We start from the raw sequence: 57671 nt of genomic DNA on the forward strand, positions 1-57671 counted from the left end.
AGGTCGTCGGCCTCGAGGCACGCGGCTTCATCCTGGCCGCCCCGGTCGCGGTGCGCGCAGGTCTCGGGTTCGTACCCGTCCGCAAGGCGGGGAAGCTGCCCGGAGCCACGCTCAGCCAGGCATACGAGCTGGAGTACGGCACGGCCGAGATCGAGATCCACGCGGAGGATCTGTCCGTCGGCGACAGGATCATGGTCATCGACGACATCCTCGCCACCGGTGGCACCGCCGAGGCGTCGCTGGAGCTGATCCGGCGGGCCGGCGCCGAGGTCGCAGGCGTCGCGGTCCTCATGGAGCTCGGCTTCCTGGAGGGGCGTGCCCGCATGGAGCAGGCCCTGGCGGGTGCTCCGCTGGAGGCTCTCATCCACGTGTGAGCAAGGCGTACATGAATCGGGTGTCCAGGGTTCTTCTGGACACCCGATTCGCATGTGCGTATCAGAACCAGCGAGAAGGCAGCTAAGCGATGGCTCAAATTCGCTTTCGCACAGCATGGTTACCTGATTGGATCTTCCTGATGTCACCGACCAGACATCTCAACGGAGGAATCACATGAGGATTTCGCGCAAGATCGCCACGGGGGCGGTTTCTCTTCTTTCGTTTGCCGCAATAGCTGTGGGGGTTGCTCCTGCGAATGCGAGCCCGGTAGCTGTGCCCGCCCCGACCACCCCGGGTGCGAAGGGCGTCTGCTCGGGCTGGAAGAACGCCGGGTCGATCCCGGGGAAGTGGAGCACGCTCAACGACGGCTGCGCCCACTTCGGTTTCAAGGGCATGAAGATGGTCTACGGCTGGAAGGTCTTCAAGGGCGGCAGCATATGTGTGCAGGCCAAGGGCTTCAATGCCAAGGGCAAGAAGACCTGGTACAAGGCCGGCTGCGGAAAGAGCGGCCAGATCACGGTGCCGTGGGGCAACGTCGCCGCCAACAAGGAGATGAAGGTCAAGGGGGCAGCGCTGCTGCGCTGGAACTGAGGTTTCATCCGACCTCGGTCGGGCCTGCGCGCAGCGGCCTACGGCCCTGAGGGAGAAGAGCAGAAGGCGGTGCGCCTCGCCGCCCGTACGGTCCGGACGGCGCCTGTGGCCGTATGGCGGGGGGGTCCGCGGTTCCTCCTCGGGCCGGGCCGACGCTCGGGCCACCGGTCCATGACGGGCTCGCCGCACTCGCAGGCACCAAGGACGGGCACCCGGGAACAACCGGGTGCCCGTCCCGCGTTCTCAGGGGTCCCACGGTCCCCGGGGGAGGTCCGGCCACAGGATCGATACGATGGCCTTTCCGGGTATCCGGATCCGCATGAGGAGCGCTCTTGCCAGACGAGGCCCAGCCAGTCGCCGCCCCGCAGCCCGACAAGCCCGCGGCGGCCCCAGCCACGCCTGGGAAGAAGCAGCCCGCGCAGAAGCCGAAGCCTCCGGCCCCCGAGCCCGGCACGGGCCCGGAGCGGGCCGGTGCCGCGACGCTGCGCCCGGCGCCCGCTGCCCCCGCCCAGCCGGTCGTCCCCGCCTCCTCGGCCGCGTCCGCCCCGAAGCCCCCGGCGAAGCCGGTGACCCCGGCCGCTCCCGCGACCCGCTCGGGCGGATCCTCCAACCGGGTCAGGGCCAGGCTCGCCCGCCTGGGCGTGCAGCGCTCCAGCCCGTACAACCCGGTCCTGGAGCCGTTGCTGCGCATCGTCCGCAGCAACGACACCAAGATCGAGACGGCCACGCTGCGCCAGATCGAGCGCGCCTACCAGGTCGCCGAGCGCTGGCACCGCGGCCAGAAGCGCAAGAGCGGCGACCCGTACATCACGCACCCGCTCGCCGTCACCACGATCCTCGCCGAGCTCGGCATGGACCCTGCGACGCTCATGGCCGGGCTGCTGCACGACACCGTCGAGGACACCGAGTACGGCCTGGACACCCTGCGCCGCGACTTCGGCGACCAGGTCGCCCTGCTCGTCGACGGCGTCACCAAGCTGGACAAGGTCAAGTTCGGCGAGGCCGCGCAGGCCGAGACCGTGCGCAAGATGGTCGTCGCCATGGCCAAGGACCCCAGGGTCCTCGTCATCAAGCTCGCCGACCGGCTGCACAACATGCGCACCATGCGCTACCTCAAGCGGGAGAAGCAGGAGAAGAAGGCCCGCGAGACGCTTGAGATCTATGCCCCGCTGGCACACCGCCTGGGCATGAACACCATCAAGTGGGAGCTGGAGGACCTCGCCTTCGCGATCCTCTACCCCAAGATGTACGACGAGATCGTCCGCCTGGTCGCCGAGCGGGCCCCCAAGCGCGACGAGTACCTCGCCATAGTGACCGACGAGGTCCAGGCCGACCTGCGCGCCGCCCGGATCAAGGCCACCGTCACCGGCCGCCCGAAGCACTACTACAGCGTCTATCAGAAGATGATCGTGCGGGGCCGGGACTTCGCCGAGATCTACGACCTGGTGGGCATCCGGGTCCTCGTCGACACCGTCCGCGACTGCTACGCGGCGCTCGGCACCGTCCACGCGCGATGGAATCCGGTCCCCGGCCGGTTCAAGGACTACATCGCGATGCCCAAGTTCAACATGTACCAGTCGCTGCACACCACGGTGATCGGTCCCAGCGGCAAGCCCGTCGAGCTGCAGATCCGTACGTTCGACATGCACCGCCGCGCCGAGTACGGCATCGCCGCGCACTGGAAGTACAAGCAGGAGGCCGTCGCGGGCGCCTCCAAGGTGCGCACCGACGTTCCCAAGAACACCGGACGGGGCCAGGACACCGTCAACGACATGGCGTGGCTGCGCCAGCTCCTGGACTGGCAGAAGGAGACCGAGGACCCCAGCGAGTTCCTGGAGTCCCTGCGTTTCGACCTCTCCCGCAACGAGGTCTTCGTCTTCACGCCCAAGGGCGACGTCATAGCGCTCCCCGCGGGTGCGACACCGGTCGACTTCGCGTACGCCGTGCACACGGAGGTCGGCCACCGGACCATCGGCGCGCGGGTCAACGGGCGGCTCGTACCGCTCGAATCGACCCTCGACAACGGCGACCTGGTGGAGGTCTTCACCTCCAAGGCGGCCGGCGCCGGGCCTTCCCGCGACTGGCTGGGCTTCGTCAAGTCGCCCCGCGCCCGCAACAAGATCCGCGCCTGGTTCTCCAAGGAGCGCCGTGACGAGGCGATCGAGCAGGGCAAGGACGCCATCGCGCGTGCCATGCGAAAGCAGAACCTGCCGATCCAGCGCATCCTGACCGGCGACTCCCTGGTCACCCTCGCCCATGAGATGCGCTACCCCGACATCTCCTCCCTGTATGCGGCGATCGGCGAGGGCCATGTGGCCGCCGCCGGTGTCGTGCAGAAGCTGGTGCAGGCGCTCGGTGGCGAGGACGCCGCCAACGAGGACATCGCGGAGAGCTCACCGCCCTCGCGCAGCCGCGGCAAGCGCCGCTCCAACGCCGATCCGGGTGTGGTCGTCAAGGGCGTCGAGGACGTCTGGGTCAAGCTCGCCCGCTGCTGCACGCCCGTACCCGGCGACCCGATCATCGGCTTCGTCACCCGCGGCAGCGGCGTCTCCGTGCACCGTGCCGACTGCGTCAACGTCGACTCCCTGTCGCAGCAGCCGGAGCGGATCCTCGACGTCGAGTGGGCGCCGACCCAGTCCTCGGTCTTCCTGGTCGCCATCCAGGTCGAGGCCCTCGACCGGTCGCGGCTGCTCTCCGATGTCACCCGCGTCCTGTCCGACCAGCACGTCAACATTCTGTCGGCGGCCGTGCAGACCTCCCGGGACCGCGTCGCCACCTCGCGCTTCACCTTCGAGATGGGGGACCCGAAACACCTCGGGCACGTCCTGAAGGCGGTACGGGGCGTGGAGGGCGTCTACGACGTCTACCGGGTGACCTCGGCGCGCAGGCCGTAGAGGGCGCTTCACGCGAAAGGGCCCCTTGTACACGTCCTGGGACATGTACAAGGGGCCCTGCCGTACACCGGTCAACGGACGAGGCCGGTCGGCGGCGGGTACCGCCTGCTCAGCCGCCGAACTCCTCCAGGCCCTTGAGCGCCTGGTCCAGCAGTGCCTGCCGGCCTTCGAGCTCCTTGGCCAGCTTGTCGGCACGGGCGTTGTTGCCCGAGGCGCGGGCTGTGTCGATCTGCGTACGCAGCTTGTCCACGGCCGCCTGCAGCTGACCGGTCAGACCGGCGGCACGCGCACGCGCCTCCGGGTTCGTCCGGCGCCACTCCGACTCCTCGGCCTCCTGGAGCGCCCGCTCCACCGCGTGCATCCGCCCCTCGACCTTCGGGCGGGCGTCACGCGGCACATGGCCGATGGCCTCCCAGCGCTCGTTGATGGCCCGGAACGCGGCCCTGGCCGCCTTCAGGTCCTTCACCGGCACCAGCTTCTCGGCCTCGACCGCGAGCTCCTCCTTGAGCTTGAGGTTCTCGCCCTGCTCCGCGTCCCGCTCGGCGAAGACCTCGCTGCGGGCGGCGAAGAAGACGTCCTGAGCACCGCGGAAACGGTTCCACAGATCGTCCTCGGCCTCGCGCTGGGCGCGGCCTGCCGCCTTCCACTCCGTCATCAGGTCGCGATAGCGGGCGGCCGTCGCTCCCCAGTCCGTGGAGCCGGAGAGCGATTCGGCCTCGGCGACCAGCTTCTCCTTGGCCTTACGGGCCTCCTCGCGCTGGGCGTCCAGCGAGGCGAAGTGGGCCTTGCGGCGCTTGGAGAAAGCCGAGCGGGCGTGCGAGAAGCGGTGCCACAGCTCGTCGTCGGACTTGCGGTCGAGCCGCGGCAGACCCTTCCACGTGTCGACGAGCGCACGGAGCCGCTCACCGGCGGAGCGCCACTGCTCGCTCTGCGCCAGCTCCTCGGCCTCGGCGACCAGCGCCTCCTTGGCGTGCTTCGCCTCGTCGGTCTGCTTCGCCTTCTGGGCCTTGCGCTCCTCGCGCCGCGAGTCGACCGTCGCGACCAGCGCGTCGAGTCGCTTGCGCAGCGCGTCGAGGTCTCCGACGGCGTGATGCTCGTCCACCTGGAGCCGCAGATGCTCGATGGCGGTCGTGGCGTCCTTCGCCGACAGATCGGTGGTCTTCACCCGCCGTTCGAGGAGGCCGATCTCGACCACAATGCCCTCGTACTTGCGCTCGAAGTAGGCCAGAGCCTCCTCGGGGGAACCCGCCTGCCACGATCCGACGACCTGTTCGCCATCGGCTGTACGCACGTACACGGTGCCCGTCTCATCGACGCGGCCCCACGGGTCGCTGCTCACAGCGCCTCCTCCACCTGATGCCCGCGAGAGGGTTCGCCCCCCTGGCATCGTCCACAGTTTCCTGGGGCGGGCAGCGCCCGCCCTGCACAACGCCAATCTAGGCGACCGGCCGCCCGGCTGTCCGCACTCAGCGCGGCCGAAAATAATCCGGCCCGCCTCGCCGTCACCGGCCGGCCCGGTCCCGTCACGACTTGTCGACAGCGACCTTCGAGATGTCCACGGCCTTCTTCGGCGCACCGTCGGCCGCTCCGCCGGCCACCCCCGCCGCACCGATGTCCTTGACGGCCTTCAGGGAGGCGTCGTCCATCGTGCCGAACGGCGTGTAGGTGGGCGGCAGTTTGCTGTCCTTGTACACGAGGAAGAACTGGCTGCCGCCGGTGTGCGCCTGGCCGGTGTTGGCCATCGCCACCGTACCCGCCGGATATGTGACCGTGCCGTCCTTGCCCGCCTTGCCCAGCGCCGTCAGATTCTCGTCGGGAATCGTGTAACCGGGGCCGCCGGTGCCGTCGCCCTTGGGGTCACCGCACTGCAGGACGAAAATGCCCTGCGTGGTCAGCCGGTGGCACTTCGTACCGTCGAAGAAGCCCTTGTCGGCCAGCGACTTGAAGGAGTTCGTGGTGTGCGGGGTCTTCGCCCCGTCCATCGTGAACGCGATGTCGCCCTGGCTCGTCTTGAGCGCCATCGTGTACTTCGCTTTTTTGTCGATCTTCATCGCGGGCTCGGGCGCGCTGCTCTCGCTCGCCGACGGGGAACCCGAGGGGCTTGCGGCCGCGTCGCTCTTGTCCTTCTTGCCGTCGCCGTCGATGGCGAGGTACGCACCGACCCCGACGACCGCCACCACGGCCACCGCGGAAGCGATGACGACGGTCAGCCGCCGCGTCCTGCGGCGGGCCTCCTCCCGGCGCTGCTGCTGCCGCTCGAACTTCTCCCTGGCGAGCTGCCGCCGCCGCTGATCGCTGCTGACCACCGGGTGATCTCCTTGTGGGTCGTGTGATTGGGGCCTGGGCTGCCCGTACCGTATATGGGTTAGCTGTGGAATGAGGAGCGCCGGTAGGCTCTGAAGTGCTGCGACCTCCTCAGTCGCGATTCGCCGTCGGACGACCATTAAGGACGATCGTGCTCATTGCCGGGTTCCCCGCCGGGGCCTGGGGGACCAACTGTTACCTGGTCGCCCCGGCCGCAGGCGAGGAGTGCGTGATCATCGACCCCGGCCATCAGGCCGCGCCAGGAGTCGAGGAAGCGCTGAAGAAGCATCGGCTGAAGCCCGTCGCCGTCGTACTGACCCACGGCCACATCGACCACGTCGCCTCGGTCGTCCCGGTGTGCGGCGCGCACGACGTCCCCGCCTGGATCCATCCGGAGGACCGGTTCATGATGAGCGACCCGGAGAAGGCCCTCGGCCGCTCCATCGGGATGCCGCTCATGGGTGAGCTGACGGTGGGGGAGCCGGACGATGTCCGGGAACTGAGCGACGGGGCCCTGCTGAAGCTGGCCGGTCTGGAGTTCGGTGTCGCGCACGCGCCCGGCCATACCAAGGGGTCGGTGACGTTCAGGATGCCCGAGGCCGCGGATGTTCCGCAGATCCTCTTCTCGGGCGACCTGCTCTTCGCCGGCTCCGTCGGACGCACCGACCTGCCCGGCGGCGACCACGCCGAGCTGCTCGAGTCGCTGGCCCGTGTGTGCCTGCCGCTCGACGACTCGACCGTGGTGCTGTCCGGCCACGGCCCCCAGACGACCATCGGCCGCGAGCGCGCCTCGAATCCGTATCTGCACGGTATGGACGCGCCCCGACGAGGAATGTGACGAGAGAAAAACCCGTGAGCACCTTCAAGGCCCCCAAGGGCACGTACGACCTGACCCCGCCCGATTCCGCGAAGTACCTCGCGGTGCGCGAGGCGATCGCCGCACCCCTGAAGAACTCCGGCTACGGCTACATCGAGACTCCCGGGTTCGAGGACGTCGCCCTCTTCTCGCGCGGTGTCGGCGAGTCCACCGACATCGTGACCAAGGAGATGTACACCCTCACCACCAAGGGCGGCTCCCAGCTGGCGCTGCGCCCCGAGGGCACCGCGTCCGTGCTGCGCGCGGCTCTGGAGGCCAACCTCCACAAGCTCGGCAACCTGCCCGTGAAGCTCTGGTACTCCGGCTCGTACTACCGCTACGAGCGCCCGCAGAAGGGCCGCTACCGGCACTTCTCGCAGGTCGGTGCCGAGGCGATCGGCGCAGAGGACCCGGTGCTGGACGCCGAGCTGATCATCCTGGCCGACCAGGCCTACCGCACGCTGGGCCTGCGGAACTTCCGTATCCTGCTCAACTCGCTGGGCGACAAGGAGTGCCGCCCCGTCTACCGGGACGCGCTCCAGGGCTTCCTTCGCGAGCTCGACCTGGACGAGGAGACGCGTCGCCGCATCGAGATCAACCCGCTCCGGGTCCTCGACGACAAGCGGCCCGAGGTGCAGAAGCAGCTGGTCGGCGCCCCGGTGCTGCGCGACTACCTGTGCGACGCCTGCAAGGCGTACCACGAGGAGGTGCGTGACCTGCTCTCCGCGGCCGGTGTGGTGTACGAGGACGACGAGAAGCTCGTCCGCGGTCTCGACTACTACACCCGCACCACCTTCGAGTTCGTCCACGACGGGCTCGGCTCGCAGTCCGCGGTGGGCGGCGGCGGACGCTACGACGGCCTGTCCGAGATGATCGGCGGCCCGGCGCTCCCGTCGGTCGGCTGGGCGCTCGGCGTGGACCGTACGGTGCTCGCGCTGGAGGCGGAGGGCATCGAGCTCGCACTGCCCGCGACCACCAGCGTCTTCGCCGTGCCACTGGGCGAGGAGGCCCGGCGGGTGCTGTTCGGGATCGTCACGCAACTGCGCCGTGAGGGCGTGGCAGCGGACTTCGCGTACGGAAACCGGGGCCTCAAGGGTGCGATGAAGAGCGCGAACCGGTCCGGAGCGCGGCTGACGATCGTGGCGGGCGAGCGGGACCTGGCCGAGGGACTCGTCCAGCTCAAGGACATGGAGTCCGGCGAGCAGACGGCGGTGCCGCTGGCGGACGTGACCGGGGCGATCCGCGAGCGACTGGCCTAGGACGTCTCGTTCGGATCGGACCGGGCCCACCCGGTGGCGCGGGCTCGCCGCACGGGCCGGAACAGCGGCTGGTCCGGCGAGCCCCGCCCAGGGCCGGCCGGTGTCGCCCCGTCGGGTGGCCGCCGCGCCGGTCCCTCCGGCGGACCGGGAGCGGGCACGGCGCGGGGCCGCACGTCCGAGCACCGGACGCCCGTCGCCGACGTGCCGACGCCCTCGTGGCCGCGCGGCCCGGGAAGACGGCGGGTGATGCGCGTCGTCGCCTCGCACGGCGTCAACCCGGAGGCGGTGGAATCACCCTGCCGGACGGTTCCTGCCCGGTCTCCCGGCGGCGTTCAGCAGATGCCGGGCCCCCGCCGGGCATCCGGCCCCTCTCCACACCGGGACACGACGATCCCGCGGCGCTTCTCCCGGCCCTGCCCGGTCCGAGCGCCCCTGCCCCTCGCCTCGGCGGATCCCCAGGTCCGAGCCGCCGGCCACGGCCGGTTCGCCGCAGCTCCCGCGCGGGACGCCCCCGCCACCCCGGGCGAGGTCCGGGCCCGGGGCCATGAGCGGACCGAGCGTTCCGGTCCGGTCGCACATCGGGCTTCACGTACACCTTTATGTCCATCGAACAGAAGCCCAGCGGCGCTGTGCGGCACAATGACCGTGCCCAGCAGGCCACTCACTGATGGAACGGCGATATGACGACTGCAGCGGTTGACCATCCCTCCTCCGACCAGGACGAGGACGGCGTGAAGAGGACCATCGGCGGCAGTCGGGCGTTCGCACTGCTGCTGGTGATCACGGGCGCCGCCGGACTCCTCGCCGCCTGGGTCATCACGATCGACAAGTTCAAGTTGCTGGAGGACCCCAGTTTCACGCCGGGCTGCAGTCTCAACCCGGTCGTGGCCTGCGGCAACATCATGAAGAGCGAGCAGGCCGCCGCCTTCGGTTTCCCGAACCCGATGCTCGGTCTGGTCACCTACTCCGTGATCATCGGCATCGGCCTTGCGCTGCTCGCGGGTGCCCGCTTCCGCAGCTGGTACTGGCTCGGGATGAACGCCGGCACGCTGTTCGGCGTCGGCTTCTGCACCTGGCTCCAGTACCAGTCGCTCTACAACATCAACTCGCTCTGCCTGTGGTGCTGCCTGGCCTGGGTCGCCACGATCTTCATGTTCTGCTACGTCACCACGCACAACATCAAGCACCGGATCCTCCCGGCGCCGAACTGGCTGCGCAACGGACTGGCGGAGTTCCACTGGGTGCCGCCGGTCCTGTGGATCGGCATCATCGGCATGCTGATCCTGACCCGCTGGTGGGACTTCTGGACCAGCTGACCGGCCCCGCCGCCCGGCTCCTGCCGGGCGGCCGGCCCGGCAGGGATGTCAGTGCCGTGACATAGGGTTCAAAACGTGGAGCCCGACCTCTTTACCGCAGCCGCCGAAGACCGCCAGGACAAGGACCCGTCCAGCAGCCCCCTGGCTGTCCGGATGCGCCCGCGCACCCTCGACGAGGTCGTCGGTCAGCAGCACCTGCTCAAGCCGGGCTCGCCGCTGCGCCGTCTCGTCGGCGAGGGGAACGGCGGGCCGGCGGGCCCGTCGTCCGTGATCCTCTGGGGCCCGCCCGGCATCGGGAAGACGACTCTCGCGTACGTGGTCAGCAAGGCCACCAACAAGCGCTTCGTCGAGCTCTCCGCGATCACCGCCGGCGTCAAGGAGGTGCGGGCCGTCATCGACGGTGCCCGCCGTGCCACCGGGGGCTACGGCAAGGAGACGGTTCTCTTTCTCGACGAGATCCACCGCTTCTCCAAGGCACAGCAGGACTCCCTGCTCCCGGCCGTGGAGAACCGCTGGGTGACGCTGATCGCCGCGACCACCGAGAATCCGTACTTCTCGATCATCTCGCCGCTGCTGTCGCGTTCACTGCTGCTCACCCTGGAATCCCTCACCGACGACGATCTGCGCGGCCTGCTGCGGCGCGCCCTGGCCGACGAACGCGGACTCGGCGGCACGGTGGCGCTGCCGAAGGACGCCGAGTCGCATCTGCTGCGCATCGCGGGGGGCGACGCCCGCCGGGCGCTCACGGCGCTGGAGGCCGCGGCCGGTGCGGCGCTGTCCAAGCAGGAGAAGGAGATCACCCTCCTGACCCTGGAGGAGACCGTCGACCGCGCCGCCGTCACGTACGACCGGGACGGCGACCAGCACTACGACGTGGCGAGTGCGCTCATCAAATCGATCCGCGGCTCCGACGTGGATGCCGCGCTGCATTACCTGGCCCGGATGATCGAGGCGGGGGAGGACCCCAGGTTCATCGCCCGGCGGCTGATGATCTCGGCGAGCGAGGACATCGGTCTCGCCGACCCCACGGCGCTGCCCACCGCCGTCGCGGCCGCCCAGGCGGTTGCCATGATCGGATTCCCGGAGGCGGCACTCGTCCTGAGCCACGCGACGATCGCCCTGGCGCTCGCCCCCAAGTCCAACGCGGCGACACTGGCGATCTTCGCCGCCCAGGAGGATGTACGGAAGGGACTCGCGGGTCCCGTACCGGCGCATCTGCGCGACGGCCACTACAAGGGCGCCGCCAAGCTGGGCCATGCCGTGGGTTACGTGTATCCGCACGATGTCCCCGGAGGTATCGCCGCCCAGCAGTACGCCCCGGACGCAGTCAGTGACCAGCGGTACTACCGGCCCACGCGCTACGGCGCGGAGGCGCGCTACGCGGATGTGGTGGAGCGGGTCCGCGAGCGGCTCGGCCGCACGGGCTCCGGCGGCGGGGCGAGCCCGTCCGCCGACTGAGCACGGCGGAGAAGGACGCGCGGGGCCGCTGAGGACGCGCGGAGCCTTGAGTGCGCAAAGAACGCGGGCGGGGCCCGTCGGCTCAGCTCGCCGCGCCCTCGAAGAGCGTGTGCATGGCGTGGCGCAGCTCGCCGACGTCGCGCACCGGCCCGGGGAATTCGAAGCGCGCGTCGAAGCAGCGGTCGCGGTCCTCGCAGAGGCGTACCCGCAGCCCGTACCGGTCCAGCGCGAGTGGCACGACGGCGGGTCGGCGGGACGGGGCCGGACGCTCGCCGAGCAGCCCGTACAGTGCGTCCAGCTGCTCGCCGTGTGCCGCGTGCAGATGCTGGAGCAGTTCCGCCTCGTGTCCGACGAGCGGGTCGGGGGCCGCGTCCCGGAACGCGTCGGGTTCGACGTCCTCGGCACCCCACAGATCGTCGATGTACGCCTCGCCCGTCTCCAGCCGCAGCGTCGTCCGGCCCGGCCCGGACATGCCCGGGACGGCGGTGAGCCACCCGGACACCCACGCGCGACCGCGGATGCGATGGGGCACGGAGACCGGGGCGACGTCCGTGATCTCCAGCACAGCCGTCAGCTCGTCGTCCTCGGCGTGCGTCGCCGCCCGTACGACCGGGGAATCCGTGGGCAGTTCGAGGAACAGATCCCCGCCGGGGCCCACGCCCCTGGTCAGCGGCATCAGCTGATCCGGGCCCGCGGCGTCCAGCCCGGGGACGAGCAGTACCGCCGAACAGGTACTCTGTACGAGAGTTCGTGTGCGCTCGGCTGCTGACGGCATCCGAGTGTTTTCAAGCCCGCCGGGACGCGGCTGACCACGATCTGATCGGTCCTCCGTCGTATCGACGCCCTGAGGGGTGTCGACGCTGTCAGTGCTGTCCGTGACGTGTGTGGTGTTCCCCGGGCGAGACATGCGATCTCCTCAAGTAAGGTGAGCCTAACCTAACCTACAACGGAGGTCTGGAGAACGTGCCTAACCAGTCGCGTCCCAAGGTCAAGAAGAGCCGCGCGCTCGGCATCGCGCTGACGCCGAAGGCCGTCAAGTACTTCGAGGCCCGCCCCTACCCGCCGGGCGAGCACGGCCGTGGTCGCAAGCAGAACTCGGACTACAAGGTCCGTCTGCTGGAGAAGCAGCGCCTGCGTGCCCAGTACGACATCAGCGAGCGTCAGATGGCGCGTGCCTACGACCGCGCCAAGAAGGCCGAGGGCAAGACGGGCGAGGCGCTCGTCGTCGAGCTGGAGCGTCGTCTCGACGCCCTGGTGCTGCGTTCGGGCATCGCCAGGACCATCTACCAGGCCCGCCAGATGGTCGTCCACGGTCACATCGAGGTCGACGGCCGCAAGGTCGACAAGCCGTCCTTCCGCGTCCGTCCCGACAACATCGTGATGGTCCGCGAGCGCAGCCGCGACAAGCACCCCTTCCAGGTTGCCCGCGCCGGTGGCTACGCCCCCGACGGCGAGACCCCGCGCTACCTGCAGGTGAACCTGCAGGCCCTGGCCTTCCGCCTCGACCGGGACCCGAACCGCAAGGAAATCCCCGTGATCTGCGACGAGCAGCTCGTCGTCGAGTACTACGCCCGCTGATCCAGGCAAAGCCGCAGTCAGCAGCGCTTTGGCCCGCCCCTCCCCGATGTTCGGGAGGCGGCGGGCCTCCGCGTTTTTCCGGGGCCGGGCAGGGGGCCGGGCAACCGGCCCGGCGCCTGCGCCCGGTTCGCGGGCCCGCTCCCGAGCGCCCTGGCCACCGCCGCGTCCAGATCCAGCTGCCCGCCCGCGCGCAGCCCCGACTCGTAGGGGCCGTCGCCCAGCTCCCGGCGGGCCAGCTCCTCGCACCGGACCCGGGGCTGCCCGTAGTAGGCCGAACCGAACAGCGGCAGCCCCACCGACGGCCAGATCCGGTCGGCGGCGCCCTGCAGCACCGCTGCCTCCGCCGCGTCCCCCTCGACCACCGTGACCAGTGCCAGCAGCTCCAGCGCAAGTACCGAGCCCAGCAGATCGTGGAAGGCGTGACCGATCGACAGACACTCGCCGAGCAGCTCCCGGGCCCGGCCCGGCCCGCCCCGTTGCAGCGCGGCGAAGGCCAGCACGTACAGCGCGTACGAGAGGGCCCACCGCTCCCCGTGGTCCTCGCAGATCTCCCTGACCTCCTCGCAGATCGCGGCCGCCGCGTCCAGGTCCCCGTGGAATCCGACCGCCATCGCCAGTTCGATCTGGGCCATCAGTACATTGCTGTTCAGCTCACCGAGTTCCCGGTAGCGGCCGAGCGCGTCGCCCAGCAGCTCCTGTGCCCTGACCATGTCGTCCGTGAGGAGCGCCAGGCACCCCATCCGGTGCACCGCGTACGCGAGCGCCGTGGAGTCGCCCGCCCGGTCCGCCTCGTCCCGGCACTCCTGCAGCGCGGAGACCGCACCGACCGGGTCGCCCTGCAGCACGGCGACATGCCCGAGCACCCACAACGCCTTGAGCCGTGCGGAGTCGTACGGCGACTCCTCCTCCAGCACATGGTTCAGCCAGTGCCGGCCCTCCGAGAGGCGTCCGCACCCCACCCAGAGGAACCAGAGGGTGCCCGCCAGATACTGCGCGAGATGCGCCTCGCCCGCGTTGTCCAGCGAATACTCCATCGCCCGTCGCAGATTCGGCAGCTCGCTCGCCACCCGGGCGGCCACCTCGTCCTGCCGCGGGCTGAACCAGTCGAGCTCGCACATGGTCGCCAGCCCCAGGAACCAGTCCCGGTGGCGGCGTCTCAACCGGTCCGTCCCACCCGCGGCCGCCAGCCACTCGGCGCCGTACTCGCGCACCGTGTCCAGCATCCGGTAGCGGGTGCCGGCCGCCGAGTCCTCACGCAGGACGACGGACTGCGTGAGCAGCCCGGAGAGCACGTCGAGCACCGATTCGGCCGGCAGATCGGCTCCGCTGCAGACGTACTCGACGGCCTCCAGATCGAACTGCCCGGCGAACACCGAGAGCCTCGCCCACAGCAGCCGCTGCTCCGGAGCGCAGAGTTCATGACTCCAGCCGATGGCCGTGCGGAGTGTCTGGTGGCGCGCCAGCGCGCTGCGGCTGGAGCCGGTCAGCAGCCGGAAGCGGTCGTCCAGGCGCTGCAGCACCTGTTCGGTGGAGAGCGCGCGCAGCCGTCCGGCGGCCAGTTCCAGCGCGAGCGGGATTCCGTCCAGCCGGTGGCACAGCTCGCGCGCGGTCGCTCGGTTGTGGTCGGTCAGCCGGAACTCCGGCCGTACCGCGGCGGCCCGCTCCTCGAAGAGGAGCATCGCGTCCTCGTCGGACATCGGCGCGAGCGGGAAGGTGACCTCGCCGTCCAGCTCCAGAGGCAGCCGTCCGGCGGCCATCACCCGCAGTCCCGGGGCCCGGCGCAGCAGTTCACGCACCAGCTCGGCGCAGGCGTCGACGAAGTGCTCGAAGCCGTCGATCACCAAGAGCAGTTGGCGACCGGCGAGATGTTCGAGCAGCGTCGTGCGCGGTGGTCTGCCGGTGTGATCGGTGAGCCCGAGGGCGTCGACCAGTGCGTGGTCCAGCAGCTCCGGATCGTGGAGGGCGGACAGTTCCGCCATCCAGACCCCGTCGCAGTACCGTTTCTCCAGAAGTTTGGCGATCTTGGCGGCGCAGCGGGTCTTGCCCACTCCGCCGACGCCGACCACGGTGACGAGCCTCGACTCGTTCAGCAGCCGACCGAGGGCGGCCAATTCGTCCTTCCGCCCCACGAATCTGTTCAGTTCCGCCGGGAGATTGCCGAGGGCGCCGACGGGGGCGCTCGGATCGTGGGGGGACGGGCGGGAGCGCTGGGGGCGTCGCATGAAACACGCAGAGTACTGGTTCGGAAGCTCTCCGTACAATCTCCTTATGGCAACTCGGTCCCTCCCGCCGGTAATGCGGTACGGGGCGCGACCACCGGCGCGATAGGCTCGGGAGGCGACGACTGGCTGTTGTGACAGCGGTCGCCGGACCGAGCAGAGACAGACAGTACAGAGACAGCGACAAGCTAGAGAGCGGTGCACTGTGTCCGGTGGAGAGGTGGCCGGGATCCTGGTGGCCGTCTTCTGGGCGATCCTGGTTTCGTTCCTCGCCGTCGTACTGGTGAGGCTGGCCCAGACGCTCAGGGCGACCACCAAGCTCGTGGCGGACGTGACCGAGCAGGCGGTCCCGCTGCTTGCCGACGCCTCAGCCACGGTGCGCTCCGCACAGACCCAGCTCGACAAGGTCGACGCGATCGCGACGGACGTCCAGGAAGTCACCTCGAACGCCTCGGCGCTCTCCACCACCGTCGCCTCGACCTTCGGCGGACCGCTCGTCAAAGTCGCCGCGTTCGGTTACGGGGTACGGCAGGCCATCGGCCGCAAGGCCGGTCCGGAACCCGAACCTGCCCGTCGGCCGGCCCGTCGCACGGTGATCGTCGGCCGCACCGTGCCGTCCGCGCGCGGCAGGAAGCGCAGCGGCAGAAACCCCCGCGGATCTAAGGACTGACGCAGCGATGCTCCGCCGTACGTTCTGGTTCACCGCCGGCGCCGCCGCCGGTGTCTGGGCCACGACCAAGGTCAACCGGAAGCTCAGGCAGCTGACCCCGGAGAGTCTCGCGGCGCAGGCCGCGGACAAGGCGATCGAGACCGGCCACAAGCTCAAGGACTTCGCTCTGGACGTCCGCGAGTCGATGGCCCGCCGAGAGGCCGAACTGGGCGAGGCGCTGGGCCTGGAGGCGCCGGTCGACCCGGACCTCCCCGTACGGCGTCATTTCGCCGTCGAGGCGGCCGAACCCGTCGGACCGGACAGGCCCCTCGAAGTCGGCAACCACCGCAAGCTCCCCTACAACTCGTACAACCGGAATGAGGACCACTGATGGAGTCGGCTGAAATTCGTCGCCGCTGGCTGAGCTTCTTCGAGGAGCGCGGTCACACCGTCGTCCCTTCGGCGTCGCTCATCGCGGACGACCCGACTCTGCTGCTGGTCCCCGCGGGCATGGTCCCGTTCAAGCCGTACTTCCTCGGCGAGGTCAAGCCGCCCGCGCCGCGGGTCACCAGCGTGCAGAAGTGTGTCCGTACGCCGGACATCGAGGAGGTCGGCAAGACCACCCGGCACGGCACGTTCTTCCAGATGTGCGGCAACTTCTCCTTCGGGGACTACTTCAAGGAAGGCGCCATCAGCTACGCCTGGGAGGCCCTGACGACCTCCGTGGCGGAGGGCGGCTTCGGTCTCGACCCCGAGAAGCTGTGGATCACGGTCTATCTGGACGACGACGAGGCCGAGCAGATCTGGCGGGACAAGATCGGTGTACCGGCCGAGCGCATCCAGCGCCTGGGCAAGAAGGACAACTTCTGGTCCATGGGTGTCCCCGGTCCCTGCGGCCCCTGCTCCGAGATCAACTACGACCGCGGCCCCGAGTTCGGCGTCGAGGGCGGCCCGGCCGTCAACGACGAGCGGTACGTGGAGATCTGGAACCTGGTCTTCATGCAGTACGAGCGGGGTGCCGGTGACGGCAAGGAGGACTTCCCGATCCTCGGCGACCTGCCGTCGAAGAACATCGACACGGGCCTGGGTCTGGAACGCCTCGCCATGATCCTGCAGGGCGTACAGAACATGTATGAGACCGACACCCTGCGCGTCGTCATGGACAAGGCCACCGAGCTGACCGGTGTGCGGTACGGCGCCGACCACGGTTCGGACGTCTCGCTGCGCGTGGTCGCCGACCACATCCGCACCTCCGTGATGCTCATCGGTGACGGCGTCACTCCCGGCAACGAGGGCCGCGGCTACGTGCTGCGCCGCATCATGCGCCGCGCCATCCGCAACATGCGGCTGCTGGGTGCCACCGGTCCGGTGGTCAAGGACCTGGTCGACGTCGTGATCGACACGATGGGGCAGCAGTACCCGGAGCTGATCACCGACCGCAAGCGCATCGAGACCGTCGCCCTCGCCGAGGAAGCCGCCTTCCTCAAGGCCCTCAAGGGCGGCACCAACATCCTCGACACCGCCGTCACGGAGACCAAGGCCGCCGGTGGCAAGGTCCTCGCCGGCGACAAGGCGTTCCTGCTCCACGACACCTGGGGCTTCCCGATCGACCTCACCCTGGAGATGGCCGCAGAACAGGGCCTCTCGGTGGACGAGGACGGCTTCCGCCGTCTGATGAGGGAGCAGCGGGAGCGGGCCAAGGCCGACGCCAAGGCCAAGAAGACCGGCCATGCCGACCTCTCCGCCTACCGCGAGGTCGCCGACAACTCCGGCATCACCGAGTTCACCGGCTACACCACCACCGAGGGCGAGTCGACGATCGTCGGTCTGCTCGTCGACGGCGTGCCCTCGCCCGCCGCCTCCGAGGGCGACGAGGTCGAAGTCGTCCTGGACCGAACCCCGTTCTACGCCGAGGGCGGTGGCCAGCTCGCCGACCAGGGGCGTATCCGGCTCGACAGCGGCGCCGTCATCCAGGTCCGCGACGTCCAGCAGCCCGTTCCCGGCGTCTCCGTCCACAAGGGTTCGGTGCAGGTCGGCGAGGTGACCGTCGGCGCCAGTGCCTATGCCGCCATCGACAACACCCGCCGCCGCGCCATCGCCCGCGCCCACAGCGCCACGCACCTCACGCACCAGGCGCTGCGCGACGCCCTGGGCCCGACGGCCGCCCAGGCCGGTTCGGAGAACTCGCCGGGCCGCTTCCGCTTCGACTTCGGTTCGCCCGCCGCCGTACCCGGCACGGTGCTCACCGACGTCGAGCAGAAGATCAACGAGGTCCTCGCCCGCGAACTCGACGTCCACGCCGAGGTCATGCCGATCGACGAGGCCAAGAAGCAGGGCGCCATCGCCGAGTTCGGCGAGAAGTACGGCGAGCGGGTCCGGGTCGTCACCATCGGGGACTTCTCCAAGGAGCTCTGCGGCGGCACGCACGTGCACAACACCGCCCAGCTGGGCCTGGTGAAGCTGCTCGGTGAATCGTCCATCGGTTCCGGCGTGCGCCGCATCGAGGCCCTCGTCGGCGTCGACGCGTACAACTTCCTCGCCCGGGAGCACACGGTCGTCGCCCAGCTCCAGGAGCTGGTCAAGGGCCGTCCCGAGGAACTGCCGGAGAAGATCGCCGGAATGCTCGGCAAGCTGAAGGACGCCGAGAAGGAGATCGAGAAGTTCCGAGCGGAGAAGGTCCTCCAGGCCGCCGCCGGACTGGTCGATTCCGCCAAGGACGTACGAGGCGTCGCCCTGGTCACGGGCCAGGTTCCGGACGGCACCTCGGCCGATGACCTGCGCAAGCTCGTCCTGGACGTCCGAGGACGTATCCAGGGCGGCCGCCCGGCCGTCGTGGCCCTGTTCACGACCGCCAACGGCCGTCCCCTGACCGTGATCGCCACCAATGAGGCCGCCCGTGAACGCGGACTCAAGGCCGGTGACCTGGTCCGTACGGCCGCCAAGACCCTCGGCGGCGGTGGCGGCGGCAAGCCGGACGTCGCCCAGGGCGGCGGCCAGGACCCCGAGGCCATCGGCGCGGCCGTGGCCGCGGTCGAACGTCTCGTCACCGAGACGGCGTGACGGCGGGGATGACTCGGATGCGCCGCGGTCGTCGTCTCGCGATCGATGTCGGGGACGCCCGGATCGGGGTCGCCTCGTGCGACCCCGACGGGATCCTCGCCACGCCGGTGGAGACCGTTCCGGGACGCGATGTCCCGGCGGCCCACCGGCGGCTCGGGCAGATCGTCGAGGAGTACGAGCCGATCGAGATCATCATCGGCCTGCCGCGGTCCCTCGGCGGCGGTGAGGGACCCGCCGCAGCCAAGATCCGGGTCTTCGCCCAGGAGGTGGCCCGCTCGGTCGCACCCATTCCGGTGCGGTTGGTGGACGAGAGGATGACCACAGTAACGGCGAGTCAAGGCCTGCGCGCCTCGGGCGTGAAGTCCCGAAAAGGCCGTTCCGTCATCGATCAGGCTGCCGCTGTGGTGATCCTCCAGAACGCTCTGGAGTCCGAACGGGCGTCAGGTAAAGCCCCGGGCGAAGGCGTCGAAACGGTTGGCTGATCGCGATACGGTAACGTTCCGCGCGATGTGGCGGTGTTCGAACACACACCGCACAGCAGAGAGACGGAACGTCGTCTCGCGGCTCTAGGGGATCGATGACTGAGTATGGCCGGGGCCCCGGCTCCGAACCGTGGCATCCCGAGGATCCCCTGTACGGGGACCAGGGATGGGGAGGACAGCAGCCCGCCCACGGCCAGAACCAGTACGGCGGCGGGCAGCAGCCCTACCCTCAGGACCCGTACGCACAGCAGTCGCACCCGCAGCAGCAGGATCCGTACGCACAACAGCAGGATCCGTACGCGCAGCAGTCGCACCCGCAGCAGCAACAGCATTTCCCGGACCCGTACGCCCAGCAGCAGCCTTACCAGCCGCAGCAGCCGGCGTACGGGGACCCGCAGGATCCGTATGCGCAGCAGCAACCCCAGCAACCCCAGCAACCTCAGCAGCCTCAGTACGACAACGGCGGCTGGGACACCGGGCAGCAGTCCGCAGGGATGCCCTACGACCCCCAGATGTCGGCCGACCCCTACGGCGGCAGGCAGGACGGCTACGGCGAGACGCCCGACCACTACGGCACGCCGGAGGCCTATCCGCCGCCGCAGCCCCCGGGCCGCCGGGAGGCCGCTCCCCAGCAGGCCCCCACGCAGAACCCCGACTGGGACCCGGAGAACAAACCGGAGGAGACTCACCCCTTCTTCGCGGGCGACGACGGCGACAAGGACGACGACGCGTACGACGACGACCCGCGTGAGTCACGCCGTGGCAGTCGCGGCGGCAACGAACGCCGGGGCAAGGGCAAGAAGAAGAGCCGCAGCGGCTGCGCGTGCCTGGTCGTCTCACTGGTCCTGGCCGGCGGCCTCGGGGGAGTGGGCTACCTCGGATACACGTACTGGCAGGACAAGTTCGGCCCGGCGCCCGACTACGCCGGGACGGGCACCGGCGAGGTCGAGGTCGAGATCACGAAGGGCGCCCTCGGCTACGACATCGGCAACATCCTGAAGCAGAAGGGTGTCGTCAAGAGCGTCGACGCGTTCGTCGCCGCGCAGAACGAGAACCCCAAGGGCAAGTCCATCCAGGCCGGCGTCTATCTGCTCCACGAGAAGATGTCCGCGGCCGAGGCCTTGAAGCTGATGCTCGACCCGAAGAGCCAGAATCTTCTGGTCATTCCCGAGGGCACACCGAACCGCATCGTCTACGCCTCGATCGACAAGAGGCTGGGAGTCAAGAGCGGGACGACCAGTGGGATCGCCAAGAAACAGTCGGGCAGCCTGGGTCTGCCGGACTGGGCCGACAACCACCCGGACGTTCTCGATCCGCTGGAAGGGTTCCTCTACCCGGCGGCCTACCCGGTCACCAAGGGCATGAAGCCGGAGGCCGTCCTGAAGAAGATGGTCTCCCGTGCCAACGAGGAGTACGACAAGGCCGACCTGGACGGCAACGCCCAGAAGCTGGGTCTCAAGGACCCTTGGCAGTTGATCACCGTCGCCAGCCTCGTCCAGGCCGAGGGAAAGTACAAGCACGATTTCGACAAGGTCTCGCGCGTCGTCTACAACCGGCTCAAGCCCAACAACACCGAGACCAATGGCCTGCTCGACTTCGACTCCACCGTCAATTACGCGAAGAAGCAGAGCACACTCGATATAGGCGCGGTGTCGGACCTACGGGAGTTCAAGCACCCGTACAACACGTATTACATCCACGGTTTGCCGCCGGGCCCGATCAACAACCCCGGTGATGCCGCGCTGCAGTCGGCGATCAAGCCCACCCCCGGCCCTTGGTACTACTTCGTGTCCGTGACCGCGGACAAAACGGTGTTCTCGGTGACCAACGCAGAGCACGAGCGGAATCGCAAGAAATACGAACAGGAGAAGTCGGGCCAGTGAGCACCATCCGACGGGCGGCCGTTCTCGGCTCGCCCATCGCCCACTCGCTCTCCCCGGTCCTGCACCGGGCCGCGTACGCCGAACTCGGCCTCACCCACTGGACGTACGACCGGTTCGAGGTCGACGAGGCGGGCCTGCCCTCCTTCATCGAGGGGCTCGACTCCACCTGGGCGGGGCTCTCGCTGACCATGCCGCTCAAGCGTGCGGTCATCCCGCTGCTGGACTCCATCAGCGGGACGGCGTCGTCGGTGGAGGCGGTCAACACGGTCGTCTTCACGGAGGACGGCCGCCGGATCGGCGACAACACCGACATCCCCGGCATGATCGCCGCGCTGCGCGAACGCGGTGTGGAGAAGACCGACTCCGCCGCTGTCCTCGGCGCCGGAGCGACCGCTTCCTCGGCGCTCGCCGCGCTGGCCGAGATCTGCACGGGACCGGTCAGCGCGTACGTCCGCAGCAAGGAACGGGGCCAGGAGATGCGCGGCTGGGGCGAACGCCTCGGGGTCGACGTCCGGATCTCCGACTGGGCGGAGGCCGGGCAGGCGCTGCACGCCCCGCTGGTCGTCGCCACCACCCCGGCAGGGGCCACTGACGCGCTGATCGACGCCGTACCGGATCGGCCGGGCGTGCTGTTCGACGTGCTGTACGACCCATGGCCGACTCCTTTGGCGGCGGCGTGGTGGAGGCGCCGCGGTGATGTCGTGGGTGGCCTGGATCTGTTGGTGCACCAGGCATTGCTTCAAATCAGCCAATTCACCGGATATTCCGATACTTCGATTGCAACGTTGAGATGCGCCGGCTCAAAAGCGTTGGAAATGGCCCATTCGTCAAAAAATGGGATCAATGACTAAGTTGATTCTCGTAGGGTAATTGCTCCCCGTCTTGGTGGATGTTAAGTTTGGCAACCACGAGATAATGGGAGGGGTCGTGAAGAAGCGGCGTGTAGCAGTCACTTTGGCGTCATGTATTTCGATGCTGGGGTTCGGAATTGTCGCAGCGGAGCCGGCTGCCGCGGCTGCGGCAACGCCTGAGGGTGCATGTGGGGCGGGATACTCCAGGCTTCAGTCGGTTGGTTTGGGGTGGAGCAGTCAGAATCAGGCATTCTCGGCGCGCACCTACCTGCTCTACAGTTCGGCCACGGGAAATAATTGCGTGGTGACGATGCGAAGCCCTGGGTGGTACGGGAACGGTACTGAGCTGATTGAGGCGGGCGTTCAAGTTCAGGGCGGTTCATGGAAAAAGGATCGCGGGAATTATCAGTACTATGCCGGTCCTGTTTATGTTAAAGCAGTAAAAACTTGCGTGAGGTATTCGGGGGGCGCCCAGTACGTCGATAATGGCGTATTCTGGGACAGCTACACCAGTCCTTATGGCTGGTGTGGCTGACTCAACTGGTCAGTTCAGTAGGTGGTGGAAACGCTGTTGCGGTGGGCGCCTGCAGGAATGCTCACCGCAACAGCAACCGTGAACAGAGTCAGCCCAACACATCCCGCGCGTCCGTCTGCTGGACCGGCGGCCGGTTCACGCCCCTGGGCGTGGGAGGATCGAAGGCGGCGGGCCAGGGTCGCGCACCCGGTCGCGCCGTCGCAGTTCCAGGCGCGAGCATGAGGAGCACCGTTGAGCAGGTTGCGCTGGCTGACCGCGGGGGAGTCGCACGGCCCCGCACTCGTGGCGACGCTGGAGGGTCTTCCCGCCGGTGTCCCGATCACCACGGAGATGGTGGCGGACGCACTCGCCCGGCGGCGGCTCGGATACGGCCGCGGTGCGCGGATGAAGTTCGAGAGGGACGAGGTCACCTTCCTCGGCGGGGTGCGCCACGGTCTCACGATGGGCTCCCCGGTCGCCGTGATGGTGGGCAACACCGAGTGGCCCAAGTGGGAACAGGTCATGGCGGCCGACCCGGTCGACCCCGAGGAGCTGGCCGCGCTGGCCCGCAACGCCCCGCTGACCCGTCCGAGGCCCGGTCACGCCGACCTCGCGGGCATGCAGAAGTACGGCTTCGACGAGGCGCGGCCGATCCTGGAGCGCGCCAGCGCCCGTGAGACGGCGGCCCGGGTCGCGCTCGGCGCCGTCGCGCGGTCGTACCTCAAGGAGACCGCGGGCATCGAGATCGTCAGCCATGTCGTCGAGCTGGCCGCGGCCAAGGCGCCGTACGGCGTCCTGCCGACGCCCGCCGACGTCGAGCGGCTCGACGCCGACCCGGTGCGCTGCCTGGACGCCGACGCGAGCAAGGCGATGGTCGCCGAGATCGACCAGGCCCACAAGGACGGCGACACCCTCGGTGGTGTGGTCGAGGTGCTGGCCTACGGGGTACCCGTCGGCCTCGGCTCGCACGTGCACTGGGACCGCCGTCTCGACGCCCGGCTCGCCGCGGCCCTGATGGGCATCCAGGCCATCAAGGGGGTCGAGGTCGGCGACGGCTTCGACCTGGCCCGGATCCCCGGCTCCAAGGCGCACGACGAGATCCTGGTCACCGAGGACGGCATCAAGCGCGCCTCCGGTCGCTCCGGCGGCACGGAGGGCGGTCTGACCACCGGCGAGCTGCTGCGGGTGCGCGCCGCGATGAAGCCCATCGCGACCGTGCCCCGCGCGCTCGCCACCGTCGACGTCGTCACCGGCGAACCCGCCAAGGCTCACCACCAGCGCTCCGATGTCTGCGCCGTGCCGGCTGCGGGCATCGTCGCCGAGGCGATGGTCGCGCTGGTCCTGGCCGACGCCGTCGCCGAGAAGTTCGGCGGGGACAGTGTCCCCGAGACCCGCCGCAATGTGCGGTCGTACCTCGACCACCTCCAGATCCGATGAGCGGCCCCCTGATCGTCCTCGTCGGCCCGATGGGCGTGGGCAAGTCCACCGTCGGTGAACTGCTCGCCGACCGGCTCGGCACCACCTACCGGGACACCGACGCGGACGTCGTCGCCACGGCCGGCAAGCCGATCCCGGAGATCTTCTACGACGAGGGCGAGGAACACTTCCGGGAGCTGGAGCGACAGGCCGTGCACGCCGCCGTCGCCGAGCACACCGGTGTCCTCTCCCTCGGCGGCGGCGCCGTGCTGGACGACACGACCCGAGCCCTGCTCGCCGACCACCCCGTCGTCTATCTCTCGATGGACGTGGAGGAGGCCGTCAAGCGGGTCGGCCTGAACACCGCCCGCCCGCTGCTCGCCGTCAACCCGCGCCGCCAGTGGCGTGAGCTGATGGATGCCCGCCGCCACCTGTACACCGAGGTGGCCCGCGCGACCGTCGCCACCGACGAACGCACCCCCGAAGAGGTCGCCCAGGCGGTCCTCGACGCACTGGAACTGCCGGAACGCACGGACGACCCCGTCACCCCCGGCCGGGAGAACACATGACCGAGCAGGACCCCACCCGTATCCGGATCGCCGGCAGCGCGGGCACCGAGCCGTACGAGGTGCTGATCGGCCGGCAACTGCTGGGCGAGCTGCCTGCGCTCATCGGCGACCGCGCCAAGAGGGTCGCCGTCCTGCACCCCGAGGCGCTTGCCGAGACCGGTGAGGCGGTCCGCCAGGACCTTGCCGCGCAGGGCTACGAGGCCATAGCGATCCAGCTGCCGAACGCTGAGGAGGCCAAGACCGTCGAGGTCGCGGCGTACTGCTGGAAGGCGCTCGGGCAGACCGGCTTCACCCGCACCGACGTCATCGTCGGCGTCGGCGGCGGAGCCACCACCGATGTGGCCGGATTCGTGGCGGCGACCTGGCTGCGCGGGGTGCGCTGGATCGCCGTACCCACCACCGTCCTCGCCATGGTCGACGCGGCGGTCGGCGGGAAGACCGGCATCAACACCGCCGAGGGCAAGAACCTCGTCGGCGCCTTCCACCCGCCCGCCGGGGTCCTCTGCGACCTCGCCGCCCTGGATTCGCTGCCCGTCCACGACTACGTCAGCGGACTGGCCGAGATCATCAAGGCGGGCTTCATCGCCGACCCGGTGATCCTCGACCTCATCGAGGCCGACCCGGAGGGTGCCCGTATCCCCACCGGGCCGCACACCGCCGAGCTGATCGAACGCGCCGTCCGGGTCAAGGCCGAGGTCGTCTCCGGCGACCTCAAGGAATCCGGGCTGCGCGAGATCCTCAACTACGGCCACACCCTGGCCCACGCCATCGAGAAGAACGAGCGCTACAAGTGGCGGCACGGCGCGGCCGTGTCGGTGGGCATGGTCTTCGCCGCCGAGCTGGGCCGGCTGGCCGGACGTCTCGACGACGCCACCGCCGACCGGCACCGCGCGGTCCTGGAGTCCGTCGGACTGCCGCTCACCTACCGCGGCGACCAGTGGCCCAAGCTGCTGGAGAACATGAAGGTCGACAAGAAGTCCCGCGGCGACCTGCTGCGCTTCATCGTCCTCGACGGGCTCGCCAAGCCCACCGTGCTGGAGGGCCCCGACCCGGCCGTGCTGCTCGCCGCCTACGGGGAGGTGTCGGCGTGACCCGTCGGGTTCTCGTCCTCAACGGGCCGAACCTCGGCCGGCTCGGCTCCCGCGAGCCCGATGTGTACGGCGCCACGTCGTACGCCGGACTCGTCGAAACCTGTCAGGCCCTCGGCAAGGAGCTCGGCTTCGATGTCGACGTCCGGGAGACCAACGACGAGGGAGAGCTGATCCGCTGGCTGCACGAGGCAGCGGACGGTTCAGTTCCGGTCGTTCTCAACCCGGGGGCTTTCACCCACTACTCGTACGGAATGCGGGACGCGGCGGCCCAGCGCACCGCCCCGCTGATCGAGGTGCACATCTCGAACCCGTACGCCCGGGAGGAATTCCGCCACAACTCCGTGGTGGCGCCGGTCGCCACGGGGACCGTGGCCGGATTCGGCATCGGTTCCTACCGTCTCGCCCTGCGCGCCCTCGCCGACGAGTTGACCGGCTGACGGACCGGCACACCGGAAGGCCGGACGGCCGACCGGGCACTGTGCGCCGTCCCCGACCGTTGCCTCTGTGGCGGCCGGGGACGGTACGGTTGCCGTTCCACCAGCGCCAGCCCCTGGGGCGTGTTTCGAAAGTCCCGCCTGCCGGGCGGCGTCCGGCACGCACGCTCGCTGCGTTGTCGGGCCCGCCCGGATACGACGAGTATGGGGGCGGCCCTCCGCCTTGCGATCGCACGCACCGGACGCCGCCCGGCCCGCCCTGCGGGCGGACGACGCCACTTTCGAAACACGCCCTAGTTGCCTGCACGAGACGGAGAGGCACCGGATGCAGCACGCAGTGGGGGCCCCGCTGCCGCCGCCCCAAGGCCCCGGAAGCGGACCTGTCGGCTGGACGCACCAGGCCCGGCACCCCGGACCGCCGGGGCCGCCGCCCACCACCCCTCCCATGCCCCAGGGCTGGAGCGGACCCGCCCCGCAGCACGCCCCGTCCCCCTCCAGGGAGACCAGCGGACACGTGCAGCTGCCGCCCGGCGGCCCTGTTCCGCTGCCCGCGCCGCCCGCCGAGCCCGGCACCGGCAGCGCGACCCTCGCCGTCCTCCTGATCGGCCCCGCGGGCGCCGGCAAGACCACCGTGGCCAAGCTCTGGGCCAGCCGTCGTCGGGTCCCCACGGCCCACGTCAGCCTCGACGACGTCCGTGAGTGGGTCTGCTCCGGCTTCGCCGACCCCCAGGCCGGTTGGAACGACCACTCCGAGGCCCAGTACCGCCTCGCCCGTCGTACCTGCGGCTTCGCCGCCCGCAACTTCCTGGCCAACGGCATCTCCTGCATCCTGGACGACGCCGTCTTCCCGGACCGGCCGGTCGTCGGCCTCGGCGGGTGGAAGCGCCACGTCGGCCCCGGACTGCTGCCCGTCGTGCTGCTGCCCGGCCTGGAGATCGTGCTGGAGCGCAATGCCGCCCGCAGCGGCAACCGCCGCCTCTCGGACGAGGAGGTCGCCAGGATCCACGGCCGGATGGCCGGCTGGTACGGCTCCGGACTGCCGATCATCGACAACTCGACCTACGACGTGGAGACCACCGCCCGCGTCCTGGACGACATACTCGCCCGTTCCATAGCGAGCCCACCGGCCTGGTGAGCCCCGGACGGACGGTGGACCCGCCCCGGTGACGGGTCCGTCCGGGCCCCCGGTCGGATGCGCTGACCGAGCAGGCCCGCGCCAGCGCTCGTAGGCTCGTGACATGTCAGACGTGTACGCCGTCCGCCGCGGGCTGCTCCGCGACCGGTGCGCCGCCGTCGGATCCGCGGCCGCTCTGGTCTCCCGCCCCGCCAACGTCCGCTACCTCGCAGGCGGAGCGCCCCCCGGTGCCGTGCTGCTGCTCGGCCCCGGCGAGGACGTCCTGCTCTGTCCCGGCGAGCCGACCGGCGACCCCGCCGAAGGACGGACCGACGATCAGCTGCGGGTTTCGTCGCTGCCCGCCACCGACGGCGATCCGGCGGTCGCGGCCGCCGATCTGGCCGGCACCTCGGGTGCGGAGACCCTGGCCGTCGAGGAACACCATCTGACGGTCGCCCGCCACCGGGCCATGGGCTCGGTCGCCCCCCGGCTCCGGCTGGCCGATCTCGGAGCCACGGTCGAACAGCTGAGGGTCGTCAAGGACGAGGAGGAGATCGCCTGCCTGCGGATCGCCGCGGAGATCACCGACCAGGCCCTTGGTGAACTCCTCGAATCCATCCTGGTGGGCCGCACGGAACGGCATCTCGCCCTGGAGCTGGAGAGGCGCCTGGTGGACCACGGCGCCGACGGCCCCGCCTTCGCCACGTCGGTGGCCACCGGGCCGAACTCCGGCCAGGGCCGTCACCGGCCCTCGGACCGGCGGGTGGAGGAAGGGGATTTCCTCTCCGTCTGCCTCGGTGCGAACTATCGCGGCTACCGCTGCGAGATCGGCCGCACGTTCGTCATCGGGACGACGCCCGCCGACTGGCAGATCGAGCTCTACGACCTGGTTTTCGCCGCTCAGCGGGCCGGACGCGAGGCCCTCGTGCCCGGTGCCGCGTACCGCGATGTGGACCGCGCCGCCCGCCATCTCCTGGACTCGGCGGGTCACGGCGGGGGCCTCGCGCCCTGGACCGGGCACGGTGTGGGCCTCGAAATCGACGAGGACCCGCAGCTGGCACCTGCAGCCATGGGTAAACTGGACGCTTGTGTGCCGGTCACCGTCGAACCGGGGGTCCACCTCCCGGGCCGGGGCGGGGTCCGGATCGATGACACGCTCGTCGTGCGCCCCGAGGCGGACGGCGGACCCGAGCTACTCACCATTACGACCAAGGAGCTGCTCGCGCTCTAGCGCGCATCCTCGGTCGTTCCACCAGCTTCAGTCCAGGAGATTCCGCAACCGTGGCTTCCACGAACGACCTCAAGAACGGCCTGGTGCTCAAGCTCGACGGAGGCCAGCTCTGGTCCGTCGTCGAGTTCCAGCACGTCAAGCCCGGCAAGGGCCCGGCCTTCGTGCGCACCAAGCTCAAGAACGTGCTCTCCGGCAAGGTCGTCGACAAGACGTTCAACGCCGGCGTGAAGGTCGAAACGGCCACCATCGACCGTCGCGACATGCAGTTCTCGTACATGGACGGCGAGTACTTCGTCTTCATGGACATGGACACCTACGACCAGCTCATGGTCGACCGGAAGGCTGTCGGCGACGCCGCCAACTTCCTGATCGAGGGCTTCACCGCCTCCGTCGCCCAGTACGAGGGCGAGGTCCTCTACGTCGAGCTGCCCGCCGCCGTCGAGCTGACGGTCCAGCACACGGACCCGGGCGTCCAGGGCGACCGCTCCACCGGTGGCACCAAGCCCGCCACGCTGGAGACCGGCTACGAGATCGGCGTCCCGCTCTTCATCACCACGGGTGAGAAGATCAAGGTCGACACCCGCACCGGCGACTACCTCGGCCGGGTGAACAGCTAACCGTGGCTGCTCGGAACACGGCCCGCAAGCGTGCCTTCCAGATCCTCTTCGAGGCCGACCAGCGCGGTGAGTCCGTGCAGACGGTCCTCGCGGACTGGGTGCGGCACTCGCGGACCGACAACCGTCAGCCGCCGGTCACCGAGTACACGATGGAGCTCGTCGAGGGGTACGCGCAGTACGCGGACCGGATCGACGAGCTCATCGTGACCTACGCCGTGGACTGGGAGATCGACCGCATGCCGGTCGTCGACCGGAACATCCTGCGGCTCGGTGCGTACGAGCTGATCTGGGTGGACGGGACCCCGGACGCGGTGGTGATCGACGAGGCGGTCCAGCTCGCCAAGGAGTTCTCCACCGACGACTCCCCGTCCTTCGTGAACGGGCTGCTGGCCCGGTTCAAGGACCTCAAGCCGAATCTCCGCCGGGAGCAGTGACCCGCCGGCGGCGTTCAGCCGACGAAGGGCCCACGGTCATCCGACCGTGGGCCCTTCGGCATGGGCGTCCGACCGCCGCGTACAGAAAAGCCGTGCCGGTGCGGGCACCCGGACGGGCGACCCGCACCGGCACGGCGGCACGTTTCTCCAGAGGGCCGTCAGCCCTCTTCGTGGGCGACGGCGCGACGCGCGTCCGCGTCCAGCACGCCCCAGCTGATCAGCTGTTCCGTGAGCACGGACGGCGACTGGTCGTAGATCACGGCCAGCGTGCGCAGGTCGTCCTGGCGGATCGAGAGCACCTTGCCGTTGTAGTCACCGCGCTGGCTCTGGATCGTCGCGGCATAGCGCTGCAGCGGTCCGGCCTTCTCCGGCGGGACGTGGGCGAGGCGCTCCAGGTCCAGGACGAGCTTCGGCGGCGGCTCGGCGGCGCCGCCGGGCGTCGTACCGGGCAGGAGCTCCTGCACCGGGACCCCGTAGAAATCCGCGAGCTCGGCGAGGCGCTGCACGGTCACGGCACGGTCGCCACGCTCGTACGAACCGACCACGACGGCCTTCCAGCGGCCCTGGGACTTCTCCTCCACGCCGTGGAGGGAGAGGCCCTGCTGGGTGCGGATGGCACGGAGTTTGGCCCCGAGCTGCTTTGCGTATTCGCTGGACATAAGGCTCCCCGGACGCTGGAACATTGCGCGGCTCCGCCGCGTGGCTGGTAACTCACTGTGAGGTTACGCAGCGTTACTTGGTGCGTCAAGCCGAATGGTCCGGACCGGCACCTCCCGGGGGTGTGACCTGGGCCCGGCGCAAGCCCTGGTAACGTTGATGACGCAATTTCGACGTCCTTTAAGGTCCGTCCAGTGAGGCGGAGAAGGAGGTCCGTTTCTTATGGACGCACAGCATGAAGCCACCGGCAACGCGGCACGCCCCGTTCTGGAGGCTCCCGACATCGCCCGGGTACTGACCCGGATCGCCCACGAGATCGTCGAACGCGCCAAGGGCGCCGACGACGTGGTGCTCCTCGGCATTCCGACGCGAGGTGTCTTCATCGCCCGCCGGCTGGCCGAAAAACTCCAGGAGATCACCGGCCGGAAGATGCCGGTCGGCTCCCTCGACATCACCATGTACCGCGACGACCTGCGGCTGCGCCCGGCGCGCGCCCTGGCCCGCACCGACATCCCCGGCGAGGGCATCGAGGGCCGTCTGGTCGTCCTCGTCGACGACGTCCTGTTCTCGGGCCGCACGATCCGCGCCGCGCTCGACGCGCTGGGCGACATCGGCCGCCCCCGCGCGGTGCAGCTCGCGGTCCTCGTCGACCGCGGTCACCGCGAACTTCCGATCCGTGCCGACTACGTCGGCAAGAACCTCCCCACGTCGCTGCGGGAAACGGTCAAGGTCCAGCTCGCCGAGGAGGACGGCCGTGACGCCGTGCTGCTCGGTGCCCAACGGACCGCCCCGGCGTACGAGCAGTAGCCGCAGCACACCCGTACGGGCGACGTCGAGCCCGTAGGGCGGCTTCCGCACGCCCGCATGCCTGAATCCTCCAGCCCTCCGGAGAACACCCAGATGAAGCGTCACCTCATCTCGGCCGCCGACCTCACCCGCGACGACGCCGTCCTGATCCTCGACACCGCCGAGGAGATGGCACGGGTCGCGGACCGGCCGATCAAGAAGCTCCCGACCCTGCGCGGCCGTACCGTCGTCAACCTCTTCTTCGAGGACTCGACGCGTACCCGCATCTCCTTCGAGGCCGCCGCCAAGCGCCTCTCCGCCGATGTCATCAACTTCTCCGCGAAGGGCTCGTCCGTCTCCAAGGGCGAGTCGCTCAAGGACACCGCGCTGACCCTGGAGGCGATGGGCGCCGACGCCGTCGTCATCCGGCACGGCGCATCCGGCGCCCCGTACCGCCTGGCCACCTCCGGCTGGATCGACGGCGCCGTCGTCAATGCCGGTGACGGCACCCACGAGCACCCCACCCAGGCCCTCCTGGACGCCTTCACCATGCGCCGCCGCCTCGTCGGGGCCGACGCAGGTCTCGGCCGGGACCTCGAAGGCCGCCGGATCACCATCGTCGGCGACATCCTGCACAGCCGGGTGGCCCGCTCCAACGTCCACCTGCTGACCACGCTCGGCGCCCACGTCACTCTGGTGGCCCCGCCGACCCTCGTCCCGGTCGGCGTCGAGCAGTGGCCGTGCGAGGTCAGCTACGGCCTCGACGAGGTGCTGCCGAAGTCCGACGCGGTGATGATGCTCCGTGTACAGCGCGAACGGATGAACGCCGCGTACTTCCCGACCGAGCGCGAGTACTCCCGCCGCTACGGCCTGGACGGCGACCGCATGGCGAAGATGCCCGGGAACGCGATCGTCATGCACCCCGGCCCGATGGTCCGCGGCATGGAGATCACCGCCGAGGTCGCGGACTCCGACCGGTGCACGGCCGTCGAGCAGGTGGCCAACGGCGTCTCGATCCGCATGGCCGTCCTGTACCTGCTGCTGGGCGGCTACGAGTCCGCCGCCCCGGCCCACCCGTCGCCCGCCTCCCGTACCGAGGAGAACAAGTAATCATGAGCAAGATCCTTATCCGCGGCGCGAAGGTCCTCGGCGGCGAGGCCCAGGACGTCCTGATCGACGGCGAGACCATCGCGGCGGTCGGCACCGGACTGGACACCGGCGACGCGACCGTCGTCGAGGCCGCGGGCCAGATCCTGCTGCCCGGCCTCGTCGACCTCCACACCCACCTGCGCGAGCCCGGCCGCGAGGACTCCGAGACCGTCCTCACCGGGACCAAGGCCGCGGCCGTCGGCGGCTTCACCGCCGTGCACGCCATGGCCAACACCTTCCCGGTCGCCGACACCGCCGGTGTCGTCGAGCAGGTCTGGCGGCTCGGCAAGGAGTCCGGCTACTGCGACGTGCAGCCGATCGGCGCCGTCACCGTCGGACTGGAGGGCAAGAAGCTCGCCGAGCTCGGCGCCATGCACGATTCGGCCGCCGGAGTGAAGGTCTTCTCCGACGACGGCAAGTGCGTCGACGACGCGGTGATCATGCGCCGGGCGCTGGAGTACGTGAAGGCGTTCGACGGCGTGGTCGCCCAGCACGCCCAGGAGCCCCGCCTCACCGAGGGCGCCCAGATGAACGAGGGCGTCGTCTCCGCGGAACTCGGTCTCGGCGGCTGGCCCGCCGTCGCCGAGGAGTCGATCATCGCCCGCGACGTCCTGCTGGCCGCCCACGTCGGATCCCGGGTGCACATCTGCCACCTGTCGACCGCCGGCTCCGTCGAGATCGTCCGCTGGGCCAAGTCCAAGGGCTGGAACGTCACCGCCGAGGTCACCCCGCACCACCTGCTCCTCACGGACGAGCTCGTACGGTCCTACGACCCGGTCTACAAGGTGAACCCGCCGCTGCGCACCGAGGCCGACGTCACGGCCCTGCGCGAGGCGCTCGCGGACGGCACCATCGACTGCGTCGCCACCGACCACGCCCCGCACCCGCACGAGGACAAGGACTGCGAGTGGGCCGCCGCCGCCATGGGCATGGTGGGGCTGGAGACCGCGCTCTCGGTCGTCCAGCAGACGATGGTCGACACCGGCCTCATCGACTGGGCGGGCGTCGCCGACCGGATGTCGTTCCGCCCGGCCGCGATCGGTCGTCTCGACGGACACGGCCGGCCCGTCTCGGCGGGTGAGCCGGCCAACCTCACCCTGGTCGATCCGGCATACCGTGGTGTCGTGGACCCCGCAGGCTTCGCCTCCCGCAGCCGCAACACTCCGTACGAGGGTCGCGAGCTGCCGGGCCGAGTCACCCACACCTTCCTGCGGGGCCGTGCCACGGTCGTCGACGGGAAGCTCGCGTGACATCACTCACCCCCCTGTACCTCCAGCTCGCCGCCGAGCAGAAGTCGGCCGAAGTGACCGACTGGTCCGCTCGCATCAGCTGGGTCGTCGGACTGCTCGTCCTCATCGCCTTCGTCTACTGGCTGATGCGCCAGGGATGGAAGTGGCGGGGGAGCCTCCAGTCCGATCTGCCGGAACTCGACTCCACCCCCGAGGGGTTCGCGGACGGCGAGCCGCTGCTGACGCTGACCGGCCGGTACCACGCCTCGACGACCGCCGGGCAGTGGCTCGACCGCATCGTCGCACACGGCCTCGGCACCCGCAGCCGTGTCGAGCTCACCCTGACCGACCAGGGCCTCGACGTCGTACGCCCTGGGGCTGCCGACTTCTTCGTACCGGCCGCCGCCCTGCGCGAGGCCCGGCTCGACAAGGGCATCGCCGGCAAGGTCCTCCCCGAGGGCGGCCTGCTGATCATCACCTGGGCGCACGGCGACAAGCTGATCGACTCCGGCTTCCGCTCCGACCGCTCGGCCGAGCACCCGGCCTGGGTCGAGGCCATCAACCATCTCACCAGCACTACGGAAGGCACCGCACGATGACGATCTCCACCCGGGGAGCCGCCAAAGCTCCCGCCGTACTCGTCCTGGAGGACGGTCGCGCCTTCCGCGGCCGGGCCTACGGGGCCGTGGGGGAGACCTTCGGCGAGGCGGTGTTCTCCACCGGCATGACCGGCTACCAGGAGACGCTGACCGACCCCTCGTACCACCGCCAGGTCGTCGTGATGACCGCTCCGCACGTCGGCAACACCGGTGTGAACGACGAGGACCCCGAGTCCGGACGGATCTGGGTCTCCGGCTACGTCGTCCGCGACCCCGCCCGGGTGCCGTCCAACTGGCGCTCGCGGCGCTCGCTCGACGAGGAGCTGGAGCGCCAGGGAGTCGTCGGCATCAGCGGCATCGACACCCGCGCCCTCACCCGCCACCTGCGCGAGCGCGGCGCCATGCGCGTCGGCATCTTCTCCGGTGACGCCCTGGCCGACGAGGCCACGCTGCTGGCCCGCGTCCAGCAGGCCCCCGAGATGGTGGGCGCCGACCTCTCCGCCGAGGTCGCCACCAAGGAGGCGTACGTCGTCCCCGCGATCGGCACGAAGAAGTTCACCGTCGCCGCGATCGACCTCGGCATCAAGGGCATGACCCCGCACCGGATGGCCGAACGCGGCATCGAGGTGCACGTGCTGCCCGCCACCGCCACCCTGGAGGACGTGTACGCGGTCCAGCCCGACGGCGTCTTCTTCTCCAACGGCCCCGGCGACCCGGCCACCGCCGACCACCCGGTCTCCGTCATGCAGGGCGTCCTGGAGCGCAGGACGCCGCTCTTCGGCATCTGCTTCGGCAACCAGATCCTGGGCCGCGCCCTCGGCTTCGGCACGTACAAGCTGAAGTACGGCCACCGCGGCATCAACCAGCCGGTGCAGGACCGCACGACCGGCAAGGTCGAGGTGACCGCGCACAACCACGGCTTCGCCGTCGACGCCCCGCTGGACAAGGTGTCGGACACGAAGTTCGGCCGCGCCGAGGTCTCCCACGTCTGCCTGAACGACCAGGTCGTCGAGGGGCTGCAGCTCCTCGACCAGCCTGCCTTCAGCGTCCAGTACCACCCCGAAGCGGCAGCGGGCCCGCACGACGCCGCGTACCTCTTCGACCGCTTCGTATCCCTGATGGAGGGCCAGCGTGCCTAAGCGCTCCGATATCCAGTCCGTCCTGGTCATCGGCTCCGGCCCGATCGTCATCGGGCAGGCCGCCGAGTTCGACTACTCCGGCACCCAGGCCTGCCGCGTCCTCAAGGCCGAGGGCCTGCGCGTCATCCTGGTCAACTCCAACCCGGCGACGATCATGACCGACCCGGAGATCGCCGACGCCACATACGTCGAGCCGATCACCCCCGAGTTCGTCGAGAAGATCATCGCCAAGGAGCGCCCCGACGCGCTGCTCCCCACCCTCGGCGGCCAGACCGCCCTCAACACCGCGATCTCGATGCACGAGAACGGCGTCCTGGACAAGTACGGCGTCGAGCTCATCGGCGCCAACGTCGAGGCCATCAACAAGGGTGAGGACCGCGACCTCTTCAAGGGTGTCGTCGAGGCCGTCAACGCCAAGATCGGCCACGGCGAGTCCGCCCGCTCGGTCATCTGCCACTCCATGGACGACGTCCTGGCGGGCGTCGAGACGCTCGGCGGCTACCCCGTGGTCGTCCGCCCCTCCTTCACCATGGGCGGCGCCGGCTCCGGCTTCGCCCACGACGAGGACGAGCTGCGCCGCATCGCCGGTCAGGGCCTCACGCTCTCCCCGACCACCGAGGTGCTCCTGGAGGAGTCCATCCTCGGCTGGAAGGAGTACGAGCTGGAGCTGATGCGTGACAAGAACGACAACGTCGTGGTCGTCTGCTCCATCGAGAACTTCGACCCGATGGGCGTCCACACGGGTGACTCGATCACCGTCGCCCCGGCGATGACGCTCACCGACCGCGAGTACCAGCGCCTGCGCGACATCGGCATCGCGATCATCCGCGAGGTCGGTGTCGACACCGGCGGCTGCAACATCCAGTTCGCCATCGACCCGACCGACGGCCGGGTCATCGTGATCGAGATGAACCCGCGCGTCTCCCGCTCGTCGGCGCTCGCCTCGAAGGCCACCGGCTTCCCGATCGCCAAGATCGCCGCCAAGCTGGCCGTCGGCTACACGCTCGACGAGATCCCGAACGACATCACCGAGAAGACCCCCGCCTCCTTCGAGCCGACCCTCGACTACGTCGTGGTCAAGGCCCCGCGGTTCGCCTTCGAGAAGTTCCCCTCCGCCGACTCCACCCTCACCACCACCATGAAGTCGGTGGGCGAGGCCATGGCGATCGGCCGGAACTTCACCGAGGCCCTCCAGAAGGCGCTGCGCTCCCTGGAGAAGAAGGGCTCGCAGTTCTCCTTCACCGGTGAGCCCGGCGACAAGGCCGAGCTGCTGGCCGAGGCGGTCCGCCCCACCGACGGCCGGATCAACACCGTCATGCAGGCGATCCGGGCCGGCGCCACCCAGGAAGAGGTCTTCGACGCAACGAAGATCGACCCCTGGTTCGTCGACCAGCTCTTCCTGATCAAGGAGATCGCCGACGAGCTGGCCGACGCCGACGAACTCGGTGCCGAACTGCTCGCCGAGGCCAAGCGACACGGCTTCTCCGACGCCCAGATCGCCGACATCCGCAGCCTGCGCGAGGACGTCGTACGCGAGGTGCGGCACGCGCTCGGCATCCGCCCGGTCTACAAGACCGTCGACACCTGTGCCGCCGAGTTCGCCGCGAAGACGCCGTACTTCTACTCCAGTTACGACGAGGAGACCGAGGTCGCGTCCCGCGCCAAGCCGGCGGTGATCATCCTCGGCTCCGGCCCCAACCGCATCGGCCAGGGCATCGAGTTCGACTACTCCTGCGTCCATGCCTCCTTCGCGCTGAGCGACGCGGGCTACGAGACCGTGATGGTCAACTGCAACCCGGAGACCGTCTCCACCGACTACGACACCTCCGACCGCCTGTACTTCGAGCCGCTGACGCTCGAGGACGTGCTGGAGATCGTGCACGCCGAGTCCCTCGCGGGCCCGGTGGCCGGGGTCGTCGTCCAGCTCGGCGGTCAGACCCCGCTGGGTCTGTCGCAGGCGCTCAAGGACAACGGTGTGCCGGTGGTCGGTACGTCCCCGGAGGCGATCCACGCCGCCGAGGACCGCGGCGCCTTCGGCCGCGTCCTGGCCGAGGCCGGACTGCCCGCGCCGAAGCACGGCACCGCCACCACCTTCGACGAGGCCAAGGCCATCGCCGACGAGATCGGCTACCCCGTCCTCGTACGCCCCAGCTACGTGCTCGGCGGCCGCGGCATGGAGATCGTGTACGACGAGGCGCGGCTCTCCTCGTACATCGCCGAGTCCACCGAGATCAGCCCCACCCGGCCGGTCCTGGTCGACCGCTTCCTCGACGACGCGATCGAGATCGACGTCGACGCGCTCTACGACGGCACCGAGCTCTACCTCGGCGGCGTCATGGAGCACATCGAGGAGGCCGGTATCCACTCCGGCGACTCCGCCTGCGCACTGCCCCCGATCACGCTCGGCGGCTACGACATCAAGCGGCTGCGCGCCTCCACCGAGGGCATCGCCAAGGGTGTCGGCGTTCGCGGACTGATCAACATCCAGTTCGCGCTCTCCGGCGACATCCTGTACGTCCTGGAGGCCAACCCGCGCGCCTCCCGGACCGTCCCCTTCACCTCGAAGGCGACCGCGGTCCCGCTCGCCAAGGCCGCCGCCCGGATCTCGCTGGGCGCGACCATCGCCGAGCTGCGCGCGGAGGGCCTGCTCCCGGCGAACGGCGACGGCGGCACCCTGCCGCTCGACGCGCCGATCTCGGTCAAGGAGGCCGTCATGCCGTGGTCGCGCTTCCGCGACATCCACGGCCGCGGCGTCGACACGGTCCTCGGCCCGGAGATGCGTTCCACCGGCGAGGTCATGGGCATCGACTCGGTCTTCGGCACGGCGTACGCCAAGTCGCAGGCCGGTGCCTACGGCCCGCTGCCCACCAAGGGCCGCGCCTTCATCTCGGTCGCCAACCGCGACAAGCGCTCGATGATCTTCCCGGCGCGCGAACTCGTCGCCCACGGCTTCGAGCTGCTCGCCACCTCCGGCACCGCCGAGGTCCTCAAGCGCAACGGCATCAACGCCACGGTCGTGCGCAAGCAGTCGGAGGGCGTGGGCCCGCAGGGCGAGAAGACCATCGTCCAGCTGATCCACGGCGGCGAGGTCGACCTGATCGTCAACACGCCGTACGGAACCGGTGGCCGTCTCGACGGCTACGAGATCCGTACCGCTGCCGTGGCCCGGTCCGTGCCGTGCCTGACGACGGTCCAGGCGCTCGCCGCCGCCGTGCAGGGCATCGACGCGCTCACCCACGGAGGCGTCGACGTCCGATCGCTCCAGGAACACGCGGAACATCTGACCGCGGCCCGCGACTAGGGCGCGTTTCGAAAGGAGCGTCGTCCGCCCGCAGGGCGGGCCGGGCGGCGTCCGGTGCGTGCGATCGCAAGCCGGAGGGTCACCCCGATACCGGTCGTATCGGGGCGGGCCCGACAACGCAGCGAGCGTGCGTGCCGGACGCCGCCCGGCAGGCGGGACTCGAAACACGCCCTGGTTCCCCTCCCGGCAGGCTTTGCCCCGTCGCGCCGTCCAGCACGCACGCTCGCGGCGTCGGCCAAAAGTCCTGGTAGCTCCGCTGCAAGGACTTCCGGCCGCCTTGCGATCGCACGCACTGGACGACACTCCTCACGGGGCAAACATTGCCAGTCACGGCACCAGCAGCAGGCAGGGGGACACCGGAACCGGTGTCCCCCTCTTCGTGAGGACACCGAGGACACCCCGATGTACAAATTCTTCTTCCGACTGGTCTTCAAGTGGATGGACCCGGAGTGGGCGCACCACCTGGCCTTCCGCTGGATCCGTCTCGCCGCCCGCATCCCCGTGCTGCGCACCTTCGTCGCCGCGGTGCTCGCCCCCCGTCACAAGGAGCTGCGCACCGAGGCCCTCGGCCTGCGCATGCACGGCCCCTTCGGCCTCGCCGCCGGCTTCGACAAGAACGCCATGGCGATCGACGGCATGGCGATGCTCGGCTTCGATCACGTCGAGATCGGCACGGTCACCGGCGAACCGCAGCCCGGCAACCCCAAGAAACGCCTCTTCCGCCTCCTCGCGGACCGCGCGCTGATCAACCGCATGGGCTTCAACAACGAGGGCTCGGCCGCAGTGGCCGAGCGCCTGGGCGCCCGCAGGCCGGTCTTCAGGACCACGGTCGGCGTCAACATCGGCAAGACGAAGGTCGTGCCGGAGGCCGAAGCGGTCGGCGACTACGTGAAGTCCACCGAGCGCCTCGCCGCCCACGCCGACTACCTTGTCGTGAACGTCTCCTCGCCCAACACCCCGGGCCTGCGCAATCTCCAGGCCACCGAGGCGCTCCGGCCCCTGCTCGGCGCGGTGCGCGAGGCAGCCGACCGGACGGTCACCGGCCGACGGGTCCCCCTGCTCGTGAAGATCGCTCCCGATCTCGCGGACGAGGACGTCGACGCGGTCGCCGACCTCGCGGTCGAGCTGGGTCTGGACGGCATCATCGCCACCAACACCACCATCGCCCGGGACGGCCTGGGCCTGAAGTCCTCGCCGTCCCTGGTCAAGGAGACCGGCGGGCTGTCCGGCGCACCTCTCAAGGCACGGTCCCTGGAGGTCCTGAGCCGCCTGTACGCGCGGGTGGGCGACCGGCTCACCCTGGTCGGTGTCGGAGGCATCGAGAACGCCGAGGACGCCTGGCAGCGCATCCTCGCCGGGGCCACCCTCGTCCAGGGCTACAGCGCCTTCATCTACGAGGGACCGTTCTACGCCAGGGCGATCCACAAGGGTCTGGCCGCACGCCTGGCCGCCTCCCCGTACGCGACCCTCGCCGAAGCCGTCGGCGCAGAAACCAGAAAGGCCACCACATGATCCCGGAACCGTTCGGCGCACGCCTGCGCCGCGCCATGGACACCCGCGGGCCGCTCTGCGTCGGCATCGACCCGCACGCCTCGCTGCTCACCGCCTGGGGCCTGAACGACGACGTGACGGGGCTGGAGCGCTTCACGCGCACGGTCGTCGAGGCACTGGCGGACCGGGTCGCCGTGCTCAAGCCGCAGTCCGCGTTCTTCGAGCGGTTCGGCTCGCGCGGCATCGCGGTCCTGGAGAAGGCCGTCGAGGAGGCGCGGGCGGCCGGCGCACTCGTTCTGATGGACGCCAAGCGCGGTGACATCGGCTCCACCATGGGTGCCTACGCGGCGACCTATCTGGACCAGGACTCGCCGCTGTTCTCGGACGCGGTCACCGTCTCGCCGTACCTGGGCTTCGGCTCGCTGCGCCCGGCGCTCGACGCGGCGGTGCTGTCCGGTGCGGGAGTCTTCGTGCTCGCCCTCACCTCCAACCCGGAGGGCGCGGAGGTGCAGCGTGCCACTGCCGCCGACGGCCGGCCGCTGGCCCAGCTGATGCTCGACCACATGGCCGCCGAGAACGAGGGGGCGACGCCGCTCGGCTCCGTCGGCGCGGTGGTCGGAGCCACGCTCGGGGACGCGGGTGTGAATCTCGCCATCAACGGCCCGCTGCTCGCCCCCGGGATCGGCGCGCAGGGCGCGACGCCCGCGGATCTGCCGGGGGTCTTCGGCGACGCGGTGGGCAACGTACTGCCCAGTGTGAGCCGCGGCGTGCTGAGCCGGGGGCCGGACGCGGCGGGGTTGCGCGCGGCCGCCGATCGGCTCACGGACGAGGTCCGGACGGCCGTCGCGGGCGGGTGACCGGGCCGCGTCCACGGCGTGTTGACTGAATCCTGACCAAAAAACTCGGTTGTTATGCCTGAAATGTCCTGGTCGGGCAAGGCTGACCAGGACTTTTCGTTGGTTCTCGCTGACTCGGGCGGCCTTGGCCGCTAGTCTCCGTCGAGAGCCGACGTACACAAGTTGTCCGTCGCTCACCTGGTGTGGAGCGTCCAGCTTCCTCACCGGTCCGTATCCGACAGATCGACATCCGAGGTGACGTAGGCGTGGCTCTTCCGCCCCTTACCCCTGAACAGCGCGCAGCCGCGCTCGAAAAGGCCGCCGCGGCTCGCCGGGAGCGGGCCGAGGTCAAGAATCGACTCAAGCACTCCGGCGCCTCCCTCCACGAGGTCATCAAGCAGGGCCAGGAGAACGACGTCATCGGAAAGATGAAGGTCTCCGCCCTCCTGGAGTCCCTGCCGGGCGTGGGCAAGGTCCGCGCCAAGCAGATCATGGAGCGGCTCGGCATCTCCGAGAGCCGCCGGGTCCGGGGTCTGGGCTCCAACCAGATCGCATCCCTGGAGCGTGAGTTCGGCAGCAAGGCGGCCTGACGTTCTCGGGCACGCCCGAGAACCTGGATAATCGCTCCATGGCTGCAACATCCCGGGGGACGTCCCCCGTACCCCCGGACGTACGTCCGCGGCTGACCGTGCTCTCCGGCCCCTCGGGGGTCGGCAAGAGCACGGTCGTCGCCCATATGCGCAAGGCCCACCCCGAGGTATGGCTCTCGGTGTCGGCGACGACCCGCAAGCCGCGCCCCGGCGAGCGCAACGGTGTCCACTACTTCTTCGTGGACAACGACGAGTTCGACAAGCTGATCGCCAATGGTGAGCTGCTGGAGTGGGCCGAGTTCGCCGGCAACCGGTACGGCACGCCGCGCCGCGCCGTGCTCGACCGCCTGGAGGCGGGCGAGCCGGTGCTGCTGGAGATCGATCTCCAGGGCGCGCGGCTGGTCCGGCAGTCGATGTCGGACGCCCGGCTCGTCTTCCTGGCCCCGCCGAGCTGGGAGGAACTGGTGCGCCGGCTCACCGGCCGGGGCACCGAGTCCGCCGAGGTGATCGAGCGCCGGCTCGCCGCCGCCCGGATCGAACTGGCCGCCGAGTCCGAGTTCGATACGACACTGGTCAACACCTCCGTCGAGGACGTGGCGCGTGAGCTGCTAGCCTTGATGCTGGATTCCTCCGGCCACCGCACGGGCAGCGACTGACGCAGCCGGCACGGGCGGTATCACGGAGTTCCGCACTGTCAAAGGTTTCTTTGATCTTTACCCCCTTCGGAAGGCAGAGAGTGTCCTCTTCCATCACCACGCCCGAGGGCATCATCAACCCGCCGATTGATGAGCTCCTTGAGGCCACCGACTCGAAGTACAGCCTCGTGATCTACGCCGCCAAGCGCGCGCGTCAGATCAACGCGTACTACTCGCAGCTCGGCGAAGGTCTCCTGGAGTACGTCGGTCCGCTCGTCGACACCCACGTGCACGAGAAGCCGCTCTCGATCGCGCTCCGCGAGATCAACGCGGGCCTGCTCACCTCCGAGGCCATCGAGGGCCCCGCGCAGTAAGCAGGAGTTCCACCTTCACCACAGGCCCGGCGGCCGCGACCGCCGGGCCTGTGGTGTGTCCGGGGCGACAGCAACGGGCCGGGGGCGGTGAGGCAGCATGGGGGTGTTCGTATCCGAGTGCGGGGAGACGCAGTGGACAAGCCGAAGGTCGTTCTTGGGGTCAGCGGGGGCATCGCCGCGTACAAGGCGTGCGAGCTGCTGCGTCGGCTGACCGAGTCCGGCCACGACGTGAGGGTCGTCCCGACCGAGTCGGCGCTGCACTTCGTGGGGGCGGCCACCTGGTCGGCGCTCTCCGGCCATCCGGTCGCCACGGAGGTCTGGAACGACGTCCACGAGGTGCCGCACGTCAGGACCGGTCAGAGCGCCGACCTGGTCGTCGTCGCGCCCGCCACCGCCGACATGCTCGCCAAGGCCGCCCACGGTCTCGCCGACGACCTGCTCACCAACACGCTCCTCACCGCTCGCTGTCCGGTCGTCTTCGCGCCCGCCATGCACACCGAGATGTGGGAACACCCGGCCACCCAGGAGAACGTGGCCACGCTGCGCCGCCGCGGCGCCGTCGTCATCGAGCCCGCCGTCGGCCGGCTCACCGGTGTCGACACCGGCAAGGGCAGGCTCCCCGACCCCGGGGAGATCTTCGAGGTCTGCCGCCGGGTGCTGACCCGCGGGCCCGCCGAACCCGATCTGACGGGCCGGCACGTCGTGATCAGCGCGGGCGGTACGCGGGAGCCCCTCGACCCGGTGCGCTACCTCGGCAACCGCTCCTCCGGCAAGCAGGGCTACGCACTGGCCCGCACCGCGGTCGCCCGCGGTGCCCGGGTCACGCTGATCGAGGCCAACACCGGCCTGCCCGATCCGGCCGGTGCCGACGTCCGGCACGCCGGAACCGCCGTACAGCTGCGCGAAGCCGTGCTGAAGGCCGCCGCGGACGCCGATGTGGTCGTGATGGCGGCGGCGGTCGCCGACTTCCGGCCCGCCGAGTACGCGCCGGGGAAGATCAAGAAGAAGGACGGCCAGGAGCCGGCGCCCATCACGCTCGTCCGGAACCCCGACATCCTCGTCGAGGTCGCCGGTGCGCGCGCCCGGCCGGACCAGATCGTCGTCGGTTTCGCCGCCGAGACCGACAACGTCCTCGCCAACGGCCGTGAGAAGCTCCGCCGCAAGGGCTGCGATCTCCTCGTCGTCAACGAGGTCGGTGAGCGCAGGACCTTCGGCTCCGAGGAGAACGAAGCGGTGGTGCTCGCGGCCGACGGCGGCGAGACCCCGGTGCCGTACGGCCCCAAGGAGGCGCTGGCCGACACGGTCTGGGATCTCGTGTCGTCACGATGGGCGTGAATTTCTCGTTTCGCGCCTTCGAACGGGCCGAGTCCCTTGAAATATGGGGGTAAATGGCTTTCTCGGCAGGCGATTTTCGTACAGCCGCGGACCGTGCCAGAGGTCACAGAACTCCCAAAGGGCGAGACACGCTGTCCGCCGAACGAAAGCGACAGATAAACTGGCCCCGGACCATGTCGGGCGCAGCTCCCGGCGGTCCGCCAAATGATCAGCCAGCAGCCGCTGCAACCCCAGGGAGCGATGTGTCCCGCCGTCTCTTCACCTCGGAGTCCGTCACCGAGGGTCACCCCGACAAGATCGCTGACCAGATCAGCGACACCATTCTCGACGCACTCCTCCGTGAGGACCCCCGGTCCCGCGTCGCGGTCGAGACCTTGATCACCACCGGTCTGGTGCACGTTGCGGGTGAGGTCACGACCAAGGCCTACGCCGACATTCCGACCCTCGTACGCAACAAGGTTCTCGAAATCGGCTACGACTCCTCCAAGAAGGGCTTCGACGGCGCCTCCTGCGGTGTCTCGGTGTCCATCGGCGCGCAGTCGCCGGACATCGCGCAGGGCGTCGACACCGCGTACGAGACGCGGGTCGAGGGTTCCGCCGCGGGCGAGGAAGACGACGAGCTCGACAAGCAGGGCGCCGGTGACCAGGGCCTGATGTTCGGGTACGCCTGCGACGAGACGCCCGAGCTCATGCCGCTTCCGATCTACCTCGCGCACCGGCTCTCGCGCCGGCTCTCCGAGGTCCGCAAGAACGGGACCATCCCGTACCTGCGCCCGGACGGCAAGACGCAGGTCACCATCGAGTACGACGGCGACAAGGCCGTCCGTCTCGACACGGTCGTCGTCTCCTCGCAGCACGCCAGCGACATCGATCTCGACTCGCTGCTCGCACCCGACATCCGCGAGTTCGTCGTCGAGCACGTGCTCGCGCAGCTCATCGAGGACGGCATCAAGCTGGACACCGACGGCTACCGGCTGCTGGTCAACCCGACCGGCCGTTTCGAGATCGGCGGCCCGATGGGCGACGCCGGCCTGACCGGCCGCAAGATCATCATCGACACCTACGGCGGCATGGCCCGCCACGGCGGCGGCGCCTTCTCGGGCAAGGACCCGTCCAAGGTCGACCGCTCCGCCGCGTACGCCATGCGCTGGGTCGCCAAGAACGTCGTCGCGGCCGGTCTCGCCGCCCGTTGCGAGGTCCAGGTCGCGTACGCCATCGGCAAGGCCGAGCCGGTCGGTCTGTTCGTCGAGACGTTCGGCACCGCCGCGATCGAGACCGAGAAGATCGAGCACGCCATCGGCGAGGTCTTCGACCTCCGTCCGGCCGCGATCATCCGCGACCTCGACCTGCTCCGTCCGATCTACGCCCAGACCGCGGCGTACGGCCACTTCGGCCGCGAGCTGCCCGACTTCACGTGGGAGCGCACGGACCGCGTGGACGCGCTGCGCACGGCGGCCGGGCTGTAGGTCCGCCGCCTTCCGTCCCGCGCCGGGGCCCGGACGCCGCACAGGGTGTCCGGGCCCCGGTGCGTGCGGCCCCCGGTGGGTACGACGCCTGCGCCGGTGTCAGTGGCGTCTGGTAGGAATTTGGCTGTGAGCAGCGACAACGAGCGATCCGAGGACCCCGGGCGCGGGGCCCCGGAGCAGCTTGCGCTGATTCGGGAGTCGGTACGGCAGGCGAAGGTGCCGCGGGCCAAGCCGCGGACCTGGCGCGGCGCCGCGCTCGCCAAGGAGCTGCCCGTCGCCCGGGTGCTGGTCAACAAGGGCGCGCTCCATCTCGACCAGTACTTCGACTACGCCGTGCCCGAGGAGCTGGACGCCGACGCGCAGCCCGGAGTGCGGGTGCGGGTGCGATTCGGGGCCGGGGCGCGCCATGTCCGCGGCGGCCGGCGCGAGGGGGGCGGGCTGATCGACGGCTTCCTCGTCGAGCGGCTCGCCGAATCGGACTACACGGGAGCCCTCGCCGCGCTCGCGTACGTCGTTTCGCCGGAACCGGTGCTGGGACCGGAGCTGCTCACCCTCGCACGGGCCGTTGCCGACCGCTACGCGGGCAGCCTCGCCGACGTGCTGCAGCTGGCTGTGCCGCCCAGGAACGGCAGGGCCGAGTCCAAGCCCTCGCCCGCCCCCCTGCCACCGCCGCCCGCGCCGTCGGCGGGGAGCTGGGAGCGGTACGCGCAGGGGCCGGCATTCCTGCGCGCGCTGGCCGACGGCGGTGTGCCCCGGGCCGTATGGACCGCGCTGCCCGGACCGCACTGGCCCGAGGAGATCGCCAGGGCCATGGCCGCGACGCTCGCCTCCGGGCGCGGCGCACTCGTCGTCGTGCCGGACGGCAGGGCCGCCGGGCGGGTGGACGCCGCCCTCACCGGACTGCTCGGCAAGGGACAGCACGCACTGCTGACCGCCGACTCCGGGCCGGAGAAGCGGTACCGGGAGTGGCTCGCCGTGCGGCGAGGCTCCGTGCGGGCCGTCGTCGGGACGAGGGCGGCGATGTTCGCGCCCGTCACCGATCTCGGCCTGGTCGCCGTCTGGGACGACGGGGACTCCAGCCACAGCGACGACCACGCCCCCTTCCCGCACGTCCGCGAGGTGCTCGAACTACGGGCGGCGCACGGCCGGTGCGCATTCCTGCTCGGCGGTACGAGCTGCACCGTGGAGGCCGCCCAGCTGGTGGAGAGCGGCTGGGCGCTGCCGCTGCGCGCGGACCGGGAGCAGCTGCGGATCGCGGCGCCGCTGGTGAGGACGGTCGGCGACGGGGAGCTGGCGCGGGACGGGGCCGCGCGGGCGGCCCGGCTGCCCAGCCTGGCCTGGCAGACGGTACGGGACGGACTGCGCAGCGGTCCCGTCCTGATCCAGGTGCCGCGCCGCGGATACGCGCCGCGGCTGGCCTGTGAGCGCTGCCGGGAACCCGCTCGGTGCCGGCACTGCGCCGGACCGCTGGAGGCACCGGACCAGCGGGATCTCAACTGCGCCTGGTGCGGGCGGCCCGAGACCGCCTGGCACTGTGTCGCCTGCGGGTCCGGTCGGCTGCGGGCCCGGATCGTCGGCGCCCGCCGGACCGCCGAGGAGCTGGGCCGCGCGTTCCCCGCCGTGCCGGTACGGACGTCGGGCCGGGACCACATCCTGGACTCGGTGCCAAAGGCACCGGCGCTGGTGGTCAGCACGCCGGGCGCCGAACCCGTCGCCGAGGGCGGATACGCGGCGGCGCTGCTGCTGGACGGCTGGGCGATGGTCGGGCGCCCCGATCTGAGGGCGGGCGAGGAGGCGCTGCGCCGGTGGACGGCCGCGGCCTCGCTGGTGCGGGGACAGCCGGAGGGCGGCACGGTGGTGATCGTCGCCGAGCCGACGCTGCGTCCGGTGCAGGCCCTGGTGCGCTGGGACCCGGTCGGGCACGCCCGCCGCGAGCTGGCGGAGCGCGCCGAGCTCGGCTTTCCGCCGGTGTCCCGGATGGCTGCGGTGACGGGCTCGCCGGACGCGCTCGCCGCGTTTCTCACGACCGCGGAACTGCCGCCGGAGACCGAGGTGCTCGGTCCGGTCCCGGTGCCCGGAGCCGAACCCGGCAGACCCCGCCGGCCCGGCGACGCACCGCCGGGGGAGTCCTGGGAGCGGGCGCTGCTCAGAGTGCCCCCGGGGAGCGGGGGCGCGCTCGCGGCCGCGTTGAAGGCGGCGCAGGCGGCGCGGTTGTCCCGGGGCAGTGGCGAACAGGTCCGGATCAGGGTGGATCCGCCGGAGATCGGGTGACGTGGGGATGCCGCCGGGCGCGGATCGGCCGGAGGGGCCGGGCGTGGGGACGCGGCTGCCCCGCCGTGCGTCGGGCGCGGCGGGGCAGGAGTGGGGTGGTCAGCCGTTGCGTGGGCCGGGGAAGACTCCGGGGCGCAGGTCCTCGCGCAGTGACGGACGGTCCACCGACGGCTGCGGGGGCATGGTGCGTGCGGCGGGCACGACGGGCAGGCCGGCCGCGTTGGTGGGGCCCGGCGTGGCGGGCAGGGGGCGCGGCACCGCGTTCTCCGCGACGGCCTCCGCCGCCCCCGGCTGTCGGGCGTTGCGGCGTGCGCCGTAGCGGCGGTGCACCGCCTGCTTGGTGACTCCGAGCGCGGAGCCCACCGCGTCCCAGGAGAAGCCCAGGGAGCGGTCGAAATCCACCGCCGCGGTGACCAGGGTCTCTACGCTGTCGCGCAGTTCCTGCGCCAGCCTGACAGTGGGGGCCGGGGCCCTGCCGTAGACGACGAAGCCCGTGGACGGGCCGGAGCGGCGCGGACGGTAGACGTTGCCCAGTTGGGCGGTGAGCGTGCGCAGCGCGTCCACCTGCCGCCGGACCCGCTCGATGTCCCGCACCAACAGGTGCAGGCTGGCCCGCGCTTGAGCGTCGTGGGTTGCGTGGTCGGCCATGAAGAAGCCTCTCGAACCGGCATTGAAAGGGATCGGGCCGCTCCGTGGCGGCTCGCTTCGGTCAATCTCTCTTGACCAACGCGGCAGCCGGGGATCTGGTCACGCTGGAGGGGCGCGTGCGCATGTCCAAGGGGCGCGCAGTGATGCGTACGCCCCCCGGTCGCCCGGCCCATAGACTTGTGCGTTGCTCGTCACCCGTACGTTTCGGCCTGAGAGGCAGTCAGCCACCCATGAAGCTCGTCTTCGCAGGCACCCCCGAGGTAGCCGTTCCCGCCCTGGACGCACTGATCGCCTCCGGCCGGCACGAGGTGGCCGCCGTCGTCACCCGGCCCGACGCCCCCGCCGGGCGAGGCCGCCGACTGGTCGCCAGCCCCGTCGCCGAGCGCGCCGAGGAGGCCGGGATCGAGGTGCTCAAGCCCGCCCGACCGCGCGACGAGGACTTCCTGACGCGACTGCGGGAGATCGCCCCGGACTGCTGTCCCGTCGTCGCCTACGGGGCACTGCTGCCCAAGGCCACGCTCGACGTACCCGCCCACGGCTGGGTCAACCTCCACTTCTCGTTGCTGCCCGCCTGGCGCGGCGCGGCCCCCGTGCAGCACTCGATCATGGCCGGGGACGAGGTGACCGGTGCGTCGACGTTCCTGATCGAGGAGGGGCTCGACTCCGGCCCGGTGTACGGCGTCCTCACCGAAGAGGTGCGGCCCACCGACACCAGCGGTGATCTGCTCACCCGGCTGGCGTTCGCCGGTGCCGGGCTGCTCGTCGCGACGATGGACGGCATCCAGGACGGCACGCTGCACGCCGTGCCGCAGCCCGCCGAGGGAGTCACCCTCGCACCGAAGATCACCGTCGAGGACGCTCAGGTGCAGTGGTCCGCCCCCGCCCTGCGGGTCGACCGCGTGGTGCGCGGCTGCACGCCCGCTCCCGGTGCGTGGACGTTGTTCCGGGGGGAACGGCTGAAGCTGATCCAGGCGGTACCGGTGCTGGACCGCGCGGATCTGGCGCCCGGGGAGCTGTCCGCCGCCAAGAACAACGTGTACGTGGGCACCGGGTCGCACGCCGTCGAGCTGCTCTGGGTGCAGCCGCAGGGCAAGAAGCCGATGCGGGCCGCCGACTGGGCCCGCGGGGTGCGGATCGTCCACGGCGAGCTGCTGGGGAGCTGAGGGCTGTCCCGGCAGGCTCTGCCCCGTCGCGTCGGACGACGCCGGTCGCGGCACCGGTGCCGCGACCGAGGAGGTCTGCCGGGACTCGCGAGCCGGCGGAGTTCCGGCGGCGGCACCGGGGAGCCGGGGGACGGGGCGGCGACGTAGTCTGGGAGGGTTCGCCCTCTCATCATCAGCGGAGCACCTTTCACGTGAACGACCAGCAGCGTCGCCGTCCCGCCAAGCCGCATCGCCGCCCCAAGAAGGACCCCGTCCGGTTCCTCGCCTTCGAAGCGCTCAGGGCCGTCGACGAGCGTGACGCGTACGCCAACCTCGTACTGCCCCCGCTCCTGAAGAAGGCCCGCGCCAAGGGCGACTTCGACAACCGGGACGCGGCGCTGGCGACCGAGCTGGTCTACGGGACGCTGCGCCGGCAGGGGACGTACGACGCGATCGTCGCGGCCTGCATCGACCGGCCGCTGCGCGAGGTCGACCCGCCGGTCCTCGATGTGCTCAACATGGGGGTGCATCAGCTGCTCGGCACCCGTATCCCCACCCATGCCGCGGTCTCCGCCAGCGTGGAACTGGCCCGGGTGGTGCTCGGCGAAGGCCGGGCCAAGTTCGTCAACGCCGTCCTGCGCAAGGTCTCCGCGGACGACTTCGACGGCTGGGTCGCGCGCGTCGCCCCGGCGTACGACGAGGACCCCGAGGACCACCTCGCCGTCGTGCACTCGCATCCGCGGTGGGTCGTGTCCGCACTCTGGGACGCGCTGGGCGGCGGTCGTGCCGGGATCGAGGACCTTCTCGAAGCGGACAACGAACGGCCGGAGGTCACCCTGGTGGCCCGCCCCGGCCGGGCCGGCACCGACGAGCTGCTCAGCGCCCTCGGCGACGGGAACGGCCTGCCGGGCCGCTGGTCCCCCTACGCGGTTCGGATGGCGGAGGGCGGCGAGCCCGGTGCCCTGACGGCCGTGCGGGAGGGCCGCGCCGGGGTGCAGGACGAGGGCAGCCAGCTGGTGGCCACCGCCTTCGCCGCCGCGCCGGTGGAGGGCAGCGACACCCGGTGGCTCGACGGGTGTGCGGGGCCCGGGGGGAAGGCGGCCCTCCTCGGCGCGCTCGCCGCCGAACGCGGCGCCGCCCTGCTCGCCGCCGAGAAGCAGCCGCACCGGGCCCGACTCGTCGAGCGCGCGCTGGCCGGCAACCCCGGCCCGTACCAGGTGATCACCGCCGACGGCACCCGCCCGCCGTGGCAGCCGGGCACCTTCGACCGCGTCCTGATGGATGTGCCGTGCTCGGGCCTCGGCGCGCTGCGCCGCCGTCCGGAGGCGCGGTGGCGTCGGCGCCCGGAGGACCTGGAGAGCTTCGCCCCGCTCCAGCGCGGCCTGCTGCGCGAGGCGATGAAGGCGGTACGGGTCGGCGGCGTCGTGGGTTACGCGACCTGTTCGCCGCATCTCGCGGAGACCCGGGTCGTCGTCGAGGACGTGCTCAAGGGGCGCGGCGGGCAGCCGGTCGAGGCGGAGTGGATCGACGCCCGCCCGCTGATGCCGGGAGTTCCCGCGCTCGGCGACGGTCCCGATGTCCAGCTCTGGCCGCACCTGCACGGGACGGACGCGATGTACCTGGCCCTGCTGCGGCGTACGGCCTGAATCGGACAGGGGACGGGGTGGGCGTCCGCAGGGGCCCCACCGCCCCCGAAGGGCGCTTCACGGGCTGAAAAGCCCGGATCGCCCGGCCGGACGGCCCGGATTTCGCGAACTGTAATGATCCCGTGAGGCTTTGGCCCTCACCAGGGCGGGGAAGTGCCGCGGAACATGGCAGGCTTGGCACATGGCCCAGATCAATCCCAGCATCTTGTCCGCCGACTTCGCCCGCCTCGCCGAGGAGGCGAAGGCAGTCGAAGGTGCCGACTGGCTCCATGTCGATGTGATGGACAACCACTTCGTGCCCAATCTGACCCTCGGCGTACCGATCGTGGAGTCGCTCAGCCGGGCCACGGACACCCCGCTGGACTGCCACCTGATGATCGAGGACCCGGACCGCTGGGCGCCTCAGTACGTCGAGGCGGGTGCCGGTTCCGTCACCTTCCACGTGGAGGCCGCCGCCGCCCCGGTACGGCTGGCGCGGGAGATCCGGGCCAAGGGCGCCCGCGCCTCCATGGCGCTCAAGCCCGCCACCCCCATCGAGCCGTACGAGGACCTGCTTCCCGAGCTCGACATGCTGTTGATCATGACGGTGGAGCCGGGCTTCGGCGGCCAGGCGTTCCTGGACATCATGCTGCCGAAGATCCGCCGCACCCGTGAGCTGATCTCCAAGCACGGCCTCGAACTGTGGCTCCAGGTGGACGGTGGCGTCTCCGCGTCCACCATCGAGCGCTGTGCGGAGGCCGGCGCGGACGTGTTCGTCGCCGGCTCGGCGGTGTACGGGGCCGAGGACCCCGCCGAAGCGGTGCGCGCCCTGCGCGCCAAGGCCGACGGGGCCACCTCCTCGGCGGCCTGGGCGTGCCGTCACTGACGTCGGGACCGGCCCCGGCCCCGAGTGCGGGTCGGTCCGGCCAAGGGCAGATGAACGTGGTCCGACGGGACCGATCAGGGATCGCCGGATCTGACAGGATGAACGGCGTATCGAGAGTGTGAACAGCAGTGAGGAGATCGCGGTGTCTGCAATGTCGGCGGGACGGTCCGCCCTGCGGATGGGGCCCGCGGAGCTGGTGCAGGCGGCGGCCATGGCCCGCCGCTTCTACCTCGAAGGAAAGTCGAAGATCCAGATCGCCGAGGAGTTCGGCGTCAGCCGCTTCAAGGTGGCCCGGGTCCTGGAGACGGCTCTGGAACGCGACCTCGTACGGATCGAGATCCGCGTTCCCGCCGAGCTGGACGCCGAGCGGTCCGACGCTCTCCGGGCGCGCTACGGGCTGCGTCACGCGGTCGTCGTCGAATCTCCCGCGGAGGAGCAGGACGACGCACCCGACCCGGAGAATCTGGGGGAGGTCGCGGCCGATCTTCTCGGCGAACTGGTGAACGAGGGCGATGTGCTCGGCCTCGCCTGGGGCCGGTCCACCATCCACATGGCGGCGGCGCTCGACCGGCTGCCCCCGTGCACGGTCGTGCAGCTCACCGGGGTGTACGACGCGGGGACGGCGGAGCGCGGCTCGGTCGAGGCGGTCCGGCGGGCCGCCCAGGTGGCGGGCGGCGAGGCCCACCCGATCTATGCGCCGATGCTGCTGCCCGACCCGGCCACGGCCGCCGCGCTGCGTCACCAGACCGGCATCGCCCGCGCCTTCGAGTACTTCGACAAGGTGACGGTCGCCGCGGTCTCCATCGGTTCCTGGGAGCCGGGCATCTCCACCGTCCACGACATGCTCACGGACGAGGAGCGGGCGCACTACGCCTCGCTCGGTGCCGCCGCGGAGATGTCCGCGCACCTCTTCGACAAGGAGGGGCGGCGGGTCGGCCGGGACCTGGGGGAGCGGTGCATCACGGTCGAGGCTGACCGGCTTCGCCGGATCCCGGAGGTGGTCGCGATCGCGGGCGGCCAGCGCAAGGCCGCGGCGATCGGGGCGGTGCTGCGGTCCGGTCTGGTCACCAGTCTGGTGACGGACACGGCGGCGGCCGACTACCTGCTGACCGAGTCGGCGGCGCCGCGGCGTCCCGCCCTGGAGCGCGCGGACCCGGACGGGGACTGACAGGGCGGGCGGCGGCGGCCCGCACCGGGGCCGCCCGCCGACCGCCGCGGGGCCGCCCGTCGCGGGGCCGCCCGTCGGCCGTCGCGGGGCCGCCCGTCGGCCGTCGCGGGGCCGCCCGTCGGCCGTCGCGGGGCCGCCCGCCGACCGTCGCGGGGCCGCCCGCCGACCGCCGCGGGGATTGGCCCGGACAGTCGGTGAGCCGTCCGGGCGGGGATCCGGCCCGGGGTCAGTCGCGGGCCGTGCCCAGGACCGTCGACTCCAGGTACTGCTCCGGCGCCGTGTACTGGCTCACCTCGGCCGGGTTGTAGCGGGGCGTCTGCCGCGACCAGTCCAGATTGCCGCGCATCCAGCTCCGCATCCCGTCCAGGTACGGCGTGAGCATCCAGGAAAGCTGCGGGTACGCGGTCAGCAGCTCGGCCTCCGCGGTGAGGAACCGCTCGGTCTCCGTGGCGATCTGCGCGCAGACGACTTCGAGCGCCTGCTGCTTGCCGTATCCCCGGTGGTGACGGATCAGATGGACGAGATTGTGGATCTCGCCGAGCACCTGTTCCTTCTCGTACGAGTACACGTCGTTGGCCCAGCACACGACATTGCACGACGCTTCGAGCGCGGTGATGAACCGGGAGTCGTTGTGGATCGACTCGGGAGCCTCGATCCCGGCCACGATCTCTATCAGGTCCATGCAGACATGTATCGCGCCGGTGTGGCGGCGCTTGGCGATGTAGGTCTCCTCGGACGGCACCACGTCCGCCGCCCGGTTCCCGGCCTCCCAGGTGGTGGTCGTGGTGAGGTACGTGGTCAGGTGCCAGCCGAACCGGGTGCGCCAGTGCGCGGCCGCGGTCGGGATCGTCCGTTCCCACAGATCGACCAGGGCCACCACGGCGGCGGGAAGGTCCTCGTCCGACGGGGTGCCCGTACCCTTGCCCTCGATCACGGAACACATCACCGCGACCACATCACGTACCCGCTCGGGGCTGCGGCCGAGATGTCCGTCGTCGAGCTGGTCGTCAACGAGAAACAGCCACACGAACCAGTCGGCGACGAGGTCGAGATTCTTGCTGTCGGCGGTCGGGTACACCATGCCGACGAACGCGCCGAAGTCCGCCTGCTCGAAGCGCTTCATGGCTGAATCACGGTGTACCAGACCGGTGTTGCGGATCCAGCTGTCGAGGTGGACTCGGGTGTGCCCGACGTGCGGATTCGTCCGCTGGGGGAACGGGCAGTAGATGTCCGGCAGTTCGCTCTCCACGGGTGGGTCGTGATCCTCTCCGGTCGTACGGGTGACGGAAGTTGTGACCTCTCCGCCTGTTCCTCAGGGGCGCAGTGGTGACCCACGGGACCTGCGGGTTTGAAGCTACCCGACCCTTTGTAGCCAGGTCCAGGAAAGGTGATCGCGAATGATTCGCATGCCGTTCGGGTAGGGTCCGTGAGCAAGGCAGGTTCCACTTGCCCGGGACTCCCGCGGTTCCCTTGGAGGAACATACGAGCGCGGGGGTCGTTTGCTGTGTCTTCGTGGAAGCGACCTGCTCCGTTTCGTATGAAAAAATGAACTTATGCGTTTTCTTGAGCCCGGCACCGGTCGCTATACAGAGTCCCCCTCGGTCCCGTACGACCTCACATACGACGATGTCTTCATGGTTCCGGGCCGTTCGGCGGTCGGTTCTCGCCAGGGTGTCGATCTCTCCTCGCCCGACGGCACCGGCACCACCATTCCGCTCGTCGTCGCGAACATGACGGCCATCGCGGGCCGTCGGATGGCCGAAACTGTCGCCCGTCGCGGCGGGCTCGTCGTCATCCCCCAGGACATCCCGATCGAGGTCGTCACCGATGTCGTCTCCTGGGTGAAGGCGCGCCATCTGGTGCTGGACACGCCGATCGTGCTGACCCCGGGGCAGACGGTCGCCGACGCGCTGTCCCTGCTGCCCAAGCGCGCGCACGGCGCGGGCGTCGTCGTCGACGAGGACCGGCGCCCCGTCGGTGTCGTCACCGACCACGACCTGACCGGCGTCGACCGCTTCACCCAGCTCTCCGAGGTCATGTCCCGGGACCTGGTGCTGCTCGACGCGGACATCGACCCGCGCGACGCGTTCAACAAGCTCGACGGTGCCCACCGCAAGCTCGCCCCCGCGGTCGACGCGGACGGCCGGCTCGTCGGCATCCTCACCCGTAAGGCCGCACTGCGCGCCACTCTGTACACCCCCGCCACCGACGCCGACGGCACGCTGCGGATCGCCGCGGCCGTGGGGATCAACGGCGACGTCGCGGGCAAGGCCAAGCAACTGCTCGACGCGGGTGTCGACACACTCGTCGTGGACACCGCCCACGGCCACCAGGAGTCCATGATCAACGCGGTCAGGGCCGTCCGGGCGCTCGACCCGCAGGTGCCGATCGTCGCGGGGAACATCGTCGCCGCCGAGGGGGTGCGCGACCTCATCGAGGCCGGCGCCGACATCATCAAGGTGGGTGTCGGCCCCGGCGCCATGTGCACCACCCGGATGATGACCGGCGTGGGCCGTCCGCAGTTCTCCGCCGTCCTGGAGTGCGCCGCCGAGGCGAGGAAGTTCGGCAAGCACGTCTGGGCCGACGGCGGCGTCCGTCATCCGCGCGACGTCGCGATGGCGCTCGCCGCGGGCGCGTCCAACGTGATGATCGGCTCCTGGTTCGCCGGTACGTACGAGTCGCCCGGCGACCTCCAGCAGTCCGCCGACGGCCGTTTCTACAAGGAGTCCTTCGGCATGGCCTCGGCGCGTGCGGTGAAGAACCGCACATCGGACGAGTCGGCGTACGACCGCGCCCGCAAGGCGCTCTTCGAGGAGGGCATCTCCACCTCGCGGATGTTCCTCGACCCGGCCCGGCCCGGCGTCGAGGACCTGATCGACTCGATCATCGCGGGCGTCCGCTCCTCCTGCACCTACGCCGGGGCGGCCTCCCTGGAGGAGTTCGCCGAGAAGGCCGTCGTCGGGGTGCAGAGCGCCGCCGGCTACGCCGAGGGCAAGCCGCTGCACGCCAGCTGGAGCTGATCCAGTGCTGTGACCGGAAAGGTCCACCGGCTCGCGACGCCCGGCACGGCACCTCGCCGCGTTGTCGCATCACCCGAGTGCGTCCGGTACGAGGGCGATCCTCCGCCTCGCGACGCACCGCACCGGACGCCGCGAGCCTCCCGGCAGACCTTTCCGGCCGCAGCACCGGCGGTCCCGCACCACCGTTGCCCCTCACGGCCGTTCGCGCCGTGGGGGGCGACGTCGTTCCCGGGTGTCCTCGCGGACACCGGAGATGTCCGATTCCAGCCCGCGGATCCCGTGGTGATCCGCTTCAACCCCATTGAAATGTAAGTAACATGAAGCGCAATCAGCTGTCCGCCTCTCTGCGGTAAGGGATCTCATGTCCTTCTTCACTGAACTGGCCCACCAGTACATCGACGGAGAGTGGAGGCCGGGCAAGGGATCCTGGGACATCATCGATTTCAATCCGTACAACGGGGAGAAGCTCGCCTCGATCACGGTCGCCACGGCCGAGGAGGTGGACCAGGCGTACCGGTCCGCCGAGGCCGCCCAGCGGGCATGGGGCGACACCAACCCGTACGCCCGCCGACAGGTGCTGGAGCGGGCGCTGCGCGTCGTCGAGGAGCGCGAGTCCGAGATCGGCGACGCGATCGTCGCGGAACTCGGCGGCACCCGGCTGAAGGCCGCCTTCGAGCTGCATCTCGTCAAGGAGTTCCTCCGGGAGTCGATCCAGCTCGCGCTGCGGCCCGCCGGGCAGATCCTGCCCTCGCCGACCGAGGGCAAGGAGAACCGTGTCTACCGCATGCCCGTCGGTGTCGTGGGTGTCATCAGCCCCTTCAACTTCCCGTTCCTGCTGTCGCTGAAGTCGGTCGCCCCCGCGCTGGCGCTCGGCAACGCCGTGGTGCTCAAGCCGCACCAGAACACCCCGGTCTGCGGCGGCACGCTGGTGGCCAAGGTGTTCGAGGAGGCGGGGCTGCCGGCCGGGCTCCTGAACGTCGTGGTCACCGACATCGCCGAGATCGGTGACGCACTGCTGGAACACCCCGTGCCGCAGGTCATCTCCTTCACCGGCTCGGACAAGGTGGGACGGCACGTCGCCACGGTGTGCGCGGCGCACCTCAAGCGTGCCGTGCTCGAACTCGGCGGCAACAGCGCGCTCATCGTCCTCGACGACGCCGATCTGGACTACGCCGTGGACGCGGCCGTCTTCAGCCGTTACGTGCACCAGGGCCAGGTCTGCATGGCAGCGAACCGCATCCTGGTCGACCGGGCGGTGGAGAAGGAGTTCACCGAGAAGTTCGTCGCCAAGGTCGCGTCGCTGCCGGTCGGTGACCCGGCCGACCCGCGGACCGTGATCGGCCCGCTGATCAACTCCTCGCAGGCCGAGGCCATTTCCTCGCTCGTCGACCAGACGGTGGAGGCCGGGGCGACGGCCCTGCTGCACGGCCGGGCGGACGGCAATCTGGTGAGCCCGTCCGTGCTCACCGGACTGGCCGCCGATTCCCCCGTCCTGTCTCAGGAGATCTTCGGGCCGGTCGCGCTCCTCGTGCCGTTCGACGGAGAGGACGAGGCGGTCCGGATCGCCAACGACACCCCGTACGGTCTGAGCGGGGCGGTGCACACGGGTGACATCGAGCGCGGTGTACGGATCGGCAAGCGCATCCACACCGGCATGATCCACATCAACGACGGCACGGTCCACGACGAGCCCATCGTCCCGTTCGGCGGCGAGAAGAGCTCCGGGCTGGGCCGGCTGAACGGCGATTCGATGGTCGAGGCCTTCACCACCCAGAAGTGGATCTCGGTCCAGCACGGCCGCTCGCAGTTCCCGTTCTGACCGGTCACCGGATGCGGTGAGCGCGCCCGGCGGCGCGGGGCCGTGGTCTACTTCGGGGGCGGCCCACGCCGCCCCGAAGTAGACCATCGCAGAGAAGTGAACCGCCCGAAGTGCGCCTGAACGACCTCGACGAACGCATCGTCCACGCCCTCGCCGAAGACGCCCGGCGCTCCTACGCGGACATCGGCGCGATCATCGGCCTGTCCGCGCCCGCCGTGAAACGCCGCGTGGACCGCCTGCGCGCCGAGGGCGCCATCACCGGCTTCACCGTGCGGGTGGACCCGGCCGCGCTGGGCTGGGAGACCGAGGG

General features: G+C 70.3%; 50 protein-coding genes (2 of these 50 only partly in view). 43 read left to right on the top strand and 7 right to left on the bottom strand.

Annotated features, from left to right (window positions below; genetic code table 11):
* The 3 genes from ACIQCZ_RS27010 to ACIQCZ_RS27020 all read left to right on the top strand — a co-directional run.
* A protein-coding gene (locus tag ACIQCZ_RS27010) for an adenine phosphoribosyltransferase (RefSeq protein WP_402285532.1) crosses the window boundary here: on the top strand, positions 1 to 374 show its 3' portion. Its footprint begins 181 nt before the window's first position; the window shows 374 of its 555 coding nt (coding positions 182-555); the start codon falls outside the window, past its left edge; its stop codon occupies positions 372 to 374.
* Positions 375 to 648: 274 nt separating this feature from the next.
* Positions 649 to 966, top strand: a complete 318-nt coding sequence (locus tag ACIQCZ_RS27015) for a hypothetical protein (RefSeq protein ID WP_402285535.1) — start codon at positions 649 to 651, stop codon at positions 964 to 966.
* 332 nt (positions 967 to 1298) lie between these two features.
* Positions 1299 to 3860 (top strand): RelA/SpoT family protein, encoded by a 2562-nt coding sequence (locus ACIQCZ_RS27020; protein WP_402285537.1) that lies wholly within the window; start codon positions 1299 to 1301, stop codon positions 3858 to 3860.
* Between the two features lie 109 nt (positions 3861 to 3969).
* Here the strand turns inward: ACIQCZ_RS27020 and ACIQCZ_RS27025 are convergent, their stop codons facing one another.
* Both ACIQCZ_RS27025 and ACIQCZ_RS27030 read right to left on the bottom strand, forming a co-directional pair.
* Positions 3970 to 5199 carry a DUF349 domain-containing protein gene (locus tag ACIQCZ_RS27025; RefSeq protein ID WP_402285540.1) on the bottom strand — a complete coding sequence of 410 codons (1230 nt, stop codon included), beginning with the start codon at positions 5197 to 5199 and terminating at the stop codon, positions 3970 to 3972.
* Positions 5200 to 5383: 184 nt separating this feature from the next.
* Positions 5384 to 6166, bottom strand: a complete 783-nt coding sequence (locus ACIQCZ_RS27030; RefSeq protein WP_402285542.1) for a peptidylprolyl isomerase — start codon at positions 6164 to 6166, stop codon at positions 5384 to 5386.
* Positions 6167 to 6315: 149 nt separating this feature from the next.
* On the opposite strand from ACIQCZ_RS27030, the gene ACIQCZ_RS27035 reads away from it, so the two are divergent.
* The 4 genes from ACIQCZ_RS27035 (at position 6316) to ACIQCZ_RS27050 (ending at position 11053) form a co-directional block, all read left to right on the top strand.
* On the top strand, positions 6316 to 7002 hold the full coding sequence (locus tag ACIQCZ_RS27035; RefSeq protein WP_376285751.1) for an MBL fold metallo-hydrolase: 687 nt from the start codon (positions 6316 to 6318) through the stop codon (positions 7000 to 7002).
* 14 nt (positions 7003 to 7016) lie between these two features.
* On the top strand, positions 7017 to 8279 hold the full coding sequence (gene hisS, locus ACIQCZ_RS27040; RefSeq protein WP_402285543.1) for a histidine--tRNA ligase: 1263 nt from the start codon (positions 7017 to 7019) through the stop codon (positions 8277 to 8279).
* A gap of 680 nt (positions 8280 to 8959) precedes the next feature.
* Entirely contained in the window at positions 8960 to 9595 is a 636-nt protein-coding gene (locus tag ACIQCZ_RS27045; RefSeq protein ID WP_402285545.1) for a vitamin K epoxide reductase family protein, read from the top strand.
* A gap of 75 nt (positions 9596 to 9670) precedes the next feature.
* Positions 9671 to 11053 (top strand): replication-associated recombination protein A, encoded by a 1383-nt coding sequence (locus ACIQCZ_RS27050; protein WP_402285548.1) that lies wholly within the window; start codon positions 9671 to 9673, stop codon positions 11051 to 11053.
* Between the two features lie 82 nt (positions 11054 to 11135).
* On the opposite strand, the gene ACIQCZ_RS27055 is transcribed toward ACIQCZ_RS27050, so the two are convergent.
* Complete coding sequence (locus ACIQCZ_RS27055) at positions 11136 to 11828, bottom strand: DUF2470 domain-containing protein (RefSeq protein ID WP_402285549.1); 693 nt, start codon at positions 11826 to 11828, stop codon at positions 11136 to 11138.
* Positions 11829 to 12016: 188 nt separating this feature from the next.
* On the opposite strand from ACIQCZ_RS27055, the gene rpsD reads away from it, so the two are divergent.
* The gene (gene rpsD, locus ACIQCZ_RS27060; protein ID WP_351074319.1) at positions 12017 to 12631 is read left to right on the top strand and encodes a 30S ribosomal protein S4; all 615 of its coding nucleotides are present in this window, start codon (positions 12017 to 12019) and stop codon (positions 12629 to 12631) included.
* A 17-nt stretch (positions 12632 to 12648) separates the two neighbouring features.
* Here the strand turns inward: rpsD and ACIQCZ_RS27065 are convergent, their stop codons facing one another.
* Complete coding sequence (locus ACIQCZ_RS27065; RefSeq protein ID WP_402285552.1) at positions 12649 to 14853, bottom strand: ATP-binding protein; 2205 nt, start codon at positions 14851 to 14853, stop codon at positions 12649 to 12651.
* A gap of 217 nt (positions 14854 to 15070) precedes the next feature.
* Between ACIQCZ_RS27065 and ACIQCZ_RS27070 the strand changes: the two genes are divergently transcribed.
* From ACIQCZ_RS27070 to nusB, 14 genes are all read left to right on the top strand, one after another.
* Positions 15071 to 15520, top strand: a complete 450-nt coding sequence (locus tag ACIQCZ_RS27070) for a DUF948 domain-containing protein (RefSeq protein WP_402285667.1) — start codon at positions 15071 to 15073, stop codon at positions 15518 to 15520.
* Between the two features lie 7 nt (positions 15521 to 15527).
* Positions 15528 to 15890, top strand: coding sequence for a DUF6167 family protein (locus ACIQCZ_RS27075; RefSeq protein ID WP_376217424.1), 363 nt, complete (start codon positions 15528 to 15530; stop codon positions 15888 to 15890).
* Complete coding sequence (gene alaS / locus ACIQCZ_RS27080; protein ID WP_402285555.1) at positions 15890 to 18559, top strand: alanine--tRNA ligase; 2670 nt, start codon at positions 15890 to 15892, stop codon at positions 18557 to 18559. Before ACIQCZ_RS27075 ends, alaS begins: the two co-directional genes overlap by 1 nt.
* Before the next feature lie 8 nt (positions 18560 to 18567).
* Positions 18568 to 19041 carry a Holliday junction resolvase RuvX gene (gene ruvX, locus ACIQCZ_RS27085; RefSeq protein WP_376217421.1) on the top strand — a complete coding sequence of 158 codons (474 nt, stop codon included), beginning with the start codon at positions 18568 to 18570 and terminating at the stop codon, positions 19039 to 19041.
* A gap of 95 nt (positions 19042 to 19136) precedes the next feature.
* Positions 19137 to 20924 carry an endolytic transglycosylase MltG gene (mltG, locus tag ACIQCZ_RS27090; protein ID WP_402285558.1) on the top strand — a complete coding sequence of 596 codons (1788 nt, stop codon included), beginning with the start codon at positions 19137 to 19139 and terminating at the stop codon, positions 20922 to 20924.
* On the top strand, positions 20921 to 21775 hold the full coding sequence (locus tag ACIQCZ_RS27095) for a shikimate dehydrogenase (protein WP_402285561.1): 855 nt from the start codon (positions 20921 to 20923) through the stop codon (positions 21773 to 21775). The genes mltG and ACIQCZ_RS27095 overlap by 4 nt, the downstream gene beginning before the upstream one ends.
* A 766-nt stretch (positions 21776 to 22541) precedes the next feature.
* Positions 22542 to 23726 (top strand): chorismate synthase, encoded by a 1185-nt coding sequence (gene aroC / locus ACIQCZ_RS27100; RefSeq protein WP_351074331.1) that lies wholly within the window; start codon positions 22542 to 22544, stop codon positions 23724 to 23726.
* A complete protein-coding gene (locus ACIQCZ_RS27105) occupies positions 23723 to 24274 on the top strand; it encodes a shikimate kinase (protein WP_376217412.1) in 552 nt (183 codons plus the stop codon). The genes aroC and ACIQCZ_RS27105 overlap by 4 nt, the downstream gene beginning before the upstream one ends.
* Positions 24271 to 25365 carry a 3-dehydroquinate synthase gene (aroB, locus tag ACIQCZ_RS27110; RefSeq protein WP_402285565.1) on the top strand — a complete coding sequence of 365 codons (1095 nt, stop codon included), beginning with the start codon at positions 24271 to 24273 and terminating at the stop codon, positions 25363 to 25365. The genes ACIQCZ_RS27105 and aroB overlap by 4 nt, the downstream gene beginning before the upstream one ends.
* Positions 25362 to 25802: a type II 3-dehydroquinate dehydratase gene (gene aroQ, locus ACIQCZ_RS27115; RefSeq protein WP_402285568.1), complete on the top strand. Its 441-nt coding sequence runs from the start codon at positions 25362 to 25364 to the stop codon at positions 25800 to 25802. The genes aroB and aroQ overlap by 4 nt, the downstream gene beginning before the upstream one ends.
* Positions 25803 to 26124: 322 nt before the next feature.
* The gene (locus ACIQCZ_RS27120) at positions 26125 to 26934 is read left to right on the top strand and encodes a Pro-rich N-terminal domain-containing protein (RefSeq protein ID WP_402285571.1); all 810 of its coding nucleotides are present in this window, start codon (positions 26125 to 26127) and stop codon (positions 26932 to 26934) included.
* Positions 26935 to 27037: 103 nt separating this feature from the next.
* On the top strand, positions 27038 to 28144 hold the full coding sequence (locus ACIQCZ_RS27125; protein ID WP_402285574.1) for an aminopeptidase P family protein: 1107 nt from the start codon (positions 27038 to 27040) through the stop codon (positions 28142 to 28144).
* Positions 28145 to 28194: 50 nt separating this feature from the next.
* Positions 28195 to 28761 carry an elongation factor P gene (gene efp / locus ACIQCZ_RS27130; RefSeq protein ID WP_361443928.1) on the top strand — a complete coding sequence of 189 codons (567 nt, stop codon included), beginning with the start codon at positions 28195 to 28197 and terminating at the stop codon, positions 28759 to 28761.
* Positions 28762 to 28763: 2 nt separating this feature from the next.
* The gene (gene nusB / locus ACIQCZ_RS27135; RefSeq protein WP_402285576.1) at positions 28764 to 29195 is read left to right on the top strand and encodes a transcription antitermination factor NusB; all 432 of its coding nucleotides are present in this window, start codon (positions 28764 to 28766) and stop codon (positions 29193 to 29195) included.
* A 158-nt stretch (positions 29196 to 29353) separates the two neighbouring features.
* Here nusB and bldD read toward each other — a convergent pair whose 3' ends face one another.
* On the bottom strand, positions 29354 to 29854 hold the full coding sequence (gene bldD, locus ACIQCZ_RS27140; protein WP_014044812.1) for a transcriptional regulator BldD: 501 nt from the start codon (positions 29852 to 29854) through the stop codon (positions 29354 to 29356).
* A gap of 220 nt (positions 29855 to 30074) precedes the next feature.
* On the opposite strand from bldD, the gene pyrR reads away from it, so the two are divergent.
* The 14 genes from pyrR to ACIQCZ_RS27210 all read left to right on the top strand — a co-directional run bounded on the left by pyrR (position 30075) and on the right by ACIQCZ_RS27210 (position 47053).
* Entirely contained in the window at positions 30075 to 30659 is a 585-nt protein-coding gene (gene pyrR, locus ACIQCZ_RS27145) for a bifunctional pyr operon transcriptional regulator/uracil phosphoribosyltransferase PyrR (RefSeq protein ID WP_402285579.1), read from the top strand.
* A gap of 93 nt (positions 30660 to 30752) precedes the next feature.
* Complete coding sequence (locus ACIQCZ_RS27150) at positions 30753 to 31748, top strand: aspartate carbamoyltransferase catalytic subunit (protein ID WP_351083580.1); 996 nt, start codon at positions 30753 to 30755, stop codon at positions 31746 to 31748.
* A gap of 2 nt (positions 31749 to 31750) precedes the next feature.
* Entirely contained in the window at positions 31751 to 33037 is a 1287-nt protein-coding gene (locus tag ACIQCZ_RS27155) for a dihydroorotase (RefSeq protein WP_402285581.1), read from the top strand.
* On the top strand, positions 33034 to 33615 hold the full coding sequence (locus ACIQCZ_RS27160) for a hypothetical protein (RefSeq protein WP_376283961.1): 582 nt from the start codon (positions 33034 to 33036) through the stop codon (positions 33613 to 33615). The genes ACIQCZ_RS27155 and ACIQCZ_RS27160 overlap by 4 nt, the downstream gene beginning before the upstream one ends.
* Complete coding sequence (gene carA / locus ACIQCZ_RS27165) at positions 33612 to 34754, top strand: glutamine-hydrolyzing carbamoyl-phosphate synthase small subunit (RefSeq protein WP_402285584.1); 1143 nt, start codon at positions 33612 to 33614, stop codon at positions 34752 to 34754. Before ACIQCZ_RS27160 ends, carA begins: the two co-directional genes overlap by 4 nt.
* Positions 34747 to 38055 (top strand): carbamoyl-phosphate synthase large subunit, encoded by a 3309-nt coding sequence (gene carB / locus ACIQCZ_RS27170; RefSeq protein WP_402285587.1) that lies wholly within the window; start codon positions 34747 to 34749, stop codon positions 38053 to 38055. Before carA ends, carB begins: the two co-directional genes overlap by 8 nt.
* 402 nt (positions 38056 to 38457) lie before the next feature.
* Positions 38458 to 39567 carry a quinone-dependent dihydroorotate dehydrogenase gene (locus tag ACIQCZ_RS27175; RefSeq protein ID WP_402285589.1) on the top strand — a complete coding sequence of 370 codons (1110 nt, stop codon included), beginning with the start codon at positions 38458 to 38460 and terminating at the stop codon, positions 39565 to 39567.
* The gene (gene pyrF / locus ACIQCZ_RS27180) at positions 39564 to 40403 is read left to right on the top strand and encodes an orotidine-5'-phosphate decarboxylase (RefSeq protein WP_402285592.1); all 840 of its coding nucleotides are present in this window, start codon (positions 39564 to 39566) and stop codon (positions 40401 to 40403) included. Before ACIQCZ_RS27175 ends, pyrF begins: the two co-directional genes overlap by 4 nt.
* 245 nt (positions 40404 to 40648) lie before the next feature.
* Positions 40649 to 40972 (top strand): integration host factor, encoded by a 324-nt coding sequence (locus ACIQCZ_RS27185; RefSeq protein ID WP_099197641.1) that lies wholly within the window; start codon positions 40649 to 40651, stop codon positions 40970 to 40972.
* 38 nt (positions 40973 to 41010) lie between these two features.
* Positions 41011 to 41628: a guanylate kinase gene (gene gmk, locus ACIQCZ_RS27190; protein ID WP_376283968.1), complete on the top strand. Its 618-nt coding sequence runs from the start codon at positions 41011 to 41013 to the stop codon at positions 41626 to 41628.
* A gap of 80 nt (positions 41629 to 41708) precedes the next feature.
* Complete coding sequence (rpoZ, locus tag ACIQCZ_RS27195) at positions 41709 to 41981, top strand: DNA-directed RNA polymerase subunit omega (protein WP_003970369.1); 273 nt, start codon at positions 41709 to 41711, stop codon at positions 41979 to 41981.
* 132 nt (positions 41982 to 42113) lie between these two features.
* Entirely contained in the window at positions 42114 to 43316 is a 1203-nt protein-coding gene (coaBC, locus tag ACIQCZ_RS27200) for a bifunctional phosphopantothenoylcysteine decarboxylase/phosphopantothenate--cysteine ligase CoaBC (RefSeq protein WP_402285594.1), read from the top strand.
* 242 nt (positions 43317 to 43558) lie between these two features.
* Positions 43559 to 44782 (top strand): methionine adenosyltransferase, encoded by a 1224-nt coding sequence (metK, locus tag ACIQCZ_RS27205; protein ID WP_402285596.1) that lies wholly within the window; start codon positions 43559 to 43561, stop codon positions 44780 to 44782.
* 126 nt (positions 44783 to 44908) lie between these two features.
* Positions 44909 to 47053 carry a primosomal protein N' gene (locus ACIQCZ_RS27210; RefSeq protein ID WP_402285598.1) on the top strand — a complete coding sequence of 715 codons (2145 nt, stop codon included), beginning with the start codon at positions 44909 to 44911 and terminating at the stop codon, positions 47051 to 47053.
* Between the two features lie 99 nt (positions 47054 to 47152).
* Here the strand turns inward: ACIQCZ_RS27210 and ACIQCZ_RS27215 are convergent, their stop codons facing one another.
* Positions 47153 to 47701 carry a hypothetical protein gene (locus tag ACIQCZ_RS27215; protein ID WP_402285599.1) on the bottom strand — a complete coding sequence of 183 codons (549 nt, stop codon included), beginning with the start codon at positions 47699 to 47701 and terminating at the stop codon, positions 47153 to 47155.
* Positions 47702 to 47931: 230 nt separating this feature from the next.
* Between ACIQCZ_RS27215 and fmt the strand changes: the two genes are divergently transcribed.
* The 4 genes from fmt (at position 47932) to ACIQCZ_RS27235 (ending at position 52522) form a co-directional block, all read left to right on the top strand.
* Positions 47932 to 48864: a methionyl-tRNA formyltransferase gene (gene fmt, locus ACIQCZ_RS27220; protein WP_402285601.1), complete on the top strand. Its 933-nt coding sequence runs from the start codon at positions 47932 to 47934 to the stop codon at positions 48862 to 48864.
* A gap of 191 nt (positions 48865 to 49055) precedes the next feature.
* The gene (locus tag ACIQCZ_RS27225) at positions 49056 to 50489 is read left to right on the top strand and encodes an RsmB/NOP family class I SAM-dependent RNA methyltransferase (RefSeq protein WP_402285603.1); all 1434 of its coding nucleotides are present in this window, start codon (positions 49056 to 49058) and stop codon (positions 50487 to 50489) included.
* A 181-nt stretch (positions 50490 to 50670) separates the two neighbouring features.
* Entirely contained in the window at positions 50671 to 51354 is a 684-nt protein-coding gene (rpe, locus tag ACIQCZ_RS27230; RefSeq protein ID WP_351083553.1) for a ribulose-phosphate 3-epimerase, read from the top strand.
* A 151-nt stretch (positions 51355 to 51505) separates the two neighbouring features.
* Positions 51506 to 52522 carry a sugar-binding transcriptional regulator gene (locus ACIQCZ_RS27235; protein WP_376283981.1) on the top strand — a complete coding sequence of 339 codons (1017 nt, stop codon included), beginning with the start codon at positions 51506 to 51508 and terminating at the stop codon, positions 52520 to 52522.
* Positions 52523 to 52748: 226 nt separating this feature from the next.
* On the opposite strand, the gene ACIQCZ_RS27240 is transcribed toward ACIQCZ_RS27235, so the two are convergent.
* A complete protein-coding gene (locus ACIQCZ_RS27240; RefSeq protein ID WP_402285605.1) occupies positions 52749 to 53771 on the bottom strand; it encodes a terpene cyclase in 1023 nt (340 codons plus the stop codon).
* Positions 53772 to 54075: 304 nt separating this feature from the next.
* Here ACIQCZ_RS27240 and ACIQCZ_RS27245 point away from each other — a divergent pair, with 304 nt between their 5' ends.
* From ACIQCZ_RS27245 to ACIQCZ_RS27255, 3 genes are all read left to right on the top strand, one after another.
* Positions 54076 to 55542, top strand: a complete 1467-nt coding sequence (locus ACIQCZ_RS27245; RefSeq protein ID WP_402285608.1) for a GuaB1 family IMP dehydrogenase-related protein — start codon at positions 54076 to 54078, stop codon at positions 55540 to 55542.
* Positions 55543 to 55903: 361 nt separating this feature from the next.
* Positions 55904 to 57361, top strand: a complete 1458-nt coding sequence (locus ACIQCZ_RS27250) for an aldehyde dehydrogenase family protein (protein ID WP_402285611.1) — start codon at positions 55904 to 55906, stop codon at positions 57359 to 57361.
* Between the two features lie 110 nt (positions 57362 to 57471).
* Positions 57472 to 57671 carry the beginning of an Lrp/AsnC family transcriptional regulator gene (locus tag ACIQCZ_RS27255; protein WP_351083545.1) on the top strand. The gene runs 256 nt beyond the window's last position, so only the first 200 of its 456 coding nucleotides appear in the window; its start codon is at positions 57472 to 57474; its stop codon lies beyond the right edge, outside the window.

The sequence above is a fragment of the Streptomyces sp. NPDC093149 genome, from assembly GCF_044754145.1.
Taxonomy (GTDB): Bacteria; Actinomycetota; Actinomycetes; order Streptomycetales; family Streptomycetaceae; genus Streptomyces.

Coding starts and splice junctions, on each gene's coding strand:
- ACIQCZ_RS27045 (WP_402285545.1), top strand. CDS start 8,960: ATGACGACTGCAGCGGTTGACCATCCCTCCTCCGACCAGGACGAGGAC.
- ACIQCZ_RS27055 (WP_402285549.1), bottom strand. CDS start 11,828: ATGCCGTCAGCAGCCGAGCGCACACGAACTCTCGTACAGAGTACCTGT.
- ACIQCZ_RS27065 (WP_402285552.1), bottom strand. CDS start 14,853: ATGCGACGCCCCCAGCGCTCCCGCCCGTCCCCCCACGATCCGAGCGCC.
- ACIQCZ_RS27075 (WP_376217424.1), top strand. CDS start 15,528: ATGCTCCGCCGTACGTTCTGGTTCACCGCCGGCGCCGCCGCCGGTGTC.
- alaS (WP_402285555.1), top strand. CDS start 15,890: ATGGAGTCGGCTGAAATTCGTCGCCGCTGGCTGAGCTTCTTCGAGGAG.
- ruvX (WP_376217421.1), top strand. CDS start 18,568: ATGACTCGGATGCGCCGCGGTCGTCGTCTCGCGATCGATGTCGGGGAC.
- mltG (WP_402285558.1), top strand. CDS start 19,137: ATGACTGAGTATGGCCGGGGCCCCGGCTCCGAACCGTGGCATCCCGAG.
- ACIQCZ_RS27105 (WP_376217412.1), top strand. CDS start 23,723: ATGAGCGGCCCCCTGATCGTCCTCGTCGGCCCGATGGGCGTGGGCAAG.
- aroB (WP_402285565.1), top strand. CDS start 24,271: ATGACCGAGCAGGACCCCACCCGTATCCGGATCGCCGGCAGCGCGGGC.
- ACIQCZ_RS27120 (WP_402285571.1), top strand. CDS start 26,125: ATGCAGCACGCAGTGGGGGCCCCGCTGCCGCCGCCCCAAGGCCCCGGA.
- ACIQCZ_RS27125 (WP_402285574.1), top strand. CDS start 27,038: ATGTCAGACGTGTACGCCGTCCGCCGCGGGCTGCTCCGCGACCGGTGC.
- bldD (WP_014044812.1), bottom strand. CDS start 29,854: ATGTCCAGCGAATACGCAAAGCAGCTCGGGGCCAAACTCCGTGCCATC.
- pyrR (WP_402285579.1), top strand. CDS start 30,075: ATGGACGCACAGCATGAAGCCACCGGCAACGCGGCACGCCCCGTTCTG.
- ACIQCZ_RS27150 (WP_351083580.1), top strand. CDS start 30,753: ATGAAGCGTCACCTCATCTCGGCCGCCGACCTCACCCGCGACGACGCC.
- ACIQCZ_RS27155 (WP_402285581.1), top strand. CDS start 31,751: ATGAGCAAGATCCTTATCCGCGGCGCGAAGGTCCTCGGCGGCGAGGCC.
- carA (WP_402285584.1), top strand. CDS start 33,612: ATGACGATCTCCACCCGGGGAGCCGCCAAAGCTCCCGCCGTACTCGTC.
- ACIQCZ_RS27175 (WP_402285589.1), top strand. CDS start 38,458: ATGTACAAATTCTTCTTCCGACTGGTCTTCAAGTGGATGGACCCGGAG.
- pyrF (WP_402285592.1), top strand. CDS start 39,564: ATGATCCCGGAACCGTTCGGCGCACGCCTGCGCCGCGCCATGGACACC.
- gmk (WP_376283968.1), top strand. CDS start 41,011: ATGGCTGCAACATCCCGGGGGACGTCCCCCGTACCCCCGGACGTACGT.
- ACIQCZ_RS27215 (WP_402285599.1), bottom strand. CDS start 47,701: ATGGCCGACCACGCAACCCACGACGCTCAAGCGCGGGCCAGCCTGCAC.
- fmt (WP_402285601.1), top strand. CDS start 47,932: ATGAAGCTCGTCTTCGCAGGCACCCCCGAGGTAGCCGTTCCCGCCCTG.
- rpe (WP_351083553.1), top strand. CDS start 50,671: ATGGCCCAGATCAATCCCAGCATCTTGTCCGCCGACTTCGCCCGCCTC.
- ACIQCZ_RS27235 (WP_376283981.1), top strand. CDS start 51,506: ATGTCGGCGGGACGGTCCGCCCTGCGGATGGGGCCCGCGGAGCTGGTG.
- ACIQCZ_RS27245 (WP_402285608.1), top strand. CDS start 54,076: ATGCGTTTTCTTGAGCCCGGCACCGGTCGCTATACAGAGTCCCCCTCG.
- ACIQCZ_RS27250 (WP_402285611.1), top strand. CDS start 55,904: ATGTCCTTCTTCACTGAACTGGCCCACCAGTACATCGACGGAGAGTGG.